Source organism: Rhizobium sp. BK661 (assembly GCF_024808825.1).
Classification (GTDB): Bacteria; Pseudomonadota; Alphaproteobacteria; order Rhizobiales; family Rhizobiaceae; genus Rhizobium.
The window spans coordinates 224,548-273,164 of record NZ_JANTYT010000007.1 but is presented as its reverse complement, the minus strand read 5'-3'; the positions used below and the strand labels follow the sequence as shown (position 1 = coordinate 273,164).

The following is a 48,617-nucleotide window of genomic DNA, read 5'->3' as shown; positions in this document are numbered from 1 at the left end:
GCTCGGATCAATCTGCAACCTCTTCAATAGCCAAGAATGTCGAAACTATTTTACAGCCGCAGGCTATGGGTTCGATTAAACGTACGGCGCTCTAGGCTTTCCGGGCCAGTTCAGGTCCGCCTTCTTCTCTAAGTTCAGAAGCAATCCTTAAAGAGTGCCTTGGTATTTTCGAGCGTCATCTTGACCGGATTGCCGCCAGCGCTCGGATCTTCGATCGCCATGGCCGAAAGCTCATCGATTCGGTCGGGCTTGATTCCCATCGCAGAAAGGCTGTCGGGAACGCCAAGTTCAGAGCGAAGCTGCAGCACGTAGTCGTAAAAACCGTCGAAACCGCCGGAAATGCCGAGATAGGCAGCAGCGCGCGCGATCTTCTCCTCGATCGCCGAACGATTGAAGCGAAGCACCGCCGGCATCACGACGGCATTCGTCATGCCGTGATGCGTGTTGTAGACCGCCCCGATCGGATGCGACAGCGCGTGGATGGCGCCAAGCCCCTTCTGGAACGCGACCGCACCCATGGCTGCGGCCGACATCATGTTGGCGCGGGCTTCGAGATCGGTGCCTTCCTTGTAGGCGCGCGGCAGGTATTCCTTGACGAGACGCATACCCTCAAGCGCGATGCCTGCCGACATCGGGTGGTAGAACGGCGAAGAATAGGCTTCCAGGCAATGCGCGAAAGCATCCATGCCGGTGCCGGCGGTGATGATTTTCGGCATTCCGACCGTCAGTTCCGGATCAGCGATGACAACGCCCGGCAGGAACTTCGGATGGAAGATGATCTTCTTCACATGCGTTTCGGAATTGGTGATGACGCTGGCGCGACCGACTTCCGAGCCGGTGCCTGCTGTGGTCGGCACCGCGACAATCGGCGCAATGCCGTCGAGGCTGGCACGCGTCCACCAGTCGCCGATATCCTCGAAGTCCCAGACGGGCCGCGTCTGGCCGGCCATGAAGGCGACGCACTTGCCGAGGTCGAGCCCCGAACCGCCGCCGAAGGCGACGACGCCGTCATGGCCACCATCCTTGAACGCCTTGACACCAGCTTCAAGGTTCTTGTCATTCGGGTTCGGGTCAACATCCGCGAAGATCGCGCGGCCGAGACCAGCTTCTTCGAGAATGTCGAGCCCCGTCTGGGTGATCGCCATCGACGCCAGACCGCGGTCGGTGATCAGCAGCGGCTTCTTCATGCCGAGGCTCTTGCAGGCGTCCGCCAGTTCCTTGATGCGCCCCCGACCGAGCTTGAAGGCTGTCGGGTAGCTCCAGTTGGCTGTGATGTTCATGCTGTGACTTTCTTCAGATGATAGGATTTCGGACGCGTCAGGTTCTGGAAGCCGATGATCGACAACGAGCCGCCACGGCCGGTTTCCTTGACGCCGGTCCAGCAGAGCGCCGGATCGAGATAGTCTGCGCGGTTCATGAACACCGTGCCGGTTTCGATCTCGCGACCAAGCCGCCCTGCCCGCTCCGGATCCTTCGTCCAGAGCGAAGCCGTCAGGCCATACTGGCTGTCGTTCATCAGGGCGATTGCCTCGTCATCGCTTTTGACCTTCATGATGCCGACGGCAGGGCCGAAAGTTTCTTCGCGCATGAAGGCCATCGAGTGATCGACGTTGACGAGGATCTGCGGCGCAAGATAAGCGCCACCATCATCCTGCGGAAAGAGCTTCGGATCGACCAGGGCCTTGGCACCCCTGGAGACAGCATCGGCGACCTGCTCGCGCACCACCTTGGCGAAACGTTTGTTTGCCATCGGGCCGAGCGACGTCTCCGGATCAAGTGGATTGCCGAGCTTGTAGTTCGACACCCAAGCGACCGACTTCTCGACGAAGCTGTCGTACAGCGATTCATGCACATAAATGCGCTCGATACCGCAGCAGCACTGACCGGAATTATAGGTCGCGCCGTCCATCAGCGTATCGACCGCTGCATCGAGGTCGGCGTCTTCCATGACGTAGCCCGGATCCTTGCCGCCGAGCTCGAGGCCAAGACCGGTAAACGTGCCGGCCGCCGCACGCTCCATCGAGCGCCCGCCTTCGACCGAGCCGGTGAAGTTCACGAAGTTGAAGCTGCCGGCGGCAATTAGCGCCGACGTCCTCTCGTGGTCGAGGAATACGTTCTGGAAGACGTCCTCGGGAACGCCGGCCTCGACGAACGCCTGCACCAGCCGCTCCCCGACAACAAGCGTCTGCGACGCATGCTTCAGAACAACGGTGTTGCCCGCCATCAGCGCCGGCGCGATCGTGTTGATCGCTGTCATGTAGGGATAGTTCCAAGGCGCCACGACGAAGACGACGCCATGCGCTTCGCGCTCGATGCGGCGCTCGAACTTGTCGCTTTCTTCGACGACAAGCGGCGCCAGCGCATCGGCGGCGATCGAGGCGACGTAGTTGGAGCGCTCGTTGAAACCCTTGTACTCACCGCCGTAGCGGATCGGTCGGCCCATCTGCCAGGCAAGCTCCGGCACGACGACGTCGGACATTTCATTGAGCCGCGCGACGCCCTTCAACACCAGCTGAACGCGCTGTTCCAGCGGCCGCTTTGCCCAGGCCTTCTGCGCCTTGCGCGCACGCGCCACCGCGTCTTTCGCCGCCTCCAGCGAAAGCGCCGGGCGTTCGGCGTAAACCGATCCGTCGATCGGTGAAATGCATTGGATCATTCCCATGATCTTCATCCTATGTTTTGGCATGCCGAAACCGGCGGACGCCCCAAACAATCTCCCGAGATATGGAAATCGTGTGACAGGACGCCGTCCGGCCTTGGCTACGCTTTATGCTCTTTCGAAACCGCGCGCCACTTCCCAGTCGGTAACGCGACGATCGTATTCTTCCTGCTCCCACTCGGCAGCACGGGTATAGTGGTCGATAACGTCATCGCCGAAGGCGCTACGCAGCATCTTCGATTCCGTCATGGCAGCGGTTGCTGCACGCAGGGTGCGCGGGATCTCGCGGACGCTGCGAGCGCCGTAGGCGTCGCCGACAAACGGCGACTCCAGCTCCATCTTCTTCTCGATACCCTCGATGCCGGCGGCGAGCAGTGCCGCAAACGCGAGATAAGGGTTGAGGTCCGAGCCGCCGACACGGCACTCGATGCGGATCGCGCGGGTATCGTCGCCGCAGAGCCGATAGCCGGCCGTGCGGTTGTCCTTGCTCCAGATCGCCTTCGTCGGCGCGAACGTGCCAGCCATGAAGCGCTTGTACGAGTTGATGTAAGGCGCAAGGAAATAGGTGATCTCGCTGGCGTGTGCGAGAAGACCGGCCACATAGTTGTTCATCAGCGGTGACATGCCGTACTTGCCGCCTTCGTCGTAGAAAAGCGGTGTCTTACCGTCGGCGCTCCAGAGGGACTGATGGATGTGCGACGAGCTACCAGCGGCATTGTAGTGCCACTTCGCGAGGAAGGTGATCGCCCTGCCCTTCGACCAGGCGATCTCCTTGCAGCCGTTCTTTATGATGGAGTGGCGGTCGGCCATGGTAAGCGCGTCGGCATACCGCACGTTGATTTCCTCCTGGCCCGCCGACGCCTCACCCTTCGAGTTCTCGACCGGAATACCGGCGCCTTGCAATCCGGTTCGGATTGCCCGCATGACCTCCTCTTCCTTGGTCGTCTGGAAGATGTGGTAGTCTTCGTTGTAGGCGCTGGCGAGCTTGAGGTTGCGATAACCGGATGCGTGTGCAGATTCGTAGGTCTGGTCGAATAGGAAGAATTCGAGTTCCGAGGCCATGAACGCCTTCATGCCCATGTCTTCCAGTCGCTTGACCTGCTTTTTCAGGATCGCGCGCGGCGAATGCGGTACTTCTTCATGCGTGTGGTGGTCAAGGAGGTCGCAGAGCACGAGCGCGGTGCCTTCGAGCCATGGAATGCGGCGCAGCGTCGAAAGATCGGGCTTCATCGTGTAGTCGCCATAGCCTTTTTCCCAGCTTGTCGCCTTGTAGCCGGACACGGTTTCCATCTCCATGTCGGTGGCAACGAGATAGTTGCAGCTATGCGTTTCCTTCCACGCGCTTTCCAGGAAGTATTCGGCCTGAAACCGCTTGCCCATCAGGCGGCCCTGCATGTCCACCTGGCACGCCAGAACCGTATCGATGCGCCCATCGGCTACATCCTGCTTGAGATCGTCGAGGGTATAGATGCTCATGGTGAATCCGCCTGAACTTGGAACTGAAATCGGTGCAACGAAAGAGCATGCAGTGAAACGAGTGAGCCGCCGTGATGCGTTTTCGTTGATCCGGAGAACGGGGCCGCTATCGCGGCCCCGGAGTCGGAGAGGGAAGTCGAGAACCTCAGGCTTCGCCGACTGCCTTTTCGGCTGCTGCGATCTCCGCCTGACGGCGCGCAACCTCGTCGCCGATCGGCGGTCCCTTGAAGCGGCGGTTTTCGAAGCCGAACCATACGATCGCGGTCAGCACGAGGAAGCCGACGGTGATGTAGAGAGCCCAATCGTTCGGAGGCTGGATGCCAAGAACGAAGATCAGCACCATCGCGAGGATCGACAGGATCGCGAACAGCTTGAACATGCCCTCGCCGAGGTTCCACGGCCCCATCTTGTCCCACTTCGACGTGCCCCAGGCAAAGAGGCCGAGGGTGATCGGGATCGCGAAGGAGAAGAACAGGAAGATGACCGTGCACGATACGACGATCGTGTAAACCGGCGTCTCACCGATCGAAACGAGCGACGAGCCCCAGACGAAAAGGACAGCGAGGATCGATCCGGTCCAGATGGCCGCGACCGGAGTACGGTACTTCGGGCTGACCTTCGACAGCGCCTTCGATGCAGGCAGACCGCCGTCACGCGAGAAGGCGAAGATCATACGCGAGACCGAGGTCACCGTTGCCAAGCCGCACAGCCACTGGCTGACGAAGATGGCGAGGTAGAGCAGATCCTTGACAACAGGGTTCACCTGGCTGTCCATCGCCCAGAAAAATACATTCCAGCCCTGCTTGGCTGCATCGTCCATGTTCGGCAGCATCAGCACGAAAGCGCACAGCATGATGTAACCGAAGAGCGCCGACCACAGGACCGAGGAAACCATGCCGCGTGGCACGGAATGCGCGGCTTTGACCGTTTCTTCCGAGGTATGCGCCGAAGCATCGTAGCCGGTGATCGTGTAGATTGGCAGCAAGAGACCGAGCAGGAAGACCCACGCGCCCGAAGTCGACGGCCAGACATTGCCACCCGCTTCGCCGGAGTAATTGGCGAAGGTAAAAAGCCGACCAATGTCATAGGACGGTGCTGCCAACAGGCAGACAGCGGCCAGTACGATCGCCGTCGCAAAGATCAGATAACCGGAGAAGTCCGTCAGCTTCGCCGTCAACCCAATCCCCATGTGGTTCACGAGCGCCTGCGCACCGGTAATGATAACCAGGAAGACGATGCGGACCATCGTGGTGTCTGTCAGGCCGAAGTAGCTTGTCCCGAAGGCGCCCATGAAGAAGTAGTAGGTGCCGACGTTGATCGCGCCCAGAACGGTGACGAGACCGAGCAGGTTGAACCATGCGGTTACCCAGCCGGTGAAGCGGTTGCCGAGAATCGAGCCCCAATGGTAGAGGCCGCCCGCGGTCGGATAGGCCGAACTGATCTGCGCCATCGCGACAGCGAACACCAGCGAGACGAAGCAACCGACCGGCCAACCGATGCCGATCGCCGCACCGCCGGCACCCGCCGTGGCTTGCGCCAGTGAGTTGATACCGCCGGAGAGGATGCAAATAATGGAAAACGAAACGGCAAAGTTCGAGAACGAGCTCATCCGCCGTTCCAGCTCCTGGGCGTAGCCCATGGAGTGCAGGATATGCATATCCTGCTTCTTGTCGTGATCCGTGTAATCGGACATGACTTCCCCCTGTTTAGCGATCATCCGCGGGATTGCGGATGATCATCCAGTGCCAAAGTGCCCGTGACGTTTTCGCCTACGGGCGGATCGCAGTTAGACTGCTCCCTGGGGTCTTTTTTTTCATTGTCAGGCGTCCAGGCTTTGCTGGAGAAGCCCTGTCAGATAGTCGGCCACGACCCCTTGACCGTCTTCGTCTGAGATGAGGTCGTTGCGGACCTCGATCATTACATTGCGGAGCCCATTGGACAGCCCATGCAGGATCAGCGTGTGGGTCACGCCATCCGCAGGGCCATAGGGCTCGTTGCGTTCGATTTTGTAGAGAGGCGAGCCGGACGATGCGGCGTTCAAAACGCTGTCTGCAAAGCGGCTGTCTTCGTCGTGCAGTATACCAATTTCCACAGCGCGCGTCTTGCCGTGGTACACCGGAGTGAAGCTGTGGACCGTTGCAATCACCGTCTCCCGCCCCCTCGCCTTACGATCGCGAATCAGTGCGCGAATGGCGTCATGGAAAGGAATATACAACGCTTCTGTCCGCGCGAGGCGTTCTTCCCCGCTGAGATGGGCATTGCCCGGTATCTCATAGACTTCGCTCTTCTCAGGCATGGCTCCGGCTGACTCCGGTGGCCTGTTGCAATCGTAGATCAGCCGAGAAAATCGCTGGTAGATGAGTGTGGCATCGAGAGCCTCCGAAATCCCGCGGGCCACGGCCAAAGCGCCCGGATCCCAGGCAATATGACTTTCCAGCGCTTCATCGGAGAGACCGAGTGTTCCGTACCGCTCAGGCAGCAATCGGGAAGCATGCTCGCAGATCACCAGCAACGAGCTCCTGCCGTTCGGTCGCTCGACCGAAACGCATTCGCCTTCCGCTTCGCTTAGGACCTTGAACTGAGCAGCCACCACAGGCGCATCCCGATCATTAATAAAGTATGTATAAGAAAAGAATTCTTCACGTTTCGACGACTGTCAAGCGCACTCTGAAAATTTCTTTTCATGACAGTAGTTGACATGGATTGTGACAGCGTTGTTAACTTTCAGTGGGAAAGTGGCACAAGACCAATCCCGGGGAGCATGATCGCGTGACCGCTGCGTCGAAGACAGTTTCGGACGTAATCCATTCGCATTTTGGCACGCTGACGCGGGCTGAAAAGCAATTGGCTGAGAGCCTTTTGGACAACTACCCTGTCTCCGGACTGGGAAGCATAACGACGATTGCTGAGAACGCCGGTGTGTCAACGCCAACGGTCGTGCGCATGGTCCAGAAGCTTGGGTTCAAGGGCTATCCCGACTTTCAGTCGCACCTCCATCAGGAAGTCGAAGCAACGATTTCAAACCCTATCGCCAAGCACGACCGCTGGGCCTCCAATGCGCCGGGCACGCATATTCTGAACCGCTTTGCCGACGCGATCATGGGCAATCTGCGCCAGACGCTGAGCGCGCTCGATACAGCGACGTTTGACAGCGTCGCCTCCCTCCTCTCCGACCGCAAGCGCGGCCTCTATTTTGTCGGCGGACGCATCACCGGCGCGCTCGCCGAATACTTCTTCACGCATATGCAGGTCATTCGCCCGAACACCGCTCTGCTCTCATCTAATTCGAGCAGCTGGCCGCAATACGTCCTCAATTTGAATCCCGGCGACTTGTTGGTCATCTTCGATATCCGCCGCTACGAGCAGGAGATGGTCAGTCTCGCGACCGCGGCCCGCAAGCGCGGAGCCGAGATTGTCGTGTTTACGGATCAATGGGGATCGCCTGCCGCCAAGCTCGCGCGCCACACGTTTCGTGTGCAGATCGAGGCCCCATCGGCCTGGGATTCATCAGTCGTCACTCTCTTTATTGTCGAAGCGCTGATCGAAGCCGTTCAGAGTTCGACATGGGACGAAACGAAAGAACGCATGAAAACGCTGGAGGGTCTGTTCGAACAAACCAGGCTCTTCCGCAAACTCAGTTAGGAGGGAAAATACGACAGCGAGATGACAGGCCGCGCTTGAGTGAACAACGTGTCGTAAATGAAACACCGCCGCCAAATGCCTGCTATACAAAGAAAAAATAAGGTCATCAAACTGTCACGAAAGCTTCACGTAACGTCAGTAACAGCATCGTCAGACACTGAACCACGAAGGAGAACAACAGTGATCTCTAATATTTCTAGAATTCTTTCACTTTCTACTGCAATTGTTGTTGCTTCGACTGCAATCGCAGCCGCTGAACCGAGCGCTGAACTCATCGCTGCCGCCAAGAAGGAAGGTACGCTGACCACCATCGCGCTTCCGCACGACTGGTGCGGCTACGGCGACGTCATCGCCGGCTTCAAGGCCAAGTACGGTCTCGAAGTCAACGAGCTGAACCCGGACGCCGGTTCGGGCGATGAAATCGAAGCCATCAAGGCCAACAAGGGCAACACCGGCCCGCAGGCTCCAGACGTGATCGACGTCGGCCTCTCCTTCGGTCCGTCAGCAAAGGCCGACGGCCTGATCCAGCCCTACAAGGTCTCCACCTGGGATTCGATCCCGGATAGCGCCAAGGATGCTGACGGCTTCTGGTACGGCGACTACTACGGCGTCCTCTCGTTTGTCGTGAACACCGACATCGTCAAGGAAGTCCCGAAGGACTGGGCCGACCTGAAGAAGTCGGACTACGCCAACAGCATCGCCCTCGCTGGTGATCCGCGCGCGTCGAACCAAGCTGTCCAGGCAGTTTACGCCGCAGGTATCGCAGCCGGTGAAAAGGATGCGACCAAGGCTGGTGAAGCCGGTCTCGCCTACTTCGCCGAACTCAACAAGGCCGGCAACCTTGTGCCTGTCATCGGCAAGTCTGCCTCGCTCGCTCAGGGCTCGACCCCGATCGTCGTCGCCTGGGACTACAACGGCCTGTCCTGGCGCGATACGCTGAAGGGCAACCCGCCGGTTGAAGTCGTCGTTCCGGCATCGGGCGTTAACGCTGGCGTCTACGTCCAGGCGATCTCCGCCTTCGCTCCGCATCCGAACGCTGCAAAGCTCTGGATGGAATACCTCTATTCGGACGAAGGTCAGCTTGGCTGGCTGAAGGGCTATTGCCACCCGATCCGCTTCAACGACCTCGCAGCCAACAAGAAGATCCCGCAGGAGCTTCTCGACAAGCTGCCGCCGGCTGCTGCCTATGAAAAGGCTGTCTTCCCGACGCTCGACGAGCAGGCTGCTGGCAAGGCTGCCATCACCGGCAAGTGGGACAGCGTTGTCGGCGCGAACGTTAAGTAATCTTTGACACAAGGCCTCTCCGCCCTTGGGCGGAGAGGTTTCGTTTTCATTGCCCCGATAAGGCTGTCGTCTATGAGCACCGTTTCAACATCCGTGGTCACGACCACGTCCATGATAAACCGCGACAAGATCGTAGACTGGCTCGGCATCGCACCGTTCATGATCTTCGCGTTGCTGTTCCTTATCGTGCCGACGCTTTATCTCGTGGCAGGCGCCTTCCTGACGCCTGAAGGCAATCTGACGCTCCAGAACATTGCCGACTTGTTCACGCCGTCGATCCTGAGCGCCTACTGGATCAGCATTCGGGTTTCGGTCGCCTCCGCCCTCGGCGGTGCGCTGATCGGCTTCTTTCTCGCCTGGGCCATCGTCCTCGGCGGCCTCCCAAACTGGGTCCGCTCCGGCCTTCTGACTTTTTCCGGCGTTGCTTCAAACTTCGCCGGCGTGCCGCTTGCTTTCGCCTTCCTCGCCACGCTTGGGCGCACCGGGCTCGTCACCGTATTGCTGCGCGATTGGTTCGGCTTCAATCTCTATTCCACCGGCTTCAACCTACTGAGCTTCTTCGGGCTCACCCTCACCTACATGTACTTCCAGATCCCGCTGATGGTGCTGATCCTGACGCCGGCTCTCGACGGGATGAAAAAGGAGTGGAAGGAAGCCGCGCTGATCCTCGGCGCCACCAACGGTCAGTATTGGCGGATGGTCGCCTTCCCGATCCTCTGGCCGAGCCTGATGGGCACGACGCTGCTGCTCTTTGCAAATGCTTTCGGTGCCATCGCGACCGCCTACGCGCTGACCGGTAGCTCGCTGAACATCGTGCCGATCCTGCTCTATGCGCAGATCCGCGGCGACGTTCTTCACAATGCCAACCTCGGCTATGCGCTGGCGCTAGGCATGATCGTCATCACCGGCCTCTCCAATCTCCTCTACATCCTGCTGCGCATGCGCGCTGAACGGTGGCAAAAATGAAGACTTCACGCCTTGGAGCCTGGATCGCCATTGCGTTCGGCTCGATTTACTTCCTGCTGCCACTCATCGCCACGATCGAATTCTCGCTGCGTATGCGCCGCGGCACATACAGTTTCGACGCCTACGCCTCGGTTTTTTCCGATGCGCAGTTCCGCGAAACCTTCGGCTATTCGATGCTGATGGCTCTGTTGACGATCATCTTCGGCATGCTGCTTGTGGTACCGACCGCCTACTGGGTGCGTCTGCGCCTGCCGCAAATCCGCCCGGTCGTAGAATTCATCACGCTGCTGCCACTGGTTATCCCGGCGATTGTGATCGTCTTCGGCTATCTGAGAATGTACAACTCATCCTCGATCCTGCCGCTGACGGGCTCGACCTCAGGCACCAACGTCCTGCTCGTCCTTTCCTATATGACGCTGTCACTACCCTACATGTACCGTGCGGTCGACACGGCGATGCGCGCAATCGACGTCCGCACCTTGACGGAGGCGGCCGAGAGCCTCGGCGCCAGCTGGACGACGATCATGTTCAAGTGCATCTTCCCGAACGTCATGAGCGGCGTGCTCTCGGGCGCCTTCATCACGCTCGCGATCGTCATGGGCGAATTCACCATGGCCGCTCTCCTCAATCGTCCGGCCTTCGGCCCCTACCTGCAGCTGGTCGGCGCTAACCGCGCTTACGAGCCGTCGGCGCTGGCGGTCATCGCCTTCTCGATCACCTGGCTCAGCATGGGCCTGCTCAATCTCGCCTCCCGCTTTCACCGAGCCGCTCCGGCCAAGTCGTAAGGTATCTGGTTTTCATGGCTTTCCTCGAACTCGCAAACCTCAAGAAATCCTTCGGCGCAACGCAGGTCGTGCATGACTTCAACATGCAGATCGAGAAGGGTGAATTCATTTCCTTCCTCGGCCCCTCGGGCTGCGGTAAGACGACCGTCCTGCGCATGATCGCAGGCTTCGAAACGCCCTCCGCCGGCCGCATAGCCATCGGCGGCAAGGAACAAAACAATCTGAAGCCGAACAAGCGCAATATCGGCATGGTTTTCCAGGCTTACGCGCTGTTTCCCAACATGACAGTTCACGACAACGTAGCCTTCGGCTTGAAGGTCGCCGGTGAGCAGGCAACCGAAATCGATCAGCGGGTAAAGGAAATGCTCGGGCTGATTAAGCTCGACCACCTCGCCGACCGCTATCCCTATCAGCTCTCAGGTGGACAGCAGCAGCGCGTGGCGCTGGCACGTGCGCTGGCGGTGCGCCCACAGGTGCTGTTGCTCGACGAGCCGCTGTCTGCCCTCGACGCCAAGATCCGCGTATCACTGCGCGAGGAAATCCGCGCGATCCAGCAGAAGCTCGGCATCACCACCGTCTTCGTGACGCACGACCAGGAGGAAGCCCTGTCGATCTCCGACCGCATCGTCGTCATGAACGCTGGTCGCGCCGACCAGATCGGAACACCCTTCGAGATCTACAACACGCCGGCCACGCGCTTCGTCGCCTCCTTCGTCGGCACGCTCAACATGATCGAGGCCAAGGTCGTCGATCCCGCCGTCAACCGTATCCAGATCGGCGATCAGGGGGTCACGCTAAAGCAGTCCGTCGCGGCTTTCAAAGCGGGCGATACGGTGTCTCTGGCGCTACGTCCGGAAGCCGGATCGTTGGCCGAGAGCGCACCATGCGACACGAAGCTGACCGGTCAGGTCGTCTCCGCGCACTTCCTCGGTTCGGTTATCCGCACCCGCATGAACGTCGGCGGCAACGTCATTTCCTTTGACATGTTCAACAGCCCCGGCGTAACGCCGCCACAAGCCGGAGAAACCGTAACGCTCCGTTTCATGGCAGCGGACCTGCTCGTCATCCGAGACTGAGCGCGCCCTAACCTTTGCGGTTTTGCCACACTCGTTCCCGCATTTCCGGCGCCATAGCTGAGGCGCCGGAAATTGCTTGAAATGGCGACGTCGATGCGCAACGACGGCTGAAACGTTTTCGTTAAGCAAAGTCAGCATGATGTCTCCCACGACGACAGCCTCCGCGCCTCGCCGCCTCACTTCGCAGGATTTTCGCACACTCGGTCTTTCTGCTCTCGGGGGTGCGCTTGAGTTCTACGACTTCATCATCTTCGTCTTCTTCGCGGCGGTGATTGGCAAGCTGTTCTTTCCAGCCGACATGCCGGAATGGCTGATAACGATCCAGACGTTCGGGATCTTCGCCGCCGGCTATCTGGTTCGTCCGCTCGGCGGCATCATCCTCGCCCATTTCGGCGACCTCTTTGGCCGCAAGCGCGTTTTTGCCTTCTCGATCCTGCTGATGGCGCTCTCTACGCTCGGCATGGCGGCGATGCCGACCTATGCGACCATCGGCATCGCCGCTCCGATCCTCCTTGTGCTCATGCGCATCCTGCAAGGTGCGGCGATCGGCGGTGAAGTGCCCGGCGCTTGGACCTTCGTGGCCGAACACGTTCCTTTCCGCCGGGTCGGTTTCGCCTGTGGCTTTCTCTGCTCCGGCCTGACGCTTGGCATCCTGCTCGGATCCTTCGTCGCAACGATCATTAACTCAGTCTTCACACCAGATGATGTCGCCGCCTATGCATGGCGCATCCCTTTCTTCCTGGGCGGCATCTTCGGCCTGGTTGCCGTCTATCTGCGCCGCTGGTTGCAGGAGACACCGATCTTTGCGGAGATGAAGCAAGCCCTCTCACTCGTTCCGGAGTTGCCGCTGAAAGCCGTCCTGCGCGACTACCCGCGCGGCGTCATCATCTCCATGCTGCTGACCTGGATCCTGTCGGCCGGTATTGTCGTGACGACTCTGATGACCGCGACCTTCCTGCAGAAGCTCTATGGCTACACCGCTCTGCAGTCGCTTGCGGCCACCAGCTTCGGTACGCTCTTCCTGATCTTCGGAACCGCTGCTGCCGGCGCAATCGTCGATCGGGTTGGCTCAGGACGCTTCTTTGTTGTCTCCAGCATCTTCTTTGGTGCAGCAACCTTCGCCTTCTATACCTACGCGGGCGTTTCGCTGACCGTCCTCTTCACGCTCTACGCTATCATGGGGCTTTCAGTCGGCATGGTTGGAGCAGTACCCTACGTCATGGTCCGCGCCTTTCCGGCCCGCGTTCGTTTCAGCGGCCTCTCCTTCTCCTACAACGTCTCCTATGCGATTTTCGGCGGCCTGACGCCTCTTGCAGTCGCATCGCTGCTGCCAATCAATCCGATGGCTCATGCCTACTACCTGCTCTTCATCGCCGCCCTCGCCTTCGTGCTAGGGCTCTATCTGATCGCCAAGGGAGACAGCGTCGAGGCAGACGTCGGCATCGAGGAACTCACCGAGCGCCTCGCCGCCTAGCTGTCGGAGGCGTGTGGCCACCGTCCGGCTTTGCTTCAAAGGAATGCTTCAATGATTACTTGCTATCTGCGTTACACGATCGACCCATACAAGGTTGCCGAATTCGAGGAGTATGCGCGCCTCTGGATTCCGATCGTCAATCGAATGGGAGGCACGCATCACGGCTATTTCCTGCCGTCCGAGGGCGCGAACAACATTGCCATTGCGCTGTTTTCGTTCCCGAGCCTCGCGGCCTACGAAGACTATCGCACGCGCATGGCAAGCGATCCCGAATGCCAGGCCGCATTCGATCTGGACAAACGAAATCGCAGCATCATCAGCTACGAGCGCAGTTTCATGCGCCCTGTCCTTGGCTGATCGATAGAAATGGAAAGCCCCGCTCTATGGCGGGGCTTTCAGTTTGAAGTCGGGCTCTAGCGGATTGCCTGGTCATTGGCATCGAACCGATGCATGTGGCCCGTGTCCGGCGTCGCATAGACGATCTCATCCGGCTCGTACTTATGCTCCCCGAATAGCCGCGCCGTGATCAGGCCGCACTGCTCGGATTCGAGATAGATGATCGTGTCCGCGCCGAGATGTTCGACGTGGACGACCTTCGCCCGCCATGTTCCCTGCTCGCGCGAAAGGGTGAGATGCTCCGGGCGCACGCCGACAGTCTTTGCGCCCGCATCTCCAACCTTGTCACCCGGAATGAAGTTCATCATCGGCGAACCGATGAAACCCGCAACGAAGGTGTTTGCGGGACGGTTGTACAGCTCCATCGGTGAACCGACCTGCTCGATCGCGCCGGCATTCAGGACCACGATCTTGTCGGCGAGCGTCATCGCCTCGACCTGGTCGTGGGTGACGTAGATCATCGTCGCCTTGAGGCTGCGGTGCAGCCGGGCGATTTCGAGGCGCGTCTGAACACGCAAGGCTGCGTCGAGGTTCGACAACGGTTCGTCGAAAAGGAAGAGCGCCGGCTCGCGCACGATCGCACGGCCAATGGCGACGCGCTGGCGCTGGCCACCAGAAAGCTCCGCCGGGCGCCGCGCGAGATACGGTTCAAGCGACAGCATCGAGGAGGCCTTCTTGACGAGCGTCTCGATCTCGTCCTTCGGCGTGCCGGCCTGCTTGAGGCCAAGGCCCATGTTGTCCTTGACCGTCAGGTGCGGATAGAGCGCGTAGGACTGGAACACCATCGCGATGCCGCGCTTGGCGGGAGGCGTCAGCGTCTCGTCCTTGCCATTGATGAGAACGGCACCCGAGGTGACGTCTTCCAGTCCGGCAATGCTGCGCAACAGGGTTGATTTGCCGCAACCCGAAGGTCCGACAAAAATGACGAACTCGCCGTCCTTGACCTCCAGGTCGATGCCCTTGAGCACCTCATGCGTGCCGTAGGTCTTGCGGATGGATTTGAGTTGAAGCGATCCCACTAGTCGTATTCCTTACAGTTTGACCGGCTCTTGGAGCCTGACGGCCTGGCCGATACGCACGCTTTCGTCGGCGGCGAGGCAGATGCGCAGCGAAGCGACGGCGTCTGCCATGTGGCGGTTGAGGTCGATGTCCTCGCGAATGGCCTTCAGCATGAAAGCCTGCTCGCGGTCGCAGAGTTCCTGATGGCCGGGCTCGCCCTCCATCGTCATGTCCTGGTCCGGTCGGATGAACTTTCCGTCAGGTCCCGTCTCCGCGGTGTGCAGGCGGATAACCGAGGTCTTTGTGTGAGCGTCGATATCGTCAGACTTGGCGTTCGGGTCCATGACGATCGAGACCGATCCCTTCGGCGACATGATGTCTTTCACGAAGAACGCCGTTTCCGAGATCATCGGCCCCCAGCCGGCCTCGTACCAGCCGACGGAACCATCCTCGAACAGCACCTGAAGTTGGCCGTAGTTATACATGTCGGGTGCAATTTCGTCGGAGAGCCGCAATCCCATCCCTCGCACCTCCACCGGCTTGGCATCGGTGATCTGGCACATGACATCGACATAGTGCACGCCGCAATCGACGATCGGCGACGTCGTCTGCATCAGCGATTTGTGCGTCTCCCACGTCGGACCACTGGACTGCTGGTTGAGATTCATACGGAAGACATAAGGGCCACCGAGCTTGCGCGCCTCTTCTATCAATCGCATCCAGGATGGGTGGTGGCGAAGGATGTAGCCGATCACCAGCTTCCGGCCAGCCTTCTTTGCCGCCGCGACGACGCGCTCAGCATCGGCGACAGTTGTCGCCAGCGGCTTTTCGACGAAGACATCGCAACCTGCCTCGAAGGCAGCGACCGCGTAGTCGGCGTGGGTGTCAGAATAGGTGCAGACTGCGCAGAGATCCGGCTTTAACTCGACAAGTGCTGCCAGGAAATCCGAATAGATCTCGTAGCCCCGCAACTCCTCAGGCAGCTTTGGCTTGGAGCGGTTGACCAGCCCGACAATCTCGAAACCGGGATTGTTGTGGTAGGCCAACGCATGGCTGCGTCCCATATTGCCGAGGCCGGCGACGAGAACGCGGATTGACTTGTCGGACGCACTCACTTGACCGCTCCCGAAGTAATGCCGCGGATCAGCTGCCGCGAGAAGATGACGTAGAGAACGAGGATCGGCAGGATCGCCAACGAAAGTGCCGCAAGCACTGCGTTCCAATTGGTCACGAACTGACCGATGAAGATCTGCGATCCGAGGGTGACCGTCTTCGTTGCTTCCGACGGCGCCAGGATCAAGGGGAACCAGAGATCGTTCCAGATCGGGATCATCGTGAAGACGGCAACGGTGGCCATGGCCGGGCGCACCAGCGGCAGCACCAACCGGAAGAAGATCGAATATTCCGACAGCCCATCGATGCGACCGGCATTCTTCAGATCGTCGGAGACGGTCCGCATGAATTCCGACAGGATGAAGATCGCCAGCGGAATACCCTGCGCCGTATAAACGAGGATCAGCGCCGTCAGCGTGTTGACGAGGCCGGCTGCCACCATCCCCTGCAGGATGGCGACCGTGCCGAGGCGGATCGGGATCATGATGCCGATCGCCATGTAAAGACCCGTCAGCGTGTTGCCCTTGAACTTGTATTCGGAGAGAGCGAAGGCGGCCATCGCGCCGAACAACAGCACGAAGAAGATCGAAACGACCGTGACGATGAAGCTGTTCTGGAAATAGGTGGCAAAGTCACCCTGCCCCAGCACGGTCTGGTACCCGACAAGGCTGAATGTGGAGGGCGTCGGCACCTGCATCGGCGAACGGAAGATCGCGTTGCGGTCCTTGAACGAGTTGATGATCGTTAGGAACACCGGGAAGATGGCAACCAGCGTATAGCCGATAAGTGCCAGGTGAACGAGACCGGTGCGGATTGGGGATGTGCGTGCTCTGTTGGACATGACACCCTCCTCAGAACTGGTACCGGCGCATGCGCCGCTGGATGGCAAAGAGATAGAAAGACACGCCGGCGAGGATGATCAGGAACATCACTGTCGCGATCGTCGCCCCCATTGAGCGGTCACCGAGCTGCAGCTGGAAACCGAAGAACGTGCGATAGAGCAGCGTACCAAGGATGTCCGTCGACATATCGGGCCCGGCAAGCGCACCTTGCACTGTATAAACCAGGTCGAAGGCGTTGAAATTTCCGACGAATGTCAAGATCGAGATGATGCCGATCGCCGGCAGGATAAGCGGCAGCTTAATCTTCCAGAATTGTGCCCAGCCGGTGATGCCGTCGCACTCGGCGGCTTCGATCACCTCTTCCGGGATGCTGAGAAGCGCTGCGTAGATCAGCATCATCGGAATGCCGATGTACTGCCAGTTCGAGATCAGCGACACGGCGATCAGCGCCGGTCCGGATTGTCCGAGCCATGGAGCGAAGAGCGACTTCATGCCAACAAGGCTCATCAGCCACGGCGCAACGCCCCAGATCGGCGACAGGATAAGCTTCCAGATGAAGCCGACGATCACGAAGGAAAGCAGTGTCGGCAGGAACATCGCGGTGCGGTAGAACGCCACGAAGCGCAGCCGCGGCGTCGACAGCAGCGCGGCCAGCGCGATGCCGATCGGATTCTGCACGCACATGTGAATGAGGAAGAAGATGAAGTTGTTGACCAGCGCGTTCCAGAAGTCACGGGCCCAGCGGGCATCGCCGAACAGCACCTTGTAATTCGCGAGACCGACGAAGGCAGGCGCGCCATCGACCGTGTTGTAGAACGAAAGCCTCAGCGTTTCGATCAGCGGCAGGATCATGATCGCCGAGTAGACGACGAATGCCGGGAAAAGAAAGACGCCGATGTGCCAGCGCACGGGGCGCTTGATGGGAACGACATCGACAGCGGATAGGGCTTCGCTCATGGCTTTTGCCTGTTCTTCTTGGCGGCGCCTCTGGCGCAGCGCATCTGACACGGCGGGCAGAACGCCCTTTCCTCTAATCGTCTCCCCGTCCGCTCGGGTTTCGAAGGCGGCGGGGAGAGGAAAAGCGGATACGAAATTGGCTTTGAGCCGGCGTGAGGGACGGCTGACGCCGCCCCTCGGCTTTCATTACTTGCCTGGCTTGTACCAGCCGTCGAGGCCCTTCTGGAGCTTGTCGGCGGCTGCCTGCGGCGTGTCGGTGCCGTTGATGACGTTCGCCGACTCAATCCAGGTCTCGTTTTCGAGGTTTGGCGTGCCGCGCCCGAGGATCTGATAGGTCGAACGGATCGTCGACTTGTACGGGCCGCGCCAGGAAACGAATTCCTGAGCCAGCGGATCGCTCATCTTCACCGGGTTGGAGTTCAGGCTGAAGAAGCCCGGCAGCGAGTTCGCGTAGATGTCGGCGAATTCGCCGGACGCAACCCACGACAGGAACTTCTTGGCTTCTTCGGCATGCGTGCTCTTGGCATTCAGCGCGACGCCAATATCCGGATGGTCGGAGATGTAGCCCTGGTCGCCAGCCTTCGGAACCGGCGGCGGGAAGGCGCCCATCTTGAACTGCGCCTGGCTGTTGAACAGCGCGATTTCCCAGGAACCGGCCGGGTAGATCGCCGCACGACCGAGCGTGAAGAGGTTCTGGCTATCCGAATAGGTCTGAGCTTCGAAGCCATCGCCAAGGTACGGCTTCCACTTGGCGAGCTCTTCATACGGCTTGACCCAGTCGGCATCCGTCAGCTTCTGCTTGCCTTCGATCAGCGCCAAACGACCGTCTTCACCCTTCCAGTAGTTTGGGCCGATGTTCTGGTAGCCCATGGTTGCGGCTTCCCAGAGGTCCTTCGTGCCCATGGCGAGCGGGATATAGGTGCCGTCCGCCTTGATCTTCTCCAGAGCTGCGAAGAACTCGTCTTCCGTCTTCGGAACGGAGATGCCGAGCTTGTCGAAGGCGTCCTTGTTGTAGATGAAGCCGTGGATGACCGAAGCCATCGGCACGCAGAAGGTGGATTTGCCGTCATCGGTCGACCAGGCAGCCTTGGCAACCGGCGTGAAATTCTCCATGCCAGACAGGCTCGTGAGATCGGCGAGCTGCTGCTTCTTGAAGAGTTCAAGAGACGTATCGAACGGACGGCAGGTGATGATATCGCCAGCGGAGCCCGCATCGAGCTTGGCATTCAGCGAAGCGTTGTATTCCGTCGGCGCGGTCGGCGAGAAGACGATCTTGATGCCCGGGTTCTTGGCTTCGAACGCCGGGATGATCTTTTCCTGCCAGATCTGCAGGTCGTCGTTACGCCAGCTTTCGACCGTCAGCGTGACGTCGGCGGCATGAGCGAAGCCGACGGATGTCAGCAGGCTCGAAGCCAGCAGGAAGCCTTTCAGTGCAGTGTGTCTCATTTCCCTCTCCTGTTTTGAGCGCCGATAAGGCGCCGTTCTTGACCTGAAACGAGCGACTGCATGCACGAGGTGACACGCAGCGCCCCATTGAGGGCCGTCAACAACTGCCGGCCCGAAAGCTCGATCGGCACGACAGGCAAACACCCGTCGACCAGACAGCGTACCCGAACAAGAAACCGATCCGGCACAGCCATGAAAGGGAAAACTGACGGCAAGAACGGCTTGAGGGCGACAAAGCCGCCACGACCGATTCCGCATTTCATCGAGTGGCCCGGCTTATCTCAGTCCTGCCGGTTTATCGCTGCCCGATGCGCTGTTCCCTTTGAGTTGAATTAAGGCCAAAAAAATACCAATTGTCCAGCCAATTTTAACATCTGAACGACAGAAATGCTGCATTAAAAATTTTATCGTTCAAAATCAATAATATAAAAAGATGAATTTTTGCTACGCTTTGCACTTGGTAAATGGTATTTTTTTGGTATTGTAATAAAAACGAGGGAAACGAGCGGATTTTCGGTGGTTCAATGACAGAACTTGCGATCGGCATTGATGGCGGCGGCTCCAGTTGCCGCGCCGCGGTCACGAATGCGGCGGGGCATATCCTCGGCCGTGGCACAGCCGGTCCGTCGAACATCCTCTCCGACCTCGACAATTCGCTGCTCAACATCGTGGCGTCGGCCAGAAACGCATTGCGCGACGCCGGCCTATCGCCTGAAACCGTTTCCACCGTCGCTGCCGTGGTTGGCGTTGCCGGCGCGAACGTCGGCGATTATGCCGAACGGATCGAGCGCGCCCTGCCCTTTGCCAGACGCCGGGTTGTCACTGACGCAACGACAGCCCTGCAGGGAGCTCTCGGCGATTACGACGGCGTGATCGGCGCATTCGGCACAGGGTCCGTTTACAATGCGCGCCGCAACGGCAAGCTCTACGGCATTGGAGGCTGGGGGTTCGTTGTCGGTGATCAGGCAAGCGGCGCTCGCCTCGGCCGCGACCTCTTGGAGCAGTCCCTGCTTGCGCATGACGGGGTGCGCCCGTCCTCGCCTGTGACCCAGACCGTCATGGCCGAGTATGGCGACAATCCCGAGCGCGTCGTCGAGTTCGCCCATGTATCCCGTCCCAATGACTTTGCCCGCTATGCACCCGTCGTTTTCGAGGCTGCAGCCAAGGGCGACCCGGTTGCGACGGCGATCGTTCGGAACGCAGCAGCCTCGATCGGAGAGAGCCTTGATGCACTGCTCTGGCCGGAATGCGAGGCGATCTGCCTGTTGGGCGGGCTGGCGAACGCCTATCGCCCGTGGCTCGCAGAACGTCACGTTGCTCTGCTGCGCGAGCCGCGCGGCGACGTCCTGCAGGGCGCCATCGATCTCGCTGTGAAGTTTCTGCACGAGGAAGGAGCCGGCGCGGTATGACCGACGATTTTGCAAACCTTCTCTCCCCCGAACGCCTTCAGGCCGGCGGCACCGGCCCGCTTTACGTCAAACTGCGCCGCACGTTGGAAGATGCCATTCGAACAGGCACGCTTGGCCATGGCGACGCTCTGCCACCCGAGCGTGACATCGCGGAATTTGCAACAGTCAGCCGGGTGACTGTGCGCAAGGCAATTGATGAACTGGTTGCCGACGGACTGTTGGTTCGCCGCCATGGCTCCGGCACCTTCGTGACCAAGCCCGTTTCGAAGGTCGAGCAGCGCCTTTCGCAGCTCACGTCCTTTACCGAGGATATGGCCCGTCGGGGCATGACCTCGCGCTCTGAATGGCTGCACAAGGGCATTCATACGCCCTCGCCGGATGAAATGATGATTCTCGGCCTCGCGACGGATGTCAGGGTCTCACGCCTCAGCCGATTGCGCATCGCTGATGACCAGCCGCTGGCTATCGAAAACGCCAGCGTCTCTGGAGAATTCCTGCCCGATCCCTTTGTCGTGACAACGTCGCTTTATGCCGAACTCGAGCGCCGTCAGGTCCGCCCGGTCCGCGCCGTGCAGCGGATTTCCGCTACCAACATGAAGGAAGCCGACGCCCATCTGCTCGGCGTACCCGTCGGCGCTGCAGGGCTGTCGATCGAGCGTATCTCCTATCTCGGCTCGGGGCGAGCGGTTGAATTTACGCGCTCGCTCTATCGCGGCGATGCCTATGATTTTGTCGCCGAACTGACGATCGGCGTGCCGTGATGCCTGGTCGCATTGAAGAGACGGCGAATGGCGTCTATTCCATGTACCATGACAGCTCGCATCACACTCCTCGACAGCATCTCCGATCCCGGAAATCCCGCAAAGCCGAATGACGACAGCTTCGGCTGCAACGAGTCCTGCGCCTTCGTCATCGACGGTGCCACGGGGCTCGGCGACCGCCAATATATGGATGTGGCGGGCAGTGACGCCGCCTGGATCGCCCAGCATTTCGCTCGCGGCTTTGAGGATCAGATCACTCGTGAGTCCAGCATCTCGGAGGTTGCGCGCGGCCTCTCGGTCGCAGCCCGGGCAGCTTTTCTCCGACACAACGAGAACGTGCCGCGTTATGCCTGGCCATTGACAGCATTCGCGATGCTGCATCAGACACGCGATGGCTTCTACTTCATCGGCCTCGGCGACTCCAGCGTCTTCCTGCTACAGGAAGACGGCTCCGCCACCATGCACATGGCAATCCCGGGTGCCTATCAATATGAGCAGAACCAAGCCCGAAAACACATTGCGCGCACAGGCGGCATCACGAAGGAAGGTGGCGCGCTCGGCAATACCGAGACCCTCGCCTCGTTGCGCCAGCACCGCGAACGGCAGAATACGCCGGAGAGCGGGGTCTGGACCCTAGGCCTCGTACCGGAGGCAGCCGACCACCTGATTTCTGAACGGCTGGATGTCGGGCGCAAGGCGCACGCAATTGTCTGCAGCGACGGCCTTTCGGATCTCGCGGTCCTTTACGCAGCCTATGATTCAGCGGGCCTCGTACGCACCGCACGCGACAAGGGCTTGCGGCCAATGCTTGATGAACTCAGGCACTTCGAACGCGAGATCGATCCCGAAGGCCTCCGCTACCCGCGCTACAAGCAGAGTGACGATACCACCGCCCTGCTTGTCGAATTGACGCCTGACGCCTGAGACAACTTTCGATTCAGAATCAGTGCTTTGCGCCGAAAACCTGAATCAATCAATGCAGCCGTTGAATCAAATACTGAAGACGCAGCCAATCAGGCCGCGTCCTCGATCTCCTCGTCGCGCTTGCGCGGCACGTAGTTAAGAACCGGCCCAAGCCAGCGCTCGACCTCCGCAACATTCATGCCCTTGCGGTTCGCGTAATCCTCGACCTGATCCCGCTCCACCTTGGCGACGCCGAAGTAGTAGGAATCGGGGTGGCCGATGTAGATGCCGGAAACGGAAGAGCCCGGCCACATCGCATAGCTCTCGGTGAGCGTCACCCCAGCCGCCTTCTCCGCATCGAGCAGGCCGAACAGCGTCTTCTTTTCGGTATGGTCAGGCTGTGCCGGGTAACCCGGTGCCGGGCGGATACCGGCATATTCCTCGGTGATGAGCTGCTCATTGCTGAGATGCTCGTCCTTGGCGTAGCCCCAGTATTCGCGACGTACCTGTAAGTGCATGCGCTCGGCGAAGGCTTCGGCGAAGCGATCGGCCAGCGCCTTCACGAGGATCGACGAATAGTCGTCGTTGGCGCGTTCGAAGCGTTCCGCGATCGCGACCTCCTCGATACCGGCCGTGACGACGAAGCCGCCGATATAGTCCTGAACGCCGCGTTCGACCGGCGCAACGAAGTCCGACAGCGCGACGTTCGGCCGGCCGTCACGCTTCGACAGCTGCTGGCGCAGCGTGAAGAAGGTTGCAAGCTCGTCCTTGCGGCTCTCGTCCTTGAACAGGCGGATATCGTCGCCAACCGCGTTCGCCGGCCAGAAGCCGATGACGGCACGCGGGTGGAACCACTTCTCGTCGATGATCTGCTTCAGCATCGCCTGCGCATCGGCCCATAGCGCACGAGCGGCCTCGCCCTGCTTCTCATCCTCGAGAATAGCCGGGAACCGACCACGCAACTCCCAGGTCTGGAAGAACGGCGTCCAGTCGATGTACTTGGCGATATCAGCGAGATCGTAGCCGTCGAACACCTTGGTGCCGAGGAAGCTCGGTTTGGTCGGCTTATAGACCGCCCAATCGACCTGTTGCGCATTTTCGCGGGCGCGGGCAAGCGGCAGACGCACTTTCTCGGCCTCGCTGCGCGCATGTGCCGCCGCCACCTTGGCGTATTCGGCGCGGATGTCGGCCACGTAGCCGTCGCGATTGTCAGGCGACAGCAGCGTCGAGACCACACCGACGGCACGGCTCGCATCCGTGACGTAGACAGCCTGACCCTTGTTGTAGCCCGGATGGATCTTGACGGCCGTGTGGACACGGCTCGTCGTCGCGCCACCAATCAGCAACGGCAGGTCCAGACCCTGACGCTCCATCTCGGCGGCGACATGCACCATCTCGTCGAGCGACGGCGTAATCAGGCCCGACAGGCCGATGACGTCAACCTTCTCGGCAACGGCGGTCTCGAGGATCTTCGTCGCCGGCACCATGACGCCGAGGTCGATGATCTCGTAGTTGTTGCAGGCGAGCACGACGCCGACGATGTTCTTGCCGATATCGTGGACGTCGCCCTTGACGGTCGCCATCAGGATCTTGCCGGCAGCCTTGCGGTCGTCGCCGCCGTTCTGGCGCTTCTCCTCTTCCATGTAAGGGAGGAGCACGGCCACAGCCTGCTTCATCACGCGCGCCGACTTGACGACCTGCGGCAGGAACATCTTGCCGGAGCCGAACAGGTCGCCGACCACGTTCATGCCGGCCATCAGCGGGCCTTCGATGACGTGAAGCGGACGCTCGGCCTTCCGGCGCGCCTCTTCGGTATCGGCGTCGATATATTCGGTAATGCCGTTGACCAGCGCATGCTCGAGACGCTTCTCGACCGACCATTCGCGCCAGGAGAGATCCTGCACGCGTCCTTCGCGCGCAGCCCCGCCACGGAATTTCTCGGCCACTTCGAGCAGCCGCTCAGTCGCGTCACTGCGGCGGTTCAGCACCACGTCCTCGCAGGCCTCGCGCAATTCCGCGTCGATCTGGTCATAGACGGCAAGCTGGCCGGCATTGACGATACCCATGTCCATGCCCGCCTGGATGGCGTGGTAGAGGAACACGGCATGCATCGCCTCGCGCACCGGCTCATTGCCGCGGAACGAGAAGGACAGGTTCGACACGCCGCCCGAAATATGCACCAGTGGCATCGTCTTGCGGATCGTTCGGGTCGCCTCGATGAAGTCAACGCCGTAGTTGTTGTGCTCCTCGATGCCGGTCGCGACCGCGAAGACGTTCGGATCGAAGATGATGTCTTCAGGCGGGAAGCCCGCCTTCTCGGTGAGCAGCTTGTAGGCGCGGGCGCAGATCTCGACCTTGCGTTCGTAGCTGTCTGCCTGCCCGGTCTCATCGAAGGCCATGACGACGACAGCCGCACCATAGGCATGCAGCAGCTTCGCCTGCGCCAGGAAGTTCTCTTCGCCTTCCTTGAGCGAGATCGAGTTGACGATCGGCTTGCCCTGCACCCGCTTCAGGCCGGATTCGATGATCGAGAACTTCGAACTGTCGATCATCACAGGCACGCGGGCGATATCCGGCTCGGCGGCGATCAGGTTCAGGAACTCGACCATCGCCTTTTCGGAATCGATCAGGCCCTCGTCCATGTTGATGTCGATGATCTGCGCGCCGTTTTCGACCTGATCGCGCGCCACGTCGAGCGCCGCCGTGTAATCGGCATTGGTGATCAGCTTGCGGAATTTGGCGGAGCCAGTGACGTTGGTGCGCTCACCGACGTTGACGAAAGGAATATCCTTGGTCAGCTCGAACGGCTCGAGGCCCGACAGCGACATGAACGGCCGATGCTCGGGGATCGGGCGCGGCTTGTACTTCGCCACCACCTCGGCGATCGCCTTGATGTGTTCAGGCGTCGAGCCGCAGCAGCCGCCAACGATGTTGACGAGACCCTCGCGGGCGAACTCGTCGATCTGCGCCGCCATCAGCTCCGGCGTCTCGTCATACTGGCCAAACTCGTTCGGCAGGCCGGCATTCGGATAGGCGCAGATGAAGGTGTCAGCAACGCCCGACAGCTCCTGCAGGTGCGGACGCATGGCGTTGGCGCCGAGCGCGCAGTTCAGGCCGATCGTGAACGGGTTGGCGTGACGCACCGAGTTCCAGAAGGCGGTCGGCGTCTGGCCGGAGAGCGTGCGGCCGGAAAGGTCGGTGATCGTGCCCGAGATCATGACCGGCAGGCGAATGCCCTTCGCCTCGAAGCGCTCCTCGCAGGCAAAGATGGCGGCCTTCGCATTCAGCGTGTCAAAGATCGTCTCGATCAGGATAATATCGGCCCCCCCGTCGATCAAGCCGTCGATCTGCTCCGCATAAGCCGCCCGCAGGTCATCGAAGGTGACGGCGCGGAAGCCGGGATTATTGACGTCAGGGGAGATCGAGGCCGTGCGGTTCGTCGGGCCGATTGCGCCGGCGACGAAGCGGCGACGGCCATCCTCGCGCTCGGCGCGGATGCAAGCGCGGCGCACGATCTCGGCGCCTTCCTTGTTCAGCGCATAGACCTCGCCTTCCATCGCGTAGTCAGCCTGCGCGATGCGGGTCGACGAGAAGGTGTTGGTCTCAAGGATGTCAGCGCCGGCCTTGGCGTATTTGTAATGAATCTCTTCGATCGCATCCGGCTGCGACAGGATCAGAAGGTCGTTGTTGCCCTTCTGGTGGCAGGCGCAGCCGATGAAGCGATCGCCGCGGAAATGGTCTTCATCGAAGCCCAGACCCTGGATCTGCGTGCCCATGGCGCCATCAAGAACGAGGATGCGTTCGCTCGCGGCTTTCTTCAGCGCAGCAAACACTTCACTACCGTCGCGCTTTGCCCCTTCGGAACCAAACAGAGTATCAAACACGGGCGGACTCCTTGACGTCGTTACGGACCAGATGGTCCAATCACATAAAGATATCTTTATGTCAATATATCCGTGTCATGTGGCGCCTTTGCGGCGCTTGGCAGATGACAGACTCGGGCGGCCTCTATATAGGCGGTTGCAAAGGCTTTGTGCACGAAATCGGAGGAGTATCATGGCACCTGCAAACGGCGACGCCGCGCTCGGAAACTGGACCACCCGCAGCTACCACCGCAACTGGCTGCTTGCGCAGGCAAACGGGCTCTTCGATTTCTTCCAGCACAATTCCATCAATCCCAAGGGCGGCTTCTTCGATCTCGACGACGCGGGCAAGCCGCTCGATGCCGCCGGCCAGGTCCGTCCGATCCATATCGCGTCGCGCGCAGTCCACTGCTTTGCGATCGGCACCCTGCTCGGTCGCCCGGGCGCCTCGGACGTCGTCGACCACGGGATGCAGTACATCTGGAACCATCACCGCGACACCAGAAACGGCGGCTATTTCTGGTCGCTTGATGACAATGGCCCGGTCGACACCAACAAGCAGGGCTACGGCCACGCCTTCGTGCTGCTTGCGGCCTCTTCCGCCAAGACGATCGGCCATCCGCTGGCCGACGGCATGCTTGCCGACATCACCGAGGTCCTGAACACCAAGTTCTGGGAAGCCAAGCACGGCGCAATTGCCGAGGAGTTCACCGCCGAATGGCAGCCACTCGACGGCGGCAACTACCGCGGCCAGAACTCCAACATGCATCTCACCGAAGCGCTGATGGCCGCCTTCGAGGCGACGGGTGATCGCGATTATCTCGCCAAGGCCGAAAGCATCGCCGACCTCGTCATCCGTCGCGCTGCCGGTTCCGTCGGCTGGCGCGTCGGCGAGCATTTCACCACGGCTTGGAGCCTCGACAAGGACTACTATCATCCAAACGAGATGTTCCGGCCGGCAGGCACAACGCCCGGCCACTGGCTGGAATGGGCACGCCTCCTCCTCCAGCTCTGGGTGCTCGGCGGCAAGAAGCAGGAGTGGATGCCGGATGCGGCCAGGAGCCTTTTCTCGCAGTCGATCGCGCTCGGTTGGGACGACGAAAAGGGTGGCTTCTTCTATACGCTCGACTGGGACGACAAGCCGGCCAAGCGCAACAAGCTGTGGTGGCCGGCCTGCGAAGGCGCCGCTGCCGCGCACTTCCTCAATGATCACCTGCCGAGCGACTACCACGAGGAACACTACCGCAGGATCTGGAACGTGATCGAGCGCTCGTTCATCGACCACAAGAACGGCGGCTGGCATGAGGAATTGACGGAGGATCTCGTTCCCTCGCACAGCCTCTTCCCCGGCAAGGGCGACATCTACCACGCCCTGCAGGCATGCCTGATCCCCCTCTTCCCGGCGACCGGCAGCCTGACCAAGGTCATCGCGGAAGCGGGCGGCAAAATCTGATTTGAGCAAGCGCCACCTCCGTGGCGCTTGACCATTATTTTCGAGCGCAGGCCACGACGCTGGCCCACTGTCGCCAAGCGACGACAAGCAGCCGGAATGATTGTGCGCTGAAAAACAGATCGGTGCGAGGTTTTGTATGACGCTTATCCCAACGGCCAATTGGGCGGCCAGCTTTCACTATGGATTCCGAGACTGCCTATACCCGTCTTCCCTGGACGCGGTTTGCGAAATCGTGGCGCGATCGCCAAAGATAAAGACGCTGGGATCCGGCCACTCGTTCAATGCGATCGCGGATGGCGAAGTTGCCCTGTCGCTCGCCGATCTGCCAATCAACCCTCTCGTCGAGAGTGACGGAACGCAAGTTTCCGTTGCCGGTCATTGCACCTATGGCGAGCTTGCGCTTTTCCTCCATCGCCATCGTCTGGCCGTTCACAACCTGGCCTCCCTACCCCACATCTCCATCGCCGGAGCGATCGCAACAGCGACGCACGGCTCGGGCAATCGGAACGGCAATCTGGCGACGGCGGTCTCAGGACTCGAAATTGTCGCTGGCGACGGCCGCCTGATGAAAGTTGCTCGCGGCGATGCCGATTTCGCCGGCATGGTCGTGCACCTCGGCGCCCTTGGTGTCGTTACACGTGTGACGCTTGACGTTCAGCCGGAGTTTCAGGTCGCGCAGTGCGTCTACGACGGATTGGCTTGGGACAAGCTCTTGGCTAACCTCGATGAAATCATGGCTTTGGGTTACAGCGTCAGTGTGTTCACCCAATGGGGCCAGCAAGTGGGGTCGATCTGGGTCAAGAGAACCGCATCAGACGATAAATGGCCTGCGGACATCCACGGTGCAACGCGCGCAACGGTCAACCGGCATCCGATAAGCGGATTGGATGCACAAAACTCCACCGAACAACTCGGGCAGTATGGGCGCTGGTCCGACAGGCTACCGCACTTCAAGATGGGCTTCACGCCGAGCAACGGCGAGGAGATACAGTCCGAGTTCCACATCCCACGGGAATACGGAGCGGCTTCCATCGACGCTCTGCTGTCGATCCGTGAGAAGTTTGCCCATCTGGTGCAGGCGGCCGAGTTCCGGACAGTTGCGGCAGATGAACTATGGCTCAGCCCGCAATATCGCCGCGACACGCTCTCGATCCACTTCACCTGGACTCGGGATCAAGACGCGGTGAACGCGGCTGCGAGGCACATTGAGCAGGCGCTGTCGCCCTTCGCGCCCCTGCCACACTGGGGCAAGGTTTTCACGGGCCACCACGTCGGCGGCAAATATGAAAAGCTTGCCGAATTTGCCCGCCTCCGAGACCGGATGGATCCGGAGCGGACGTTCTCCAACCCGTGGTTGGAAACCGTCGTATTCGGCTCAGGTGAAGGCTAAGCGCTGGCCGCGAACGAGGTTTGGCTCGACCTGATCGAACTGCAACTTTCTCCGGAAGGGATCGCTGGCAGCACAGAGCTCGCGCTTCAAACTACGCCAGCTGGAATGGCAATCATGCCAGGCGCAACGCGTCGAGATCCTTCGCCAGCATCAGGGCGAGCGCCTCGACCACAAGGTTGTGGTCGTCGCGCTGTGGCAAGCCGGAGACGGTGACTGCTCCAATGCAGCCGGTGCCCTTTACATTGATCGGAAAGCTGCCGCCGTGTGGCGCATAGTCGGCATCCAACAGGCCGTTGTCGGCAACCGTCTTGCCCTTCTGCTTGAGGTCGAGGCCGATTGCATAGCTGCTTCTGAAATAGCGTAGCACCAGGTTGCGCTTGCGCCGTACCCATTGAACGTTATCCGGCGTAACGCCCGGGAGCGCGGCATAGAAAACCGGCATTGCATGCAGCGTGACATCGATCGCGACGCCGAGACCGCGTTCGCTCGCGAGTTCCTGCAGGAGCCTGCCGAGCTGCCATGCCGTCGTGAGATCGAAGGTGTCGAAGCTTAGCAGCCTCTCCTGGTCGGCGATCCGTCCGAGGTCTTCATCGGGCATGGTCATGTTTGTTCCCTCTCCTGCAATGCTTTTTTCTGAACAAATGCAAGCGGAAGGGAAAAGTAAAGCAGAATCGTGGCGATACCCTAGAGCTACAGGAGAGCATTGTGAATGATCGCGGATTGTCGGCATCGCGGTCTAGCGCAGTCGTATCGGCACCGGCCACAAAATGGATTGACGCACCACATAACGCGGCGGGGGCCGGCGCAGACAATTGCGCCGGCCTCAAGCAGTCCTTCATGCCCCTGTGATTTTCATGCCGGAAGCGCGACGGATCACCGCAGTCCGCCACTCAACTGTCGGCGTGGCGTTCAGCCGTCTGTTCCGCAACGGCGGCGATTTCAGGCACGCCGTTGGCCAGAAGGCGCTTGCGAACCAGGACGCCCATGACGCGGGCGGCGGTCGAGAAACTCATTTGGTCGAGCGGTCCCTCGCCTTCCCAAGGCTTTGTCAGCCGTTCGGTGACGGCCCCGACGATATTCATCGGAACGATATCGTCGCATTGGCGCATCGCTTCAAAGACCTGGCTGATGGGAACGACGCGTCCTTCGAAGGTGACGATTGGTTCCGTGAGTTCCGTATCCCACTCTTCGAAGGCATAGAGTGCTTCGCGGAAGAGTTCCTGAAGGGTGAACGGGGCGTGTCCATTGTGAAGCGGCGGCAAGGCATTCGTCATGTCTGTCTCCTCTTTAGGGCTAGTGCCATTCCTCCTTTTCGGCCGGGCAGCTACGTGGGAAGCAGAACTCAGGTTTCCCCTGCGGGACCGAATAACACGATCTATGTTATAGTGTAATATATGCGTGAGAAAGCCTTTTATCGGCCTCACGGTTCCCGCGCACCGTAGAAAAGAAATAGGCCATTGATATTGCAGCGAATATCAATGGCCGTTTAATCTCAAATGGAAGGCGGCCGAGCCACCCGACGATCATTGCGCGATCGAAAACGTCACGTTGACGGTAATGTTGTAGCTCGTCTCACCGCCCTGGATGGGAACGGCTGAGTCGGCCCCCTCCTTCATCATTGCTGCCCGAAAAACCGGCACCGGCTGCGGGCGCGGCAGGGTCTCGGTGATCTCGACCACGCGGCCGAGCTTGACATCGGCGGCTTCGGCAAGCGTCTTCGCCTTCGCGATGGCATTGGCAACGGCATTCTTGCGTGCCTCCTCCATCGCTTTCTCCGGCTTGTCGTTGGTGAACTGGATGTCGCCGCCCTGGTTGACGCCGAGCGTAACCGCCTCGTCGAGGATGGCGCCGAGCTTGGACAGGTCGCGGACACGCACGCTCAGCGAATTGGACACCTGGTATGCGATCAACTCCGGGGGCTTGGGCTGGCCATCGTTGGATTGCGGATAATTGAATTGCGGTTGCACGGAAAAGCCGGAGGTCTGGAGATCCCGCTCGGCAATACCTGCCTTTTTCAGCGCAGCCAGCACCTCGCTCATCGCCTTATTGTTCTCGTCGAGCGCTTCACGTGCGGTTTTTGCCTGCTTCACAACGGAAAGGTTGAGCACCGCCATGTCGGGCGCTACGCTGGCCTGGCCCTCGCCGCTAACGGAAATCACGGGCTCGCGAGACTGGGAATCGGCAGCCAGCGTCGGCAGTGCCGTGGCAGCAGCGGTCGGAAGGCTCAGCAGAAGGCTGAAGGCGATTGTTCTGGTGTTAGGCAACACGATATTTCACTCCGTGATTGTGAAGTCTCGTTTGTCGTCTTGCCGATTGATTGTGAAGCTATTGCGGCAGTCCCTTGTGACCGCTGCAGAATTGCGTTAGAGCGAAACCCGTTCCGGGGAACCATTGCGCCGGACACGGCAGCGACGTTGCCGCCGGGCCTGTAGCTCAATGGTTAGAGCCGGCGGCTCATAACCGCTTGGTTGGGGGTTCGAGTCCCTCCGGGCCCACCACTCTCTTCAGAGTTTTCTGCGCGCTTCGCCTGTGCCATTTTGGGCGACGGATCGAAACTCATGCGCGGCCTTAATAGGAACGTCCAGGTCGGCCAGGATGGAGTGGCCTTCACGCGCTGTCGTTGACTGTTCAAACGCGCTCGCGCACAAAAGCTCCCGAGCAAGAGGGAGGCTATCCGACATGAAAGATGTCGTCGCATTGGTGACGGGCGGAAGCCGTGGCGTCGGCCGCGGGATTGCGCTTGCTTTGCTCGCCGAGGGAGCCACGGTACACGTTACTGGCAGGACGTTTTCCGAGGTAGAGGCGGGTCCCGAGGGTAACCGCGCCGGATCGCTCCAAGGGCTGGAGCTTGAGGCCGCGAACCTACCCGGACGAGTTGTCATTCATCACTGTGACCACAGCAACGACGCCGAAACCGAGCGTGTGGCCGCGGGGATCCGAACCGGCGGCGGGCTGCATATTCTGGTGAACAATGCGTGGCCCGGCTATGAAGGTATGGTCGAGGATGGCGAATTCACCTGGCCTCGACCGTTCTGGGAGCAACCAAGCCGGCGATGGGACGCCATGATCGGCACTGCACTGAAGGCTGCTTTCATGATGTCGCGGGAAGTGGCGCCGATGATGATCTCAACCCATCGCGGTCTAATCGTCAATATTTCATTCTGGGCAGCTCAACTCTACGAGGGGAATGCGATCTATGGAATCGCCAAAGCTGCTGCCGACAAGATGGCCGCAGATTTCGCGCACGAGCTGCGTCCCCACAACGTCGCCGCCGTCGCACTCTATCCCGGTCTGGTCCGCACTGAAGCGGTCATGCGGAACGCAGATTATTTCGACTTGTCCAACTCCGAGTCCCCCAGGTTTATCGGGCACGTCATTGCCGGACTTTGGCGAGACCCTGCGCTGATGTCGAAATCCGGGCACGCCTTGGTCGCAGCAGAGCTGGGCCGGCAATACGACATAGCTGACATCGACGGCTACCGACCTGTTCCCCTCACAGCGGCGGACTTTGCAAAGAGCTGAACTCGCGTCTGCCTTTGCACAGCCTCGACGGCCTGTCCGCTACCGCGTCGTGCGCATAGATCGGCGATGTCGAGCACCCGGAAAAGTTTGAGCAGCTTCATCGTTTCGGCGCCTCTCGTTTGGGCGGCCCCCTGTGTAAACGGCACCATAGCAATGCTGAGTCGGCCGTTGGGACTAGTGGACAACCGGGGATGCCGGAGCGATGAAAACATCCACGGTTGCCAGAGGAAACCGCGCGATCAGCATACCAGTGAGTTCCTCCTGGGTGCGATGACCGCGATTGAAGAGGTCGAGCGCCGCGCTGCAGATCATCTCCGATCTCTTGTCGTCCGGTTTGGCCTTGTAATGCCTGTACCAAGACTGAACGGACAGCGAGAGCACGGCCAATTCGGTTTCAAGGATACTCGTGACTAGCATTCCTGATCTCCCCCAGATTGAGGCGACCGCTTTACAGCCCCTCATTTGTAAGCCTGCAATCTCTGTTGAGCCGATGCCGAAGATTCCGGCTTGGCATTCAGTGTGAAGCGACGGCGCGACGACCGCTGGACGCGAGATGTTCAGTGATCGCGCGCCGGATTTCCGTGACCGTATCGAAAAGCTTGTTGTCGAGGTCAATGACACTGAACCGGACAGCGATGAACTTGAGGCGGTTTTCGACGGGAACCGCAATCCCGACTTCCTGACCGTTGAATACGACAGCTTGCTTTCGCATAGACAAACCTCGGGCGTGGGCGCACGCACCATCGAGCAATTGGATCAAGGATTGACGACGGAGTCAGCTTGTCGTCGTCGGTCGGTATCGGATCGACACGAGATCACGCACTCGTTGAGCCGTTGCGAAGAAACCAAGTCGTAGAAACAACGTCATCACCCTCCTCGAGTGAGGTCAAAGCGCCGCGGAGTGCTGCCGGAAGTACTGTTAGTGGGAACTGCCCTGTGAAGTGAACGTATTCGAGAAAACCAAGGCAAGCAACTGATTTTTGTGATTTTTTAGCATTTCGAATCATATGACAATTACCGCATGTGCGAAGCCGAAATGACGTACGTGCGTCGCTCATACACAAGAGTTCGAAGGAACGAAGGACCGCCATCTCGGGCGGAAAGCCTCCCATTGAGACCAGGTCCAAGCTTCGTCACCGGTAAGAATTGGCGACCAGCTGCGCTTCCGCCAATCGATCAACTGCCTGAACGGCAAAAATGCGGGCCTCTTTTTTGTGGACACGCCAGGAACAAAATCCGACCCGCTGTGTTTTGGCTATGCTTTGGGAAGTGAAACCCCTCAAAGTGCAACTCGCGCCTCTGCCCCCGCACCCGCGACTGCGGGGCTTTTTCTTCGCTTGCCGTATATGAGGGGAAACTTATCGATCTACACGCGTTTGTTGTGATCGGTCCCCTTTCTGGGTGAGAAACAGAGCCTTCAGATGGATCTCGGCGAGGCATTCAAAGCTTAAGGACCGTATTAGCTATTAAGAGTTCTAAACCTAGGTCACGTCGGTGCGATCAACGTCGATCGCAATGCCACGGCTGAGGGCATCCGAGCCGTAGGGCCTGGTCGATACGATAGATGACGAGCTCATAGACCGCCGTTCTTCGGCGCGAGGCGATTTCGCGCGCAAAGCAAAGTGCAAAAATCAGCTCGATGAGTTCGCTCTCCGGCATTGCCTCATTCTCGCTTACGATCAGAAGACATCCAATTGGCGCAAGAACAAAAATCGAAACATCAGCAAAGACGCAAATACCAGTCCGCCTGCGCTCCCCTAGTTTTCGTTGGGTCGATCCTGGAGCCGACCCCAGCCTCTCCCGGATCGACGAGCGTACGGTTGGCGCCTTTGGCGAATTGGTTCCGACCGTACGCTGCCGATTACTGTTGGTGCTCCGATGCAGCATCAAAATCGGTGACGATACCGTGACGCAACGCCTCTTCCTCGGCTGCTCGCAAAGCCTGCTGGATAAGCAGTATGACAAAATCGTAGTCAGGACTTTCCCAGGATGCCATTTCGCGGGCGACGCCCAATGTAAAGATCAGTTGCTGCACAATTGTCTCGGTCACGACACGACTCCAGTAGGCCGGGCAATTCTAGACGACCTGAGAAAAAGCAACTATCGCAACGATCCCGTGATCTTGTGAGAGAAAACCACCACGCAGTTGGTGGGAATGTACCATTGACCTCCGACAGGGCGGCACGCTGGATTTGGTTGACCCACGCCAGCCGAAACCCTGCCCTATGCTCGGTTGGGTGAGCGGATTGAAGAACACCTCCACCGCACTAGATGCGGCCACGCATGCGAAAGCCTGCCGCGGTGATACGATTGGCAATGCCTGCTGAACGTGAGGTAACGAAATCTGAGGAGGATTCCATGCCGAGCATGCGCGCTGTCGAAGTAAGAAATGCCAATGCGCCTTTGCAACTGGTCGAACGCGAGATTCCGACCCCCGCTGCCGGCCAGGTCTTGATCAAGGTTCAAGCGTGCGGAGTCTGCCATAGCGATGCCTTCACTGTATTGGGAGCCTTTCCCGGCATCGCCTACCCGCGCATACCGGGCCACGAGGTCGTCGGCGTTATCGACCAAGTCGGCGAACGCGTGCCGCGTTGGAAGGCGGGCCAACGCGTCGGAGTTGGCTGGCACGGCGGTCATTGTGGGCACTGCTCCTCCTGTCGCCGGGGCGATTTCGTGACCTGTGAGACGGCACAAATTCCGGGGATCAGTTATGACGGTGGTTATGCGGAGTATATGGTCGCACCGTTTGAAGCCTTGGCCGTAATCCCCGATGAACTCAATGCCGCCGAGGCCGCGCCCCTTCTGTGCGCCGGGATCACCACTTACAACGCATTGCGCAACAGCGGCGTTCGGGCGGGCGATACGGTTGCCGTGCTTGGTGTCGGCGGGCTCGGCCACCTTGGCGTGCAATTCGCCGCGAAAATGGGCTGTCGCACGATCGCCATTGCGCGGGGTGCCGACAAGGAGCCGTTGGCGCGTGAGCTCGGAGCTCATCGCTATCTTGACAGCACCACGCAGGATGTCGCCGCCGAATTGAGCAAGCTCGGCGGAGCCCGCGTGATCCTGTCGACCGTCACCAATTCACAGGCGATGAGCGCGGTGCTTGGTGGATTGGCAGTCAATGGCAAGATGATAGTGCTTGGCGCTTCATCCGAGCCGATTGAAGTCTCGCCATTCCTCTTGATTGGCGGTCGTCGCGGAATTCAGGGATGGCCCTCTGGGACATCGAGCGACTCGGAAGACACGCTCGCATTCAGCGCTTTCGCCAACGTTCGTCCGATGATCGAAACCATGCCGCTGGAGCGGGCCGCAGAGGCTTATGAGCGAATGATGAGTGGGGCGGCGCGGTTCCGGATGGTCATAACGACCGGCAAATAGCTGAGCTTGGGCGAGTTCGAAACTTCACGTTTGCATGCGACAGCGGGAGAGCCGAGAGGTCAGCCTACCCGCGGTGATCCTCTCGAGCCCTCAGGGACCCGAAGGTACCCCTGTGCGTCCTTTTTGGCGGAAGGACAACAATAACTTAGGCTGAGTGAAGCTACTTGGGAAGTTGGACAAAGGTCCGATCGAAAAGAGGGAGGCTGAAGGAGGGTTGGTCCGCGACATCCTAAAGCCTCCCTCATCCTTCGGGGCAGAAGGACAAGGGTCAGTTAGTGCCGACAGTCCGCTTGGCTAGTCGGACTTAGGTCTGACGACTTTGTGACCAAGCTGCGAATCGGGCGCATCTGCGCACCGGTTTCGGAAATGGGACACGCGACGAATTAGAGCCCGTGCGCCAAGACCTTCTGGCAGCCTGGCGACAGGCGAGACATGTTCTCCCTCAGGCAGGCGATGCCGCGGCCGCCACCGAGCGGAACAGCACGGCAGTAAGATCGGAAGTCCGGCCCGCACGCCTCGCGGGCAATGACCATCTCCTCGCGCGGCGAAAGTTCCGGTGCGGCTGCGGCAGCAGGCGCGGCGGCCTTGGGCGTGCCGCTATCCGGCGTTGCCGGGGCTGTCGATGCGTCGGACGATGATTTCGGAGTAGCGGCCTTGCCGCTTCCGCCGAGCGCGCTGATCGCCTGCTTGCATCCGGACGACAGTGACGCCTCATGCTGCTGCAGGCAGGCGAGCGCTTCCTTGCCGCCCGGCGTGACGCCGGAGCAATTCGATAGGAAATCGCTGCGGCAGGCGGACTTGATGGCGTTGCGCTGCGCATCCGTCGGCTGTTGCGCAACTGTCGTGCCCGCAAACAGCGTGACTGCGCAAAGCAGCGGCAGGCCAAGTCTCGTTCTCCAAGTGGCGCGTTTCGCGGATGAGACATCCAATGATGACGACGAGAAATCCTTCATAGTTCCTCTCCCTGCGGAAATCACAGTGTCGACCACGTCGGCATCGTGAGGCTGCTTCTGGGGGCCCTCTTCGGGAGGGCGCGCCCTTGCTATCCACGGCACAGAGGATGGGCCACGATGGGCTCGCCTCTGTCTGGGACAACAAATCCTCAATTGTGGGCGTCAGTGTTGCTCAATGACCTGACAGTCGCGTCTCTGACGCCACGGCATTTATGTCTGTGTATCCGGTACTGCCGCAGTGCGGCGCTTTCGATATTCCTCGAAGCGTTGCAGGATCACATAGAAGGACGGCACCAGCAAAACCGCTAGGCAAGTCGACGCGATCATGCCGCTGAAGACTGAGATACCGATCGACCGGCGCGCATTGGCCCCGGCGCCGGTCGCCAGCACGAGGGGCAAAACGCCGAGAATGAAGGCGAACGACGTCATCAGGATCGGCCGGAAACGCAATCGTGCCGCAAGCACTGCCGCGGCAGCGATTTCCATTCCCTGCATTCGCTTTTCACGTGCGTATTCAACGATCAGAATGGCATTCTTCGAGGACAGCGCGATAAGCAGAATGAGGCCGATCTGCGTATAGAGATTGTTGGCGACGCCGAGCGCCGTCAGGGCGCCGACCGTGCCGAGGAGCGCGAGAGGAACCGCGAGAATGACCGCGAAAGGTAATATCCAGCTTTCGTACTGGCCGGCCAGAACGAAATAGACCAGCAGAATGGCGAGCCCGAAGACGTAGTAGATCTGCGTGCCGACTGCCTTCTCCTGGTAGGACAAGGCGGTCCATTCAAAGCCGGCCCCGGTTGGTAATGTCTGATCCGCGATCTGCTCCATGACATTCAGCGCCTGCCCCGAACTGAAGCCGGTCGCGGCGCCGCCAACGATCGTGGCGGTAGGATAGAGATTGTAGAGGCTGATCAGCGACGGTCCCGGCACGCTGGTCACGTCGATTACTGTACCCAGCGGCACCATGGTGCCATCGCCCGCCTTGACTTTCAGATTGCGGATGTCATCCGGCCGCACGCGGAATTCCGGCGACGCCTGCACATAGACCTGGAAGGTGCGGCCGAACTTGTTGAACTGTGTCACATAGCTCGATCCGACATAGCCCGAAAGCGCAGAGAACACCTGCCCGACGGTGACGCCGAGTGTCTCGGCCTTGATGCGATCGACAGAAACCTCGAGCTGCGGAGCGTCCGCTCGGAACGAGGTCTGCAGCCGCTGCAGCGAGGACTGCGCGTTGCCGCGCTCGACGATCGTATTGGCCAGTGTTTGCAGCAGCGCGAAATCGAAGCTGCCGTCCTTGAGGAGCACCTGCATGGTGAACCCACTGGCGTTGCCGATACCCTGGATTGCAGGAGGAACCAGGACAAGCGTCTTTGCCGTCATGATACTATCCAGCGCGCCGTTCAGGTGCTGGTATATCGACAGCAGGTCCTGGCCTTTTTCCTTTCCACGCACGTCCCAGTCCTTGAGAATGACATAGGCGACACCGGCGTTCGGCAGGCTTGCGCTGTTGTCCAGCACCGAAATCCCGCTGATCGTCAGCACCTGATCGACGCCGGGCGTCGCCTCGGCGATCTCGCTGACCTGCTGCATCACCGCATCCGTGCGCTGCTTCGAGGCGCCGTCCGGCAATTGCGCGCTGATCAGCACATAGCCTTGATCCTCGGTCGGGAGAAACGCAGTCGGAAGACGGGTTAGGCCCCAGAAGGCAACACCGATCAGTGCCAAGCCCACGAGGACTGAGATCGTACTATTCCGCACAAGGCCACCGACAAGCCGCGAATAGCCATTCTCGGCCGCATCGTAAACTCGGTTGAAGCCGCGATAGAAGAAGTTGCGCCGTTCGGGCGGCACAGGCGGCCTCAGCCAGAGGGCGCATTGCGTCGGCTTCAGGGTGATCGCGTTGATTGCGCTGATCAGCGCCGTCGCGGCGATGACAAGCGCGAACTGCCGGTAGAGCTGGCCGGTCAAGCCTGGCAGGAAGGCGGCCGGAATGAAGACCGCCATGAGAACGAGCGTAATGCCGATGACCGGACCGAGAAGCTCGTCCATTGCCTTCTCTGCCGCCTGCCGACCTGGCATCCCCTCCTCGACATGGCGCGAAACCCCCTCGACGATGACAATCGCGTCATCGACGACGATGCCGATCGCAAGGACGATCGCAAACAGCGTCGACAGATTGACCGTGAAACCAAGCGCCGCCATCGCCGCAAACGCACCGATGATCGTCACAGGCACAGTCGTCGCCGGAACCAGCATCGCCCGCCAATCTTGCAGGAACAGCAGGATCACGATCAGGACCAGAACGCCCGCCTCGATCAGTGTCTTGTAGACTTCCTTGATCGACGCCTCAACGAACTTCGTCGTATCGAACGGCATGGTGTATTGAAGGCCGGGTGGGAAGCTTTTCGACAGATCCGCCATCTTCGCTCGAACGGATTGGGCAACCGCAATGGCATTCGCCTCCGGCAGCTGGAAAATGCCGATACCGGTCGCCGGTCGCCGGTTCTGCAGGAAGGACTGGCTATAGGTCTGCGCGCCGAGTTCGACGCGACCGATATCGCGTATACGCGTTATCCGACCGCCATCGGCAGAATCGACCTTCACGATGATGTTTTCGAAGTCGGGAGCGTCGTTGAGACGACCGCTGACATTGAGCGTATATTGGAAATCCTGTCCGCTAGGCACTGGAGGCAGTCCGACTTGCCCCGCCGTGACCTCCTGACTCTGCTGCTGCACCGTACTGATAACGTCCTGCGGCGTCAGTCCGCGGGCCTGCAACAGATCCGGATCCATCCAGATCCGCATCGCATACTGGCCCGCGCCGAAAACGCTGACATTGCCGACGCCGGGAAGCCGAGCCAGTTCGTTCTGAAGGTTGATGACCGCGTAATTCGACAAGAAGAGGCTGTCGAAGCGGCTGTCAGGCGAAGTGAGAGTGACGAACCCCAGGATCGACGTCGACTTCTTCTGCGTCGTCACGCCTTGAACCTGAACGGCTTGCGGCAGCGATGGCATCGCAATGGCGACGCGGTTCTGGACCAGGACTTGCGCCTGATCCGGATCGGTGCCGATTGCAAAGGTGACCGTCAACGAATAGGTGCCGTCGCTGGCACTGGTCGACTGCATGTAGAGCATGTTTTCGACGCCGTTGACCTGCAATTCGATTGGCAATGCCACGGTATCGACCAGAGTCTTGGCACTCGCGCCGGGATAACGCGTCGTCACCTGAACGGTCGGCGGAACTACGTTGGGGTACTGGGCGACCGGCAGCTGGAACAATGCGACGGCGCCGATCAGGACGAAAACCAGCGCGAGAACATTCGAGAGTACCGGCCGCTCGATGAAGAAGCGCGAGATCATCCGTTTCGCCTCCTGGAGCTGATCCGCTGCCGGCTCATGGGACCTTCGATCCGCTCGGATCCCCCGTTGCCGCGGCCTCTATCGTGATTTTCTCAGGCGTGACTTTCATATCGGGTACGGCCCGTTGGATCCCGGCCATGACGACCCAATCCGCGGGATCGAGACCGGATTCGATGACTCTCATCTGGCCATTGCGCTGGCCTATTTTGACGACTTTCTGCTCGATCACGTCGTCCTTGCCGAGCACCAGCACGTAATTTCCCTGCTGATTGGTACCGATCGCATCATCACGAATGACGAGCGCCTTGTCCTGGTGGGCGACAGGAACACGAACGCGGACAAAAAGACCCGGCAAAAGTGCGTGGTCCTTGTTGTCGATGATGCCCCGAACCGAAAGCGTGCCTGTCGAGGCATCGATCTGCGGTGAGACGTAGTCGAGGTGCCCCTTGTGTGGATAGCCCTCCTCGTCGCCGAGCCCGATTTCCACCGGGATATTGGGAAGGTCGGCTTGGGTCAGCTTGCGCCCGGCCTTGGCGAGGCTCTGCTTGATCATCAGCACCTGAGCCTCACTGACGTTGAAATAGACGTAGAGCGGGTCGGTCTGAACGATTGTGGCAAGCTTCGTCGGGCCTGACACGCCGACCAGCGCGCCGACATCCACGAGGTGGTTCGTTACGGTGCCATCGAAGGGCGCGACCACCTCCGTATATCCGAGGTTGATGTTTGCAAGATCGAGGCTCGCCTGCGCGTTCAGGATGGAGGCGTTTGCTTCATCCAGTGTCGCCTTGGCGCTGTCGACGGCTGTCTGTGTAGTCACTTCCTGCTTCATCAGATTGAGCTGCCGGTCGTATTCCTGCTTCGCGCCGACTTGCGACGCCTGCTGCGAAGCCAGTTGCGCCTGGGCTTGGTCAACCTGTGCCTTATAGGTGTCGCGCTGGATGCTGAAGAGCTTGTCGCCCTTCTTTACCGGGGTACCGTCTTTGTAGTCTATCGTTTCAAGAAAGCCTTGCACGCGGGCCTCGATGTCGACCGCGTTTATCGCATCCGTGTTGCCGGTCAGCTCAAAATATTCAACCACCGGCTGCTGCAATGGCTGCGCCACGTTCACCTTCGGCGGCGGCGGCGGCACATACGCATTGTTCCCGCTGTCGCATGCCGATAACGCAGCGACCACCGTCAAAATACCGATATGATGCAGCCCTCGATACGAACTTTCGCGCATTTTTCTGCCCCGATGCATGCACGAGCTTCGGATTTCATGTGCGCCCCTGGCGTATCCCAACAGTCCATGCGCCTGGGCAGAGTATAGTATGAACCAATATTTCCGCATTTCCGCGAAAAGCAATAGAGGCACGCGCGATAAATAGTTGGCGATACGGGATGAAACATGTGACAAAAGATGAACTTGCAGTTACATTTCGGCCGCAAGAAAAAGAAACGTACAGTAGCCGGGCTTCCGTCCAATCCGACGGTCTCCGCGGTTTTTGATGCCCCGAAGGCACTCGAAAGCGTGGCCTTGCTGGCAATGCCGCCGGCGACCTTAACGTACCCAGCATTCGACGCGTACCCAATCAACCGTTGCGAAAGTGAGGGCCGTGACATGGCGAAATTAATGTTGGCGACACGCTTCAAGGTATTGGTGACCTTGTGCGCAATAACCGCAGGCTCGAACTGCCCGGCGTGGGCGGACGACTCGAAGGAATTGCTGAAGGCAATGTCCGACTATATGGCGGCTCAAAAGACATTCTCCTTCGACTATGTCTCTTCCGTGGAAGCTGTGACTCCGACCTTCGAGAAGCTGCAATTCGTCAGCTCCGGCACAGCAACGGTCGGCCGGCCGGACAAAATCCGGGTGACGCGCACCGGAGGTTTTGCCGACCTTGACGTCAGCTTTGACGGCACGAAGTTCACGGTTCACGGAAAGAACCTCGACGCCTACGCCCAGATCGACGCAAAGGGCAGCCTCGACGAGCTTTTCGACCGGCTTCAGAACGCCGGTGCAGAAATCCCGGGCTCCGATCTGTTGCTCTCGAACAGCTTCGATACGCTGATGGACGGCGTCACGAAGTCCAAGCACATTTCAAGCGCTGTCGTCGACGGTGTGGAATGCGAATACCTGACATTCCGGAAGAATGATGTCGACTGGCAGATATGGATAGAATCGGGGGCGAAGCCTGTTCCGAAGCGCTATGTGGTGACCAGCAAACACGTGGTGCAGGCGCCGGAATACATGCTCGAGGTCCGGAACTTCCGCACAGGAGAAGATGTGAAGGTGGCAAACTTTGCCATCGAAATACCCGGCGATGCCAAGAAGGTTGATCTCAGCGAACTTGGTCAGATCGATGAACTGCCCGCGCCGACAGAGACGGGAGATGCACAATGAAAACCTCCGTACGGATTTTCGCTATTGCGCTCGCGGTTGCGTTCGCCTCCCTCGATGTCAGCATGGAGGGGAACGACCTAGCCACGGTAACCATCAGCGCATCCACCCCGGCACAAGCCGAAATCGGCCGCCCCCTGACACCGCTGTCCTATGCGGGCGCCGCTCGTCGAACGACACGCCGCGTCGTGCGCAGAACGACCGTCTACGTGAACACGCTGCCGGCAGGCTGCGTCTACGGGCCGTACTACGGGGGCTACTACTACCGGTGTGGATCGCTCTACTACGCCAAGAGCGGCGCTACCTACGTTCAGGTGGTCATCGAATAGCAGGATTGCGGAGCTTTTGAGTGGCTGTTGGTAGGCTGCCGGGCTGAATCGGAACCTACCGACGGCAACGGCGTTTCATGCTCACTGTGGACCAGAGAGCGACCTATAAACAGCAACTTGACGAGAAACTGGCGGCTGCGCTCACCGAGCCACCGGCGACCGGGGGTATCGTCTTTATTGCGAACCTGGTGACGGGCATAACAAGGCGAGCCGTCAAGAACGGATTTGTCTACCACGACGCCCAGGGCACGCGCATCGCCGACCAGGCGGAGCTCGAGCGAATCTCGGCGCTGGCCATTCCGCCCGCCTACACGGAGGTTCTCATCTCCGCCGACCCGAATTCTCATCTGCAGGCTACCGGCCGTGATGCGCGCGGCCGCAAGCAGTACCGCTACCATTCCAAATGGACGGCTGAGCGAGAAAAAAGCAAGTTCGAGCGGTTAGCCGATTTCGGCTCGGCGCTTCCTGCGATCCGCAAGAAAGTAGACTCCGACCTGCGGCGCCGGACGCCCAATATTGACAAGGCGCTGGCGACCATCGTCTGGCTTCTGGACAATCTCTATATCCGCGTCGGTAATGCGAGTTACGCCGCAGACAACGCCTCCTACGGCCTGACAACGCTGCGAAACCGGCATGTGAAAATCTCAGGCTCGAGCATCCACTTCCGCTTCAAGGGCAAGTCCGGGAAGGAATGGCGCCTCAGCCACAGCGACCGTCGCATCACCCGCGCCGTGCGCATGCTCCAGGAATTGCCCGGCCAGCAGCTGTTCCAGTATATCGATGACAGCGGCGCCTCTCATCCGATCCAGTCGCAGGACGTCAACGCCTACATACGGGAGGCGTCCGGAACCGACTTCACGTCCCGGCAATTCCGCACATGGGGCGCAACACAAATGGCAGCAATCGCGCTCGCCGCGCTTGAGCCGGAGCAAAGCCAGCGCGGGCGAGCGCGACAAATGAACGAGGTCGTCGATGCAGTTGCCGCACGCTTGGTCAACACGCGCGCCGTCTGCAGGTCGTCCTACATCCATCCGAAGGTATTCGAGAGCTTCGAAGCAGGTGAGCTTGCCAAGCTCGCTGCCGGCCGGCCGAGCCGAAGCGCCAGATTACTGCGCTGGATGGACCAGGGTGAAATCGCTGTGCTGCGCTGGCTGAAAGGCCTGAACGGGCGCTAAGGGCAGCCGTTTCATACATCCGCCGCTTAGCTACGATCGCGATGGAACCAAACCACGCCCCAGGCCGTTATGGGAAATCGCCGCGAATGCGGCCACGGGAGATGGCGCCAGGGCGCCAGGGCGCAAATGGCACGTCAGACCTATTGGAAGGGCTATCTCAAGCTGTCACTCGTCACCGCCGCGGTGTCGCTCACCCCGGCTACCACGGACAGCAACCAACTTCGATTTCACGTCTTGAACCGAAAGACAAAGAACCGCGTCGAAAGCCGCTACGTCGACAGCGTCACCCACAAGCCAATTGCCGACAAGGATCAAGCCCGGGGATATCCCCGCGGCGAAGACGACTATGTCATTCTCGAGGACAAGGAGCTCGAAGAGGTCGGACTGGAGAGCACCAAGACCATCGACATCGATACATTCGTGCCACGCGGCTCGATCGACTGGATCTGGTACGACAAGCCGCACTTCCTAACACCGGAGGACAAGGTCGGTACGGAGGCATTCTGCGTGATCCGCGAATCGATGAAGGCAAACGATGTGGTCGGCATTGCCCGGCTCGTCCTTTACCGGCGCGAGCGCGCCGTCCTGCTGGAGCCTCAGGGCAAGGGTATCATCCTTTGGACGCTGCATTTCGGCGACGAAGTTCGTCCGCCGGCAGCCACGCTCGACGGCGATGGTAAGGTCGATGCCACCGTGCTTTCCTTGATGACGAAACTCGTCAAGGACCGGACCGAGGAATGGCAACCGACCATGGTGCAGGATCCTATCCAGAAACGCCTGAAAGCGATGATCCGCGCGAAGCAAAAGAGCCTGGTCAAAGCCACACCGCCATCCTCCAAGCGGCCGACAACAAAACCGACAGGCAACGTCGTCAACATCATGGACGCCCTGAAGAAAAGCCTCGCCAAGGAAACGGGGCGTCCGAAATCTCACTGACAGATCGCAAGCGACCGTCCCTTACTTTCGCTTCTCCAGCGGAACGGCGGCGGCAAAGAAATCCGCCCACGGATCGCTCCGCAGGCCATCGAGACGCGCCGGAGCGTTGTCGACGGTGAAATAGGCCGGACCGATTTCCTCGGTCAGCTCGGTCCACTCAAGCGGCATGGAGACAGCAGCCCCTGGCCGGGCGCGGGTGGAGTAGGCGGCGACGGCCGTGTTGCCACGCCCATTGCGCAGATAGTCTATGAAAATCTTGCCGGTCCGCTTCGCTTTCGTAGCGGTCGCAAGATACTTGTCAGGCTGATCTTTTGACATCCCATCGGCGAGCGCCTTGGCGAGGGCCTTGACCTGTACCCAGCTGGCCTTCGGTTTTAGCGGTGTGACGACATGCAGCCCCTTGCCGCCGGAGGTCTTGACGAAGGCCGCCAAACCCGCCGCTTCGAGACGCTCCTTCAACTCGTTGGCGGCAGCGATGATATCCGACCAGCTGACGCCATCGGCCGGATCAAGATCCATGGTGATCATGTCCGGTTTCTCCCAGCTGTCAGTCGTGGCACCCCAGGGGTGGATTTCCAGCACGGCGGACTGGACGAGCGCCACCATCCCGTCGAAGTCCATGATGCGCAGCAATTTCTCGCCGCCCTTGTCCTTCGGATCGGTGATCTGTTCGATGTTTGGATTCATGCCTTTCCAGGCGTGCTTCTGGAAAAACCGCTGGTGGCCGGCGATGCCATCGGGGCAGCGCAACAGAGCAAGTGGCCGCTTCGTCACATAGGGTTCGATAAAGCGCCATACCCGTGCATAGTAGCTGGCCAGCCCCTCTTTGGTGACGCCCTCCTCGGGCCAATAGATGCGATCTGGATGCGTGAGCGTCACGCTGGACTGAGGCAGTTCTCGAGCGGGTGCGTTTGTTAGTTCCGGCATCACGTCCTCTGGCGCCTTGTCTTCCCTCAGTCCACGAAATGCAGCATGCCGCAAGTTGCCGTCAGCCGACCATGCCTGAAATTCAACCTCGGCGATGAGCTTTGGCGTGACATAGACCAACCCACGGCGCTCTTCGGTGGTGAGATCATCGTCGAAGGAGTTGTCTTTTTGCGCCATTGCCGACAACGTCTCATAGAGTCCTTGGGCAACATTAACGCTGAAGCCCGTCCCTACCCTGCCGACATGCGCGAGCTTGCCCTTGCGGTAAACGCCCATGGCCAGCGAGCCGATTGCATTCTTCATCGCGGTCGAGGGCACATAGCCGCCGATAACAAATTCCTGTCTCTCCAGGCATTTCGATTTCACCCAGTCGCCGGTACGTCCCGAAACGTATTCGCTGTCAGCCAATTTCGACACAATGCCTTCAAGACCAAGCTGGCGGGCATGCTCCAGAACCACTGTGCCGCTTTCGGTAAAATGCTGGCTGTAGCGGATCATTCCGGAGTCGCCCGCGAGTAGCGCCTCCAGCAGCCGCTTCCGGTCAGTCACCTTTGCCTGCCGCAAATCATAGCCGTCGAGATACAAGAGGTCGAACGCATAAAAGACAAACCGATCATGCCGCCTTTCGCTGAGATCGCTTTGCAGCGCCGAAAAATCCGAGGCTCCGTTTTCCCGCTCGACGACGATTTCTCCATCAAGGATCGCCGACCTTGCCGGCAGCGCGGCGAAGGCATCGGCAATCTCCCGGCCGAACTTCTCGGTCCAGTCGAGCCCGCTGCGCGTCAACAGCCCTGCCTTGCCATTTTCAAGCCGAACCTGAAGCCGGTATCCGTCGAACTTGATCTCGTGAATCCAGCCTTTGCTTGATGGTGCCTTCGCCTTCAGCTTGGCAAGCTCAGGCTCGACGAAGTCAGGCATCGCTGCCCTTTCGGCGCCCTTCGGCCAATCGTGGCGTTGCGGCTTCGCTCGAGTCGCCACAGCCCTTGCAGCGGGCTTCGATGCACCCTTGCGACGGGAGTCCCAGGTGGCGTCGGGGTGCTTTGTCACCTCTTCAATCTTGCGGCCGCTTTTCACCGATTCCGGCCGCTGTTTCAGGATATCGCCTTTGCGGCGCGCATCCTCGTCCTCCGCCTTGATCAGCAGCCAGTTCTCCTGCTTTTCGCCCGGCTTGCCATGCATGCGAACCAGGTGCCACCGACCGCTGAGTTTCTCGCCTTCGAGGTCAAATTCCAAGTGACCCTTCTTGTAACCCTTGTGAGGATCACCATTCGGCGTCCACGTTCCACGATCCCATAGAAGCACTGTGCCGCCGCCATATTGACCCTTCGGGATGGTGCCTTCGAAGTCTCCGTAGTCTAGCGGATGATCCTCGACATGCACTGCAAGCCGCTTTTCATCGGGATTGAGGCTCGGTCCGCGGGTGACGGCCCAGCTCTTCAGCACACCATCGAGTTCCAAGCGGAAGTCATAGTGAAGGCGTGACGCGTCGTGTTTCTGAATCACGAAATTGAGCGTGGCTGGTGATGTGGATTTGGTGGAACGCCGGCTTCCTCTTGGCTCCGGCGTCACCTTGAAATTGCGCTTCGCCTGATAGGCCTCCAAAGCCATGCTCAGCTCGCTTTCGTTTCGCTAGAGGCGCGCTTCGCCGCCCGTGGCTTGGCGCTCAGCTTGGCACTCTGGCGAAGGGCATCCATGAGGTCGATGACCTTGCCCTGCGGCTTTGGTTTTGCTTTGGGCAGCTCCCGGCCCTCGATCTTCGCCTTTACAAGCTCCGAGAGCGCCGTCTCGTATCGATCCTCATATTCCTGCGGATTGAACGTACCCTTTTTGGTACCGATGATGTGGCCGGCCAACTCAAGCATTTCCTCGTCGAACTTCATCTCCGGAATGTCCTTGAAGACCGTATCGGGCTTGCGGACCTCGTAGTCGAAGCTCAGCGTGGTGGCGACGATATAGTCGTCCTGCGGCCGGATCAGAACTGTGCGGTTACGGCGGAACAGCACCGCCTCGGCAATCGCCGCCACCTTCTGATCGCGCATCGCACGAGCGATCAGCCCGAGCGCCTCCCCGTCATCCCCGCTGACGGGCGCCAAGTAGTACGGCTTGTCGAAATAGAGCTTGTTGATTTCGTTGTAGGGCACGAAGTTCTGGACGTTCAGCACCTTGTCGCTCTCAGGCATGACGCCCGCAATCTCGTCGCCTTCGATCACAATGTATTCGCCGTTGTCCAGTTGGTATCCCTTGACCTGATCATCACGTTCGACGGCCTTGCCAGTCTCGCTGTCGACGAACTGCCGCTCGACGCGATGGCCGGTCTTTCGACTGATGATGTTGAACGAAATGCGATCCGAGGTGGAGACGGCGGTGTACAATCCGACCGCGCAAACGAGATCCCCGACTTTCAGATGACCCTTCCAGCTTGCCCGAGCCGCCATGACGTTCCCTCAGTTGTCGTTTTGCAGTTTGCGCCGCCGTCTTTCGTCCAATGCTACGATCTTCTCGACGGCCGCGACGTCGTCGCTCGTCACGACAGGAACGGGATCTGCGGCGATCGCTTCAAGCACGTCGGTCGACAGTCCGCCGTTGCGGATCACCCATTCAAGGGTTTCGCGTGTCTGGCGCTCGGCTTTGAGCTGCGCGTACAGCGCGATAATCAGCCTGTCTCGCGCATCCACCCGACCGTTCTTGCGATCGATTTTTGGGATGTGAGGCACCGTGTCACCCGCCCGCGTTTGCAACGAAGGGATTCAACAGATCAAA

At 59.8% G+C, this 48,617-nt stretch carries 41 protein-coding genes and 1 tRNA gene; 19 read left to right on the top strand and 23 right to left on the bottom strand.

Translation table 11 applies throughout. The features are described from left to right. Nucleotides 1-134: 134 nt before the first annotated feature. The 5 genes from FHX16_RS17430 to FHX16_RS17410 all read right to left on the bottom strand — a co-directional run bounded on the left by FHX16_RS17430 (nt 135) and on the right by FHX16_RS17410 (nt 6,728). Nucleotides 135-1,280 carry an iron-containing alcohol dehydrogenase gene (locus tag FHX16_RS17430; protein WP_183860959.1) on the bottom strand — a complete coding sequence of 382 codons (1,146 nt, stop codon included), beginning with the start codon at nt 1,278-1,280 and terminating at the stop codon, nt 135-137. Next, nucleotides 1,277-2,662, bottom strand: a complete 1,386-nt coding sequence (locus FHX16_RS17425; protein WP_183860960.1) for an aldehyde dehydrogenase family protein — start codon at nt 2,660-2,662, stop codon at nt 1,277-1,279. The genes FHX16_RS17430 and FHX16_RS17425 overlap by 4 nt, the downstream gene beginning before the upstream one ends. Before the next feature lie 105 nt (nt 2,663-2,767). Beyond that, a complete protein-coding gene (locus FHX16_RS17420) occupies nt 2,768-4,135 on the bottom strand; it encodes a glutamine synthetase family protein (RefSeq protein WP_183860961.1) in 1,368 nt (455 codons plus the stop codon). A 145-nt stretch (nt 4,136-4,280) separates the two neighbouring features. Beyond that, nucleotides 4,281-5,828: an amino acid permease gene (locus FHX16_RS17415; RefSeq protein ID WP_183754509.1), complete on the bottom strand. Its 1,548-nt coding sequence runs from the start codon at nt 5,826-5,828 to the stop codon at nt 4,281-4,283. A gap of 126 nt (nt 5,829-5,954) precedes the next feature. Next, nucleotides 5,955-6,728 carry an N-formylglutamate amidohydrolase gene (locus FHX16_RS17410; protein ID WP_183860963.1) on the bottom strand — a complete coding sequence of 258 codons (774 nt, stop codon included), beginning with the start codon at nt 6,726-6,728 and terminating at the stop codon, nt 5,955-5,957. Between the two features lie 176 nt (nt 6,729-6,904). Between FHX16_RS17410 and FHX16_RS17405 the strand changes: the two genes are divergently transcribed. From FHX16_RS17405 to FHX16_RS17375, 7 genes are all read left to right on the top strand, one after another. Beyond that, nucleotides 6,905-7,777 carry a MurR/RpiR family transcriptional regulator gene (locus FHX16_RS17405; protein WP_183860965.1) on the top strand — a complete coding sequence of 291 codons (873 nt, stop codon included), beginning with the start codon at nt 6,905-6,907 and terminating at the stop codon, nt 7,775-7,777. A gap of 180 nt (nt 7,778-7,957) precedes the next feature. Next, nucleotides 7,958-9,061, top strand: a complete 1,104-nt coding sequence (locus FHX16_RS17400; RefSeq protein ID WP_183754503.1) for an ABC transporter substrate-binding protein — start codon at nt 7,958-7,960, stop codon at nt 9,059-9,061. Nucleotides 9,062-9,133: 72 nt separating this feature from the next. Beyond that, nucleotides 9,134-10,027: an ABC transporter permease subunit gene (locus FHX16_RS17395; RefSeq protein WP_183754501.1), complete on the top strand. Its 894-nt coding sequence runs from the start codon at nt 9,134-9,136 to the stop codon at nt 10,025-10,027. Next, the gene (locus FHX16_RS17390; RefSeq protein WP_183754499.1) at nt 10,024-10,812 is read left to right on the top strand and encodes an ABC transporter permease; all 789 of its coding nucleotides are present in this window, start codon (nt 10,024-10,026) and stop codon (nt 10,810-10,812) included. Before FHX16_RS17395 ends, FHX16_RS17390 begins: the two co-directional genes overlap by 4 nt. A gap of 14 nt (nt 10,813-10,826) precedes the next feature. Beyond that, nucleotides 10,827-11,888 (top strand): ABC transporter ATP-binding protein, encoded by a 1,062-nt coding sequence (locus FHX16_RS17385; RefSeq protein ID WP_016554562.1) that lies wholly within the window; start codon nt 10,827-10,829, stop codon nt 11,886-11,888. Between the two features lie 139 nt (nt 11,889-12,027). Then, a complete protein-coding gene (locus FHX16_RS17380; RefSeq protein ID WP_183861411.1) occupies nt 12,028-13,362 on the top strand; it encodes an MFS transporter in 1,335 nt (444 codons plus the stop codon). Nucleotides 13,363-13,413: 51 nt separating this feature from the next. Beyond that, on the top strand, nt 13,414-13,719 hold the full coding sequence (locus tag FHX16_RS17375) for an NIPSNAP family protein (RefSeq protein WP_183860966.1): 306 nt from the start codon (nt 13,414-13,416) through the stop codon (nt 13,717-13,719). Between the two features lie 56 nt (nt 13,720-13,775). On the opposite strand, the gene FHX16_RS17370 is transcribed toward FHX16_RS17375, so the two are convergent. The 5 genes from FHX16_RS17370 to FHX16_RS17350 all read right to left on the bottom strand — a co-directional run bounded on the left by FHX16_RS17370 (nt 13,776) and on the right by FHX16_RS17350 (nt 19,115). Beyond that, nucleotides 13,776-14,777 (bottom strand): ABC transporter ATP-binding protein, encoded by a 1,002-nt coding sequence (locus FHX16_RS17370; RefSeq protein WP_183860968.1) that lies wholly within the window; start codon nt 14,775-14,777, stop codon nt 13,776-13,778. Between the two features lie 12 nt (nt 14,778-14,789). Further along, on the bottom strand, nt 14,790-15,872 hold the full coding sequence (locus tag FHX16_RS17365; RefSeq protein ID WP_183860970.1) for a Gfo/Idh/MocA family protein: 1,083 nt from the start codon (nt 15,870-15,872) through the stop codon (nt 14,790-14,792). Then, a complete protein-coding gene (locus FHX16_RS17360; protein WP_016554567.1) occupies nt 15,869-16,711 on the bottom strand; it encodes a carbohydrate ABC transporter permease in 843 nt (280 codons plus the stop codon). The genes FHX16_RS17365 and FHX16_RS17360 overlap by 4 nt, the downstream gene beginning before the upstream one ends. Before the next feature lie 10 nt (nt 16,712-16,721). Continuing rightward, a complete protein-coding gene (locus FHX16_RS17355; RefSeq protein ID WP_016554568.1) occupies nt 16,722-17,669 on the bottom strand; it encodes a carbohydrate ABC transporter permease in 948 nt (315 codons plus the stop codon). Nucleotides 17,670-17,855: 186 nt separating this feature from the next. After that, on the bottom strand, nt 17,856-19,115 hold the full coding sequence (locus FHX16_RS17350; RefSeq protein WP_016554569.1) for an ABC transporter substrate-binding protein: 1,260 nt from the start codon (nt 19,113-19,115) through the stop codon (nt 17,856-17,858). Nucleotides 19,116-19,639: 524 nt separating this feature from the next. Between FHX16_RS17350 and FHX16_RS17345 the strand changes: the two genes are divergently transcribed. From FHX16_RS17345 to FHX16_RS17335, 3 genes are read left to right on the top strand one after another with little or no spacing between them, the layout of a single operon-like run. Beyond that, entirely contained in the window at nt 19,640-20,524 is an 885-nt protein-coding gene (locus FHX16_RS17345) for an N-acetylglucosamine kinase (RefSeq protein WP_183860972.1), read from the top strand. Beyond that, nucleotides 20,521-21,285, top strand: a complete 765-nt coding sequence (locus FHX16_RS17340) for a GntR family transcriptional regulator (protein ID WP_183860974.1) — start codon at nt 20,521-20,523, stop codon at nt 21,283-21,285. Before FHX16_RS17345 ends, FHX16_RS17340 begins: the two co-directional genes overlap by 4 nt. Nucleotides 21,286-21,333: 48 nt before the next feature. Continuing rightward, entirely contained in the window at nt 21,334-22,209 is an 876-nt protein-coding gene (locus FHX16_RS17335; protein ID WP_183861412.1) for a protein phosphatase 2C domain-containing protein, read from the top strand. A gap of 89 nt (nt 22,210-22,298) precedes the next feature. On the opposite strand, the gene metH is transcribed toward FHX16_RS17335, so the two are convergent. Then, on the bottom strand, nt 22,299-26,072 hold the full coding sequence (metH, locus tag FHX16_RS17330; RefSeq protein ID WP_259129498.1) for a methionine synthase: 3,774 nt from the start codon (nt 26,070-26,072) through the stop codon (nt 22,299-22,301). Nucleotides 26,073-26,244: 172 nt separating this feature from the next. Here metH and FHX16_RS17325 point away from each other — a divergent pair, with 172 nt between their 5' ends. Both FHX16_RS17325 and FHX16_RS17320 read left to right on the top strand, forming a co-directional pair. Continuing rightward, nucleotides 26,245-27,504: an AGE family epimerase/isomerase gene (locus FHX16_RS17325; RefSeq protein ID WP_259129496.1), complete on the top strand. Its 1,260-nt coding sequence runs from the start codon at nt 26,245-26,247 to the stop codon at nt 27,502-27,504. A 136-nt stretch (nt 27,505-27,640) separates the two neighbouring features. Further along, nucleotides 27,641-28,894, top strand: coding sequence for a D-arabinono-1,4-lactone oxidase (locus FHX16_RS17320; protein WP_183860980.1), 1,254 nt, complete (start codon nt 27,641-27,643; stop codon nt 28,892-28,894). Nucleotides 28,895-29,006: 112 nt separating this feature from the next. Here FHX16_RS17320 and FHX16_RS17315 read toward each other — a convergent pair whose 3' ends face one another. The 3 genes from FHX16_RS17315 to FHX16_RS17305 all read right to left on the bottom strand — a co-directional run bounded on the left by FHX16_RS17315 (nt 29,007) and on the right by FHX16_RS17305 (nt 31,161). Next, on the bottom strand, nt 29,007-29,498 hold the full coding sequence (locus tag FHX16_RS17315) for a heme-degrading domain-containing protein (RefSeq protein WP_183754475.1): 492 nt from the start codon (nt 29,496-29,498) through the stop codon (nt 29,007-29,009). Between the two features lie 286 nt (nt 29,499-29,784). Beyond that, nucleotides 29,785-30,168, bottom strand: a complete 384-nt coding sequence (locus FHX16_RS17310) for a hypothetical protein (protein ID WP_183754473.1) — start codon at nt 30,166-30,168, stop codon at nt 29,785-29,787. 249 nt (nt 30,169-30,417) lie between these two features. After that, on the bottom strand, nt 30,418-31,161 hold the full coding sequence (locus FHX16_RS17305; protein WP_183860982.1) for an SIMPL domain-containing protein: 744 nt from the start codon (nt 31,159-31,161) through the stop codon (nt 30,418-30,420). Between the two features lie 155 nt (nt 31,162-31,316). On the opposite strand from FHX16_RS17305, the gene FHX16_RS17300 reads away from it, so the two are divergent. Beyond that, nucleotides 31,317-31,392, top strand: a tRNA-Ile gene (locus FHX16_RS17300). Nucleotides 31,393-31,573: 181 nt separating this feature from the next. Further along, entirely contained in the window at nt 31,574-32,416 is an 843-nt protein-coding gene (locus FHX16_RS17295; RefSeq protein WP_183861010.1) for an SDR family NAD(P)-dependent oxidoreductase, read from the top strand. A 174-nt stretch (nt 32,417-32,590) separates the two neighbouring features. On the opposite strand, the gene FHX16_RS17290 is transcribed toward FHX16_RS17295, so the two are convergent. From FHX16_RS17290 to FHX16_RS17280, 3 genes are all read right to left on the bottom strand, one after another. Next, nucleotides 32,591-32,833: a hypothetical protein gene (locus FHX16_RS17290; protein WP_183754463.1), complete on the bottom strand. Its 243-nt coding sequence runs from the start codon at nt 32,831-32,833 to the stop codon at nt 32,591-32,593. Between the two features lie 97 nt (nt 32,834-32,930). Then, nucleotides 32,931-33,128, bottom strand: coding sequence for a hypothetical protein (locus FHX16_RS17285; RefSeq protein WP_183754461.1), 198 nt, complete (start codon nt 33,126-33,128; stop codon nt 32,931-32,933). Between the two features lie 1,149 nt (nt 33,129-34,277). Continuing rightward, nucleotides 34,278-34,466 (bottom strand): hypothetical protein, encoded by a 189-nt coding sequence (locus FHX16_RS17280; RefSeq protein ID WP_016554582.1) that lies wholly within the window; start codon nt 34,464-34,466, stop codon nt 34,278-34,280. 308 nt (nt 34,467-34,774) lie between these two features. Here FHX16_RS17280 and FHX16_RS17275 point away from each other — a divergent pair, with 308 nt between their 5' ends. After that, nucleotides 34,775-35,794 carry an alcohol dehydrogenase gene (locus tag FHX16_RS17275; RefSeq protein ID WP_183861012.1) on the top strand — a complete coding sequence of 340 codons (1,020 nt, stop codon included), beginning with the start codon at nt 34,775-34,777 and terminating at the stop codon, nt 35,792-35,794. Nucleotides 35,795-36,177: 383 nt separating this feature from the next. Here FHX16_RS17275 and FHX16_RS17270 read toward each other — a convergent pair whose 3' ends face one another. The 3 genes from FHX16_RS17270 to FHX16_RS17260 form a co-directional block, all read right to left on the bottom strand. Next, nucleotides 36,178-36,747: a hypothetical protein gene (locus FHX16_RS17270; protein WP_183861014.1), complete on the bottom strand. Its 570-nt coding sequence runs from the start codon at nt 36,745-36,747 to the stop codon at nt 36,178-36,180. A 210-nt stretch (nt 36,748-36,957) separates the two neighbouring features. Then, nucleotides 36,958-40,110 (bottom strand): efflux RND transporter permease subunit, encoded by a 3,153-nt coding sequence (locus FHX16_RS17265; RefSeq protein WP_259129495.1) that lies wholly within the window; start codon nt 40,108-40,110, stop codon nt 36,958-36,960. Between the two features lie 34 nt (nt 40,111-40,144). Further along, nucleotides 40,145-41,332 carry an efflux RND transporter periplasmic adaptor subunit gene (locus FHX16_RS17260; RefSeq protein ID WP_259129494.1) on the bottom strand — a complete coding sequence of 396 codons (1,188 nt, stop codon included), beginning with the start codon at nt 41,330-41,332 and terminating at the stop codon, nt 40,145-40,147. Between the two features lie 378 nt (nt 41,333-41,710). On the opposite strand from FHX16_RS17260, the gene FHX16_RS17255 reads away from it, so the two are divergent. The 4 genes from FHX16_RS17255 (at nt 41,711) to FHX16_RS17240 (ending at nt 44,930) form a co-directional block, all read left to right on the top strand. Then, complete coding sequence (locus FHX16_RS17255; protein WP_259129493.1) at nt 41,711-42,493, top strand: DUF2092 domain-containing protein; 783 nt, start codon at nt 41,711-41,713, stop codon at nt 42,491-42,493. Then, a complete protein-coding gene (locus FHX16_RS17250; RefSeq protein ID WP_259129491.1) occupies nt 42,490-42,819 on the top strand; it encodes a hypothetical protein in 330 nt (109 codons plus the stop codon). Before FHX16_RS17255 ends, FHX16_RS17250 begins: the two co-directional genes overlap by 4 nt. A 77-nt stretch (nt 42,820-42,896) precedes the next feature. Further along, nucleotides 42,897-43,994: a DNA topoisomerase IB gene (locus FHX16_RS17245; RefSeq protein ID WP_259129489.1), complete on the top strand. Its 1,098-nt coding sequence runs from the start codon at nt 42,897-42,899 to the stop codon at nt 43,992-43,994. Nucleotides 43,995-44,120: 126 nt separating this feature from the next. Next, nucleotides 44,121-44,930, top strand: coding sequence for a Ku protein (locus FHX16_RS17240; protein ID WP_183861023.1), 810 nt, complete (start codon nt 44,121-44,123; stop codon nt 44,928-44,930). Between the two features lie 21 nt (nt 44,931-44,951). On the opposite strand, the gene ligD is transcribed toward FHX16_RS17240, so the two are convergent. From ligD to FHX16_RS17225, 3 genes are read right to left on the bottom strand one after another with little or no spacing between them, the layout of a single operon-like run. Then, entirely contained in the window at nt 44,952-47,465 is a 2,514-nt protein-coding gene (ligD, locus tag FHX16_RS17235) for a DNA ligase D (RefSeq protein ID WP_259129487.1), read from the bottom strand. A 2-nt stretch (nt 47,466-47,467) separates the two neighbouring features. Continuing rightward, a complete protein-coding gene (locus FHX16_RS17230; RefSeq protein WP_183861027.1) occupies nt 47,468-48,292 on the bottom strand; it encodes a Ku protein in 825 nt (274 codons plus the stop codon). Between the two features lie 9 nt (nt 48,293-48,301). Continuing rightward, nucleotides 48,302-48,571 (bottom strand): hypothetical protein, encoded by a 270-nt coding sequence (locus FHX16_RS17225; protein WP_183861028.1) that lies wholly within the window; start codon nt 48,569-48,571, stop codon nt 48,302-48,304. Nucleotides 48,572-48,617 lie beyond the last annotated feature (46 nt).

What these genes read in the sequence shown, in the direction of transcription:
- FHX16_RS17340 (WP_183860974.1), top strand. Translation starts at nt 20,521, where the DNA reads ATGACCGACGATTTTGCAAACCTTCTCTCCCCCGAACGCCTTCAGGCC.
- FHX16_RS17390 (WP_183754499.1), top strand. Translation starts at nt 10,024, where the DNA reads ATGAAGACTTCACGCCTTGGAGCCTGGATCGCCATTGCGTTCGGCTCG.
- FHX16_RS17290 (WP_183754463.1), bottom strand. Translation starts at nt 32,833, where the DNA reads ATGCTAGTCACGAGTATCCTTGAAACCGAATTGGCCGTGCTCTCGCTG.
- FHX16_RS17255 (WP_259129493.1), top strand. Translation starts at nt 41,711, where the DNA reads ATGGCGAAATTAATGTTGGCGACACGCTTCAAGGTATTGGTGACCTTG.
- FHX16_RS17230 (WP_183861027.1), bottom strand. Translation starts at nt 48,292, where the DNA reads ATGGCGGCTCGGGCAAGCTGGAAGGGTCATCTGAAAGTCGGGGATCTC.
- FHX16_RS17265 (WP_259129495.1), bottom strand. Translation starts at nt 40,110, where the DNA reads ATGATCTCGCGCTTCTTCATCGAGCGGCCGGTACTCTCGAATGTTCTC.
- FHX16_RS17245 (WP_259129489.1), top strand. Translation starts at nt 42,897, where the DNA reads ATGCTCACTGTGGACCAGAGAGCGACCTATAAACAGCAACTTGACGAG.
- FHX16_RS17295 (WP_183861010.1), top strand. Translation starts at nt 31,574, where the DNA reads ATGAAAGATGTCGTCGCATTGGTGACGGGCGGAAGCCGTGGCGTCGGC.
- FHX16_RS17425 (WP_183860960.1), bottom strand. Translation starts at nt 2,662, where the DNA reads ATGGGAATGATCCAATGCATTTCACCGATCGACGGATCGGTTTACGCC.
- FHX16_RS17375 (WP_183860966.1), top strand. Translation starts at nt 13,414, where the DNA reads ATGATTACTTGCTATCTGCGTTACACGATCGACCCATACAAGGTTGCC.
- FHX16_RS17380 (WP_183861411.1), top strand. Translation starts at nt 12,028, where the DNA reads ATGTCTCCCACGACGACAGCCTCCGCGCCTCGCCGCCTCACTTCGCAG.
- FHX16_RS17335 (WP_183861412.1), top strand. Translation starts at nt 21,334, where the DNA reads ATGACAGCTCGCATCACACTCCTCGACAGCATCTCCGATCCCGGAAAT.
- FHX16_RS17325 (WP_259129496.1), top strand. Translation starts at nt 26,245, where the DNA reads ATGGCACCTGCAAACGGCGACGCCGCGCTCGGAAACTGGACCACCCGC.
- FHX16_RS17285 (WP_183754461.1), bottom strand. Translation starts at nt 33,128, where the DNA reads ATGCGAAAGCAAGCTGTCGTATTCAACGGTCAGGAAGTCGGGATTGCG.
- FHX16_RS17355 (WP_016554568.1), bottom strand. Translation starts at nt 17,669, where the DNA reads ATGAGCGAAGCCCTATCCGCTGTCGATGTCGTTCCCATCAAGCGCCCC.
- FHX16_RS17350 (WP_016554569.1), bottom strand. Translation starts at nt 19,115, where the DNA reads ATGAGACACACTGCACTGAAAGGCTTCCTGCTGGCTTCGAGCCTGCTG.
- FHX16_RS17250 (WP_259129491.1), top strand. Translation starts at nt 42,490, where the DNA reads ATGAAAACCTCCGTACGGATTTTCGCTATTGCGCTCGCGGTTGCGTTC.
- FHX16_RS17310 (WP_183754473.1), bottom strand. Translation starts at nt 30,168, where the DNA reads ATGACGAATGCCTTGCCGCCGCTTCACAATGGACACGCCCCGTTCACC.
- FHX16_RS17320 (WP_183860980.1), top strand. Translation starts at nt 27,641, where the DNA reads ATGACGCTTATCCCAACGGCCAATTGGGCGGCCAGCTTTCACTATGGA.
- FHX16_RS17315 (WP_183754475.1), bottom strand. Translation starts at nt 29,498, where the DNA reads ATGACCATGCCCGATGAAGACCTCGGACGGATCGCCGACCAGGAGAGG.
- FHX16_RS17270 (WP_183861014.1), bottom strand. Translation starts at nt 36,747, where the DNA reads ATGAAGGATTTCTCGTCGTCATCATTGGATGTCTCATCCGCGAAACGC.
- FHX16_RS17260 (WP_259129494.1), bottom strand. Translation starts at nt 41,332, where the DNA reads ATGCGCGAAAGTTCGTATCGAGGGCTGCATCATATCGGTATTTTGACG.
- FHX16_RS17395 (WP_183754501.1), top strand. Translation starts at nt 9,134, where the DNA reads ATGAGCACCGTTTCAACATCCGTGGTCACGACCACGTCCATGATAAAC.
- FHX16_RS17385 (WP_016554562.1), top strand. Translation starts at nt 10,827, where the DNA reads ATGGCTTTCCTCGAACTCGCAAACCTCAAGAAATCCTTCGGCGCAACG.
- FHX16_RS17415 (WP_183754509.1), bottom strand. Translation starts at nt 5,828, where the DNA reads ATGTCCGATTACACGGATCACGACAAGAAGCAGGATATGCATATCCTG.
- FHX16_RS17430 (WP_183860959.1), bottom strand. Translation starts at nt 1,280, where the DNA reads ATGAACATCACAGCCAACTGGAGCTACCCGACAGCCTTCAAGCTCGGT.
- FHX16_RS17360 (WP_016554567.1), bottom strand. Translation starts at nt 16,711, where the DNA reads ATGTCCAACAGAGCACGCACATCCCCAATCCGCACCGGTCTCGTTCAC.
- FHX16_RS17345 (WP_183860972.1), top strand. Translation starts at nt 19,640, where the DNA reads ATGACAGAACTTGCGATCGGCATTGATGGCGGCGGCTCCAGTTGCCGC.
- FHX16_RS17275 (WP_183861012.1), top strand. Translation starts at nt 34,775, where the DNA reads ATGCCGAGCATGCGCGCTGTCGAAGTAAGAAATGCCAATGCGCCTTTG.
- FHX16_RS17420 (WP_183860961.1), bottom strand. Translation starts at nt 4,135, where the DNA reads ATGAGCATCTATACCCTCGACGATCTCAAGCAGGATGTAGCCGATGGG.
- ligD (WP_259129487.1), bottom strand. Translation starts at nt 47,465, where the DNA reads ATGGCTTTGGAGGCCTATCAGGCGAAGCGCAATTTCAAGGTGACGCCG.
- FHX16_RS17240 (WP_183861023.1), top strand. Translation starts at nt 44,121, where the DNA reads ATGGCACGTCAGACCTATTGGAAGGGCTATCTCAAGCTGTCACTCGTC.